Origin of the sequence: Streptomyces sp. NPDC047072 (assembly GCF_040643855.1) — a bacterium.
GTDB lineage: Bacteria > Actinomycetota > Actinomycetes > Streptomycetales > Streptomycetaceae > Streptomyces.
This window is the reverse complement of the sequence record NZ_JBEYVC010000090.1, coordinates 1-40,828: the sequence shown is the minus strand read 5'-3', so window position 1 is coordinate 40,828 and position 40,828 is coordinate 1. Positions and strand designations below refer to the sequence as shown.

At 71.5% G+C, this 40,828-nt stretch carries 40 protein-coding genes, 1 pseudogene and 1 riboswitch; of the genes and pseudogenes, 29 read left to right on the top strand and 12 right to left on the bottom strand.

Annotation, left to right across the window (positions count from 1 at the left end):
* Window positions 1-70: 70 nt before the first annotated feature.
* Window positions 71-811 carry a GntR family transcriptional regulator gene (locus tag ABZ896_RS31320; protein WP_360936449.1) on the bottom strand — a complete coding sequence of 247 codons (741 nt, stop codon included), beginning with the start codon at window positions 809-811 and terminating at the stop codon, window positions 71-73.
* A 221-nt stretch (window positions 812-1,032) separates the two neighbouring features.
* Here ABZ896_RS31320 and ABZ896_RS31315 point away from each other — a divergent pair, with 221 nt between their 5' ends.
* From ABZ896_RS31315 to ABZ896_RS31280, 8 genes are all read left to right on the top strand, one after another.
* Window positions 1,033-2,178 carry an extracellular solute-binding protein gene (locus ABZ896_RS31315; protein WP_360936447.1) on the top strand — a complete coding sequence of 382 codons (1,146 nt, stop codon included), beginning with the start codon at window positions 1,033-1,035 and terminating at the stop codon, window positions 2,176-2,178.
* Window positions 2,175-3,071 carry an ABC transporter permease subunit gene (locus ABZ896_RS31310; protein ID WP_360936445.1) on the top strand — a complete coding sequence of 299 codons (897 nt, stop codon included), beginning with the start codon at window positions 2,175-2,177 and terminating at the stop codon, window positions 3,069-3,071. The genes ABZ896_RS31315 and ABZ896_RS31310 overlap by 4 nt, the downstream gene beginning before the upstream one ends.
* Complete coding sequence (locus ABZ896_RS31305; RefSeq protein WP_360936443.1) at window positions 3,059-3,889, top strand: ABC transporter permease subunit; 831 nt, start codon at window positions 3,059-3,061, stop codon at window positions 3,887-3,889. The genes ABZ896_RS31310 and ABZ896_RS31305 overlap by 13 nt, the downstream gene beginning before the upstream one ends.
* On the top strand, window positions 3,886-4,998 hold the full coding sequence (locus ABZ896_RS31300; protein WP_360936441.1) for an ABC transporter ATP-binding protein: 1,113 nt from the start codon (window positions 3,886-3,888) through the stop codon (window positions 4,996-4,998). The genes ABZ896_RS31305 and ABZ896_RS31300 overlap by 4 nt, the downstream gene beginning before the upstream one ends.
* 41 nt (window positions 4,999-5,039) lie before the next feature.
* Entirely contained in the window at window positions 5,040-6,464 is a 1,425-nt protein-coding gene (locus tag ABZ896_RS31295) for an HAD-IA family hydrolase (protein ID WP_360936439.1), read from the top strand.
* Between the two features lie 52 nt (window positions 6,465-6,516).
* Window positions 6,517-7,662 carry an MFS transporter gene (locus ABZ896_RS31290; protein ID WP_360936455.1) on the top strand — a complete coding sequence of 382 codons (1,146 nt, stop codon included), beginning with the start codon at window positions 6,517-6,519 and terminating at the stop codon, window positions 7,660-7,662.
* A gap of 172 nt (window positions 7,663-7,834) precedes the next feature.
* Window positions 7,835-8,623 (top strand): carbon-nitrogen hydrolase family protein, encoded by a 789-nt coding sequence (locus ABZ896_RS31285; protein WP_360936437.1) that lies wholly within the window; start codon window positions 7,835-7,837, stop codon window positions 8,621-8,623.
* 68 nt (window positions 8,624-8,691) lie between these two features.
* The gene (locus ABZ896_RS31280) at window positions 8,692-10,392 is read left to right on the top strand and encodes an NAD(P)/FAD-dependent oxidoreductase (RefSeq protein WP_360936435.1); all 1,701 of its coding nucleotides are present in this window, start codon (window positions 8,692-8,694) and stop codon (window positions 10,390-10,392) included.
* On the opposite strand, the gene ABZ896_RS31275 is transcribed toward ABZ896_RS31280, so the two are convergent.
* Both ABZ896_RS31275 and ABZ896_RS31270 read right to left on the bottom strand, forming a co-directional pair.
* Window positions 10,389-10,832, bottom strand: coding sequence for a hypothetical protein (locus ABZ896_RS31275; RefSeq protein WP_360936433.1), 444 nt, complete (start codon window positions 10,830-10,832; stop codon window positions 10,389-10,391). The two genes, ABZ896_RS31280 and ABZ896_RS31275, sit on opposite strands and share 4 nt — an antisense overlap.
* A gap of 50 nt (window positions 10,833-10,882) precedes the next feature.
* Window positions 10,883-11,569, bottom strand: coding sequence for a DUF5995 family protein (locus ABZ896_RS31270; RefSeq protein ID WP_360936431.1), 687 nt, complete (start codon window positions 11,567-11,569; stop codon window positions 10,883-10,885).
* Between the two features lie 171 nt (window positions 11,570-11,740).
* Here ABZ896_RS31270 and ABZ896_RS31265 point away from each other — a divergent pair, with 171 nt between their 5' ends.
* Window positions 11,741-12,853, top strand: a complete 1,113-nt coding sequence (locus tag ABZ896_RS31265; RefSeq protein WP_360936453.1) for a glycoside hydrolase family 6 protein — start codon at window positions 11,741-11,743, stop codon at window positions 12,851-12,853.
* Here ABZ896_RS31265 and ABZ896_RS31260 read toward each other — a convergent pair.
* Complete coding sequence (locus ABZ896_RS31260) at window positions 12,818-12,970, bottom strand: hypothetical protein (protein ID WP_360936457.1); 153 nt, start codon at window positions 12,968-12,970, stop codon at window positions 12,818-12,820. The two genes, ABZ896_RS31265 and ABZ896_RS31260, sit on opposite strands and share 36 nt — an antisense overlap.
* A 113-nt stretch (window positions 12,971-13,083) precedes the next feature.
* Window positions 13,084-14,295, bottom strand: coding sequence for an MFS transporter (locus ABZ896_RS31255; RefSeq protein WP_360936429.1), 1,212 nt, complete (start codon window positions 14,293-14,295; stop codon window positions 13,084-13,086).
* Between the two features lie 114 nt (window positions 14,296-14,409).
* Between ABZ896_RS31255 and ABZ896_RS31250 the strand changes: the two genes are divergently transcribed.
* Entirely contained in the window at window positions 14,410-15,603 is a 1,194-nt protein-coding gene (locus ABZ896_RS31250) for an ROK family transcriptional regulator (RefSeq protein WP_360936427.1), read from the top strand.
* A gap of 41 nt (window positions 15,604-15,644) precedes the next feature.
* Here ABZ896_RS31250 and ABZ896_RS31245 read toward each other — a convergent pair whose 3' ends face one another.
* Window positions 15,645-16,394, bottom strand: a complete 750-nt coding sequence (locus tag ABZ896_RS31245; RefSeq protein WP_360936425.1) for an SDR family oxidoreductase — start codon at window positions 16,392-16,394, stop codon at window positions 15,645-15,647.
* Window positions 16,395-16,714: 320 nt separating this feature from the next.
* On the bottom strand, window positions 16,715-17,602 hold the full coding sequence (locus ABZ896_RS31240) for an RNA polymerase sigma-70 factor (protein WP_360936423.1): 888 nt from the start codon (window positions 17,600-17,602) through the stop codon (window positions 16,715-16,717).
* A gap of 281 nt (window positions 17,603-17,883) precedes the next feature.
* Window positions 17,884-18,014, top strand: a riboswitch (FMN riboswitch).
* 155 nt (window positions 18,015-18,169) lie between these two features.
* On the opposite strand from ABZ896_RS31240, the gene ABZ896_RS31235 reads away from it, so the two are divergent.
* From ABZ896_RS31235 to ABZ896_RS31195, 9 genes are all read left to right on the top strand, one after another.
* A complete protein-coding gene (locus ABZ896_RS31235; protein WP_360936421.1) occupies window positions 18,170-18,778 on the top strand; it encodes a riboflavin synthase in 609 nt (202 codons plus the stop codon).
* Window positions 18,775-19,425, top strand: coding sequence for a nicotinamide mononucleotide transporter family protein (locus tag ABZ896_RS31230; RefSeq protein WP_360936419.1), 651 nt, complete (start codon window positions 18,775-18,777; stop codon window positions 19,423-19,425). The genes ABZ896_RS31235 and ABZ896_RS31230 overlap by 4 nt, the downstream gene beginning before the upstream one ends.
* A complete protein-coding gene (locus ABZ896_RS31225; protein WP_360936417.1) occupies window positions 19,422-20,711 on the top strand; it encodes a bifunctional 3,4-dihydroxy-2-butanone-4-phosphate synthase/GTP cyclohydrolase II in 1,290 nt (429 codons plus the stop codon). Before ABZ896_RS31230 ends, ABZ896_RS31225 begins: the two co-directional genes overlap by 4 nt.
* 35 nt (window positions 20,712-20,746) lie before the next feature.
* Entirely contained in the window at window positions 20,747-21,232 is a 486-nt protein-coding gene (gene ribH, locus ABZ896_RS31220; protein ID WP_020117407.1) for a 6,7-dimethyl-8-ribityllumazine synthase, read from the top strand.
* A 34-nt stretch (window positions 21,233-21,266) separates the two neighbouring features.
* Window positions 21,267-21,539, top strand: coding sequence for a phosphoribosyl-ATP diphosphatase (locus ABZ896_RS31215; RefSeq protein WP_018534786.1), 273 nt, complete (start codon window positions 21,267-21,269; stop codon window positions 21,537-21,539).
* Window positions 21,540-21,586: 47 nt separating this feature from the next.
* Window positions 21,587-22,435, top strand: a complete 849-nt coding sequence (gene hisG / locus ABZ896_RS31210) for an ATP phosphoribosyltransferase (RefSeq protein ID WP_360936414.1) — start codon at window positions 21,587-21,589, stop codon at window positions 22,433-22,435.
* A 14-nt stretch (window positions 22,436-22,449) separates the two neighbouring features.
* Window positions 22,450-22,896, top strand: coding sequence for a PH domain-containing protein (locus tag ABZ896_RS31205; RefSeq protein WP_360936412.1), 447 nt, complete (start codon window positions 22,450-22,452; stop codon window positions 22,894-22,896).
* Window positions 22,897-23,050: 154 nt separating this feature from the next.
* Entirely contained in the window at window positions 23,051-24,385 is a 1,335-nt protein-coding gene (locus ABZ896_RS31200) for a hemolysin family protein (protein WP_360936410.1), read from the top strand.
* Window positions 24,382-25,467 carry a hemolysin family protein gene (locus ABZ896_RS31195; RefSeq protein ID WP_360936408.1) on the top strand — a complete coding sequence of 362 codons (1,086 nt, stop codon included), beginning with the start codon at window positions 24,382-24,384 and terminating at the stop codon, window positions 25,465-25,467. The genes ABZ896_RS31200 and ABZ896_RS31195 overlap by 4 nt, the downstream gene beginning before the upstream one ends.
* A gap of 187 nt (window positions 25,468-25,654) precedes the next feature.
* On the opposite strand, the gene ABZ896_RS31190 is transcribed toward ABZ896_RS31195, so the two are convergent.
* Both ABZ896_RS31190 and ABZ896_RS31185 read right to left on the bottom strand, forming a co-directional pair.
* Window positions 25,655-27,520 (bottom strand): AAA family ATPase, encoded by a 1,866-nt coding sequence (locus tag ABZ896_RS31190; protein ID WP_360936406.1) that lies wholly within the window; start codon window positions 27,518-27,520, stop codon window positions 25,655-25,657.
* Window positions 27,521-27,952: 432 nt separating this feature from the next.
* Window positions 27,953-28,573: a hypothetical protein gene (locus ABZ896_RS31185; protein ID WP_360936451.1), complete on the bottom strand. Its 621-nt coding sequence runs from the start codon at window positions 28,571-28,573 to the stop codon at window positions 27,953-27,955.
* Window positions 28,574-28,770: 197 nt separating this feature from the next.
* Between ABZ896_RS31185 and ABZ896_RS31180 the strand changes: the two genes are divergently transcribed.
* The 3 genes from ABZ896_RS31180 to ABZ896_RS31170 all read left to right on the top strand — a co-directional run bounded on the left by ABZ896_RS31180 (window position 28,771) and on the right by ABZ896_RS31170 (window position 31,152).
* Window positions 28,771-30,126: a peptidase C39 family protein gene (locus tag ABZ896_RS31180; protein WP_360936404.1), complete on the top strand. Its 1,356-nt coding sequence runs from the start codon at window positions 28,771-28,773 to the stop codon at window positions 30,124-30,126.
* A gap of 136 nt (window positions 30,127-30,262) precedes the next feature.
* Entirely contained in the window at window positions 30,263-30,409 is a 147-nt protein-coding gene (locus ABZ896_RS31175) for an SCO1431 family membrane protein (RefSeq protein WP_360936402.1), read from the top strand.
* 68 nt (window positions 30,410-30,477) lie between these two features.
* Entirely contained in the window at window positions 30,478-31,152 is a 675-nt protein-coding gene (locus ABZ896_RS31170; RefSeq protein WP_360936400.1) for a TetR/AcrR family transcriptional regulator, read from the top strand.
* Window positions 31,153-31,222: 70 nt separating this feature from the next.
* Here the strand turns inward: ABZ896_RS31170 and ABZ896_RS31165 are convergent.
* Window positions 31,223-31,574, bottom strand: a pseudogene (locus ABZ896_RS31165) (glycoside hydrolase family 18 protein); the annotation flags it as partial.
* A gap of 539 nt (window positions 31,575-32,113) precedes the next feature.
* Here ABZ896_RS31165 and ABZ896_RS31160 point away from each other — a divergent pair.
* On the top strand, window positions 32,114-33,286 hold the full coding sequence (locus ABZ896_RS31160; RefSeq protein ID WP_360936398.1) for an acyl-CoA dehydrogenase family protein: 1,173 nt from the start codon (window positions 32,114-32,116) through the stop codon (window positions 33,284-33,286).
* Here the strand turns inward: ABZ896_RS31160 and ABZ896_RS31155 are convergent.
* On the bottom strand, window positions 33,249-33,485 hold the full coding sequence (locus ABZ896_RS31155) for a hypothetical protein (protein WP_360936396.1): 237 nt from the start codon (window positions 33,483-33,485) through the stop codon (window positions 33,249-33,251). The two genes, ABZ896_RS31160 and ABZ896_RS31155, sit on opposite strands and share 38 nt — an antisense overlap.
* 140 nt (window positions 33,486-33,625) lie before the next feature.
* Here ABZ896_RS31155 and ABZ896_RS31150 point away from each other — a divergent pair, with 140 nt between their 5' ends.
* On the top strand, window positions 33,626-34,741 hold the full coding sequence (locus tag ABZ896_RS31150; protein WP_360936394.1) for a hypothetical protein: 1,116 nt from the start codon (window positions 33,626-33,628) through the stop codon (window positions 34,739-34,741).
* 58 nt (window positions 34,742-34,799) lie between these two features.
* The gene (locus tag ABZ896_RS31145; protein ID WP_360936392.1) at window positions 34,800-35,894 is read left to right on the top strand and encodes a phosphotransferase family protein; all 1,095 of its coding nucleotides are present in this window, start codon (window positions 34,800-34,802) and stop codon (window positions 35,892-35,894) included.
* A 25-nt stretch (window positions 35,895-35,919) separates the two neighbouring features.
* Here ABZ896_RS31145 and ABZ896_RS31140 read toward each other — a convergent pair whose 3' ends face one another.
* The gene (locus ABZ896_RS31140; RefSeq protein ID WP_360936390.1) at window positions 35,920-36,366 is read right to left on the bottom strand and encodes a hypothetical protein; all 447 of its coding nucleotides are present in this window, start codon (window positions 36,364-36,366) and stop codon (window positions 35,920-35,922) included.
* A gap of 269 nt (window positions 36,367-36,635) precedes the next feature.
* Between ABZ896_RS31140 and ABZ896_RS31135 the strand changes: the two genes are divergently transcribed.
* From ABZ896_RS31135 to fxsA, 4 genes are all read left to right on the top strand, one after another.
* A complete protein-coding gene (locus tag ABZ896_RS31135) occupies window positions 36,636-37,076 on the top strand; it encodes an Lrp/AsnC family transcriptional regulator (RefSeq protein WP_360936388.1) in 441 nt (146 codons plus the stop codon).
* 120 nt (window positions 37,077-37,196) lie between these two features.
* The gene (locus tag ABZ896_RS31130) at window positions 37,197-38,786 is read left to right on the top strand and encodes an amidohydrolase (RefSeq protein ID WP_360936386.1); all 1,590 of its coding nucleotides are present in this window, start codon (window positions 37,197-37,199) and stop codon (window positions 38,784-38,786) included.
* A gap of 546 nt (window positions 38,787-39,332) precedes the next feature.
* A complete protein-coding gene (locus tag ABZ896_RS31125) occupies window positions 39,333-40,127 on the top strand; it encodes a polyprenol monophosphomannose synthase (protein ID WP_360936384.1) in 795 nt (264 codons plus the stop codon).
* A gap of 72 nt (window positions 40,128-40,199) precedes the next feature.
* The gene (gene fxsA / locus ABZ896_RS31120) at window positions 40,200-40,769 is read left to right on the top strand and encodes an FxsA family membrane protein (RefSeq protein WP_360936382.1); all 570 of its coding nucleotides are present in this window, start codon (window positions 40,200-40,202) and stop codon (window positions 40,767-40,769) included.
* The last annotated feature ends 59 nt before the right edge of the window (window positions 40,770-40,828 follow it).

Below are 40,828 nucleotides of genomic sequence, written 5' to 3'. Positions count from 1 at the left end.
GTGTAGCGCTGGTCGTCCAGCCACACCTTCTCGGGACCCCAGTACACGTCCTCCTCGGACTCCCAGCCCTCTACTCCGCCGTCTTCCTCGCCAGCGCGTTGTTGTCTATCGAGTTGTGGACGCTGAAGCTCACCGCGTCCGAGCGGTAGCGGTCGTCGGACCACTCCACCGGGCGGCCCTCGCGGGTCGTGGTCACGCGGCGGACCCGCAACAGCGGACTCGTCCGGCGCACGGACAGCAGGTCCGCGTCGCGCGCGCTCGCCGCCACCGCGTCGATGACGTGCTCGCCGTAGGCGAAGACCAACCCCGTGTCGTCGTAGAGGCGTTGGGTGACCGAGGGGCAGTCCGGTTCGATCGCCGAGACCGTGGGGGAGATCCAGTCCGCGTACACCGTGCGCTCCAGCAACACCGGTTCGCCGTCGAGGCCGCGTACCCGCAGGACGTGCAACACCCGCGTACCGGCCGCCAGTTGGAGCCGTACCGCATCCTCCTTCGTCGCCACCCGGTACTCCTGCGAGACCACCCGCCCCGTCGCCACCCGCCCCATCGCCCGCGCCCACTGCGCGAAGCTCCGCAGTTCGGCGAAGCTCTGGCTGCGGCGGCTCGCGAGGACCACGCGGCGGGCGCCCTGGCGGGAGCCGATCAGGCCCTCGGCGGTCAGCGCGGCGACCGCCTGGCGGACCGTGCCGCGGGAGACGCCGTAGTGCGCCGCGAGCTCCGTCTCGGCGGGCAGCAGACTGCCCACGGTGTACTCCTCGCGGTCGATCGCCCGGCGCAGCTCGTCGGCGATCTCCTCGTGTCGCGCCGGCATGCTTCCCCTCTGAGTCGACAGCAGTGCACAGCGTGACCAGGGTAGTCGACATCTGGCGGGGTTCCGAGGAGTCCCGGATTGTGCGGGAATTCGGGGCCGGTGTTTCGCCAGAGTTTACGAACACGACACCAGCGGCAGCATTACTGAGGCCAACTTGTTCAGACAAGTTTTCAGACAAGCACCCCCCTCTCCTGCACCCTCGCGCGTCCCCTGGAGAAGCCGTGACCGTGTCCCTGCCGAGAACCGCCGCCCTCGGTGTCCTCGCCACCCTCGCCCTGAGCGCCTGTGGCGCCGCCCCCGAGTCCTCCTCGACCACCGCGGACGGCAAGAGCGCCGCCACCGCCACCTCCGCCGCCGACTTCGGCGGCCTGGACGCCCTGGTGAAGGCGGCCAAGAAGGAGGGCAAGCTCAACGCCATCGCGCTGCCCCGCGACTGGGCCAACTACGGCGCCCTGATCGACGGTTTCCAGAAGAAGTACGGCATCAAGATCTCCGTCGAGAACCCCGACGGCTCCAGCCAGGACGAGATCAACGCCGTGACCTCGCGCAAGGGCCAGGACCGTGCCCCCGACGTCCTCGACCTCGGCAGCTCGTTCGCGCTGAGCGCCGCCCAGCAGGGGCTGCTCGCGCCGTACAAGGTCCAGTCGTACGCCGACATCCCCGAGGGCCAGAAGGACGCGCAGGCCCGCTGGTACAACGACTACGGCGGCTACATCTCCATCGGCTGCGACGCGAAGCGGGTCAAGACCTGCCCCACCACCTTCGCCGACCTGCTCAAGCCGCAGTACAAGGGTCAGGTCGCCCTCAACGGCAACCCCACCAAGTCCGGTTCGGCCTTCGGCGGTGTCTACGCGGCCGCGCTGGCGAGCGGCGGCTCCTTCGACGACATCCAGCCCGGCCTCGACTTCTTCAAGAAGCTGAAGGCCAACGGCAATTACACGCCCGTCGAGTCGACCCCGGCGACCGTCGAGAAGGGCGAGACGCCGATCAGCATCGACTGGGACTACCTGAACGCCGGGTACGCCGACGAGTTCAAGTCCAAGGGCGTCGACTGGAAGGTGTCGGTGCCGAGCGACGGCCAGTTCTCGCAGTACTACTCCCAGGCCGTCAACAAGGACGCCCCGCACCCGGCGGCCGCTCGTCTGTGGCAGGAGTACCTGTACAGCACCGAGGGCCAGAACCTGTGGCTCAAGGGGTACGCCCGCCCGGCCCTGATGACCGCCATGGAGAAGGCCGGCACCCTCGACAAGGCGGCCGCGGCCAAGCTGCCCGAGGTCTCCGGGACGCCCAAGTTCCCGACCGAGGCCCAGCAGGACAAGGCCAAGACGGTCATCGCCGAGGGCTGGGCGAAGGCGATCTCCGGATGACCTCCACCCTCCCGAGGGTCGACACGGCGACCGTCGCTGCCTCGCGGCGGCGGCGCCGTGCGCCGGGCTGGCTCGCCGTCGTCCCGCTGCTGCTCTTCACCGCGCTCGCCTTCGGCGTCCCCGCGCTGGCCATGCTGAACGGCGCGTTCACGGCCAAGGACCAGGCCACGGGCACCACTTCGTACACCGTGGCCAACCTGACCGACTCCCTGCAGGGCGCCTATCTGACGGCCCTGCTCGGCAGTGTGAAGCTGTCCGCCCTCTCCGCCGCCCTCGCGACCGTGCTCGGCCTGTTCCTGGCGCAGGCCGTGGTGACCTCGCGGTTCCGGGCGCTGCGCGAGGCCGTGCTGACCGCCTCCGGTGTGCTGGCCAACTTCGGTGGCGTACCGCTCGCGTTCGCCTTCGTCGCCACCCTCGGCAACTCCGGCGTCCTCACCCAGCACCTCGGCCTCAAGGACGCGGGCTGGGACCTGTACAGCTTCTGGGGCCTGACCCTGGTCTACCTGTACTTCCTCATCCCACTGATGGTGCTCACCATCACCCCGGCCCTGGAGGGGCTGCGCGTCCAGTGGCGCGAGGCCGCCCAGAACAACGGCGCCACCGGCGCCCAGTACTGGCGGCACGTGGCCCTGCCGGTGCTCACCCCGTCGTTGCTCGGCGGTTTCGTGCTGCTCTTCGGCAGCGCCTTCGCCGCCTACGCGACCGCCGCCGCCATGGTCGGCAGCTCCGTCCCGCTGGTCACCCTCCAGATCGCCGACGCCATCTCCGGCAACGTCCTGGTCGGACAGGAGAACGTGGCGCTCGCCCTCAGCCTCGACATGGTGCTGGTCGCGGGCCTGGTGATGGCGGTCTACCTGCCCCTGCAACGACGGAGCGCGCGATGGCTCGCCTGAACCTGTGGCGGTGGGCCGTGTTCGGCCTCGCCGCGCTGTACTTCCTCGTCCCGCTGGGCGCGTCCGTGATCTTCTCGGTCGACGTCAACGACCGGATCACCTTCGACGCCTACAGCCAGATCGTCGGCACCACCGGCTTCGTCTCCAGCCTGCTGCTCGCCCTCGAACTGGCCGCCGCCACCATCGCGTTGGTGCTGCTCCTCATGGTGCCCGCGATGGTCGCCCTCAGGCTCGGCGCGCCCCGGCTGCGGCCGGTCGTCGAGGTGGTCTGCTCGCTGCCGCTGGTCGTGCCGCCCATCGCGTTCGTCGCCGGGATCGTCACGGTCCTGAAGTGGGGCCCCGACCATTTCTCGCGCACCCCGTTCTTCGAGACGTTCGTGGCCATCCAGAACCCGGACTTCCCCTTCGTCCTCGTCCTGGCGTACGTCGTGATGGCGCTGCCCTTCGTCTACCGCGCCCTGGACGCCGGGCTCCGCGCGATCGACGTGCCCACCCTCGTCGAGGCCGCCCGCAGCTGCGGCGCCAACCAGACACAGGCGCTGCTGAAGGCCGTACTGCCGAATCTGCGCGGTGCGCTGCTCAACGCCTCCTTCCTCACCCTCGCCCTGGTGCTCGGCGAGTACACGGTCGCCCACCTGCTGGGCTTCCAGCCGTTCGCGGTGTGGATCGTCGACATCTCCGGCTCGCAGGCCCAGATGTCCGTCGCCGTCTCCGTGCTCAGCCTGCTCGTCACCTGGGTGCTGCTGCTGGTCCTCGCCGCGCTCGGCGGCCGGCGCTCCTCCTCCCGTACCGTCTCCCGAGGGAAGACAACGCCATGACGCTCACAGTCCCCGAGAACGTCCCAGAAGTCCCCGAGAACGACCGGACCGTCCGGGACGGTGCCGCCACCGTCGAATTCCGGGGCCTGCACCGCAGGTTCGGGGCGACGGTCGCGCTCGACGGCCTCGACCTGACCGTCCGGCCCGGCGAACTCCTCGCCCTGCTCGGCCCGTCCGGCTGCGGCAAGACCACCGCGCTGCGCATGCTCGCCGGGTTCGAGACGCCCGACTCCGGCGCGGTGCTGGTCGACGGGGAGGACGTCACCGGGGTCCCGGCGCACCGGCGCGACGCCGGGATGGTCTTCCAGTCGTACAGCCTCTTCCCGCATCTCAACGCGCTCGACAACGTGGCCTTCGGGCTGCGGATGCGGAAGGTGGGCACGGCCGAACGGCGGTCGCGGGCAGGCGAGTTGCTGGATCTGGTCGGACTCGGGGACAGGGGCGCGCAGTTCCCGCACCAGCTCTCCGGCGGTCAGCAGCAGCGCGTCGCGCTCGCCCGGGCGCTCGCCCTGCGCCCGCGGGTGCTGCTCCTCGACGAGCCGCTGTCGGCGCTGGACGCCAAGGTCCGCACCACGCTCCGCGAGGAGATCCGACGCCTCCAGCAGGAACTCGGCATCACCACCCTGTTCATCACCCACGACCAGGAGGAGGCCCTCTCGACGGCCGACCGGGTCGCCGTGATGCGGGCCGGGCGGGTCGAACAGTGCTCCACGCCCACCGAGCTGTACTCCCGCCCGGCCACCGCCTTCGTCGCCGAGTTCGTCGGGACGAGCAGCCGGATCCCCGGGGTCATGAGCGCGCCGGACACCGTCGAGGTGCTGGGGCGCAGGCTCCCCGCGAGCGGCGAGGGCGTCGCCGCCGGCGCGGACGTCGACGTGGTGCTGCGGCCGGAAGGCGTGGAGGTCGCGCCCGATCCGGCCGCCGGGGCACGGGTGGTCGCCACCGCCTTCCTGGGCGCCACCACCCGCGTCACGGTACGGCTGGCGGACGGCGTGGAGATCAAGGCCGACGTGCCCACCCGGCGCGCGGGCGAACTCCCCGTCGGTACCCCGGTGGCCGTCGGCCTGCCGGACCAGGAGGTCCTGGTGGTGGGGCGCGCCGCCCAGTGACCGGCCGTCAGAAGGACCGTCAGAAGAAGGAAAGGGTCTCCGTGGAAAGCCCCGCGCGTCGCGTCCCCGACGCCTCGCTGGCCGCCGTCCTGTTCGACATGGACGGCACGCTCGTCGACACCGAACGACTGTGGTGGGAGGCGGTGGAAGAGGTCGCGGGGCGCACGCTGACCGAGGCGGACCGGGCGGACGTGCTCGGCAGGCCGGTCGAGCACACCGCCGCCTGGCTGGGCGCGGCCACGGGCGCCTCCGCCGAGGACCTCGCCGACACGCTCCACCGCGAGTTCGCGGACCGTGTCCGCACCGGTGTAGTGCCCCGCCCCGGCGCGCTGGAACTGCTCGACGCGCTGGCCCGCGAGGACGTCCCGACCGCCCTCGTGACCGCTTCCCCCCGGTCCGTGGCCGACACCGTGCTAGATGTCCTGGGCGCACACCGCTTCGCCGTCTCCGTCACCGCCGACGACACCGACCGCACCAAACCCGCCCCCGACCCCTACCTCGCCGCCTGCCGCGCCCTCGGCGTCGACCCGGCGGACTGCGTGGCCGTCGAGGACACCGAGACCGGCGTCGCCTCCGCCGAGGCGGCGGGTTGCACGGTGCTCGCGGTGCCCTCCCTCGCCCCCATCGAGGCGGCGCCCGGCCGGACCGTCGAGGCCAGCCTGGAGGGCGTCACGCCCTCGACCCTGCGCGCCCTGCTGCCGTACCGGCTCCGCGTGATGAGCTGGAACCTCTGGTACGGCGGCACCAAGGTCCGCGATCACCGGGCCAAGCAGCTCAAGGTCATCGCCGAGACCGACGCGGACGTGGTCGGGCTGCAGGAGACGTACGACGGCGCCGCCGAGGACCTCGCCGAGGCGCTCGGCTGGTTCCACCACCGGGCCGGGACCAACCTCGGGATCGTCAGCCGGTACCCGATCACCGCCGTCCTCGGCGACCCGGACGTCGGGTTCTACGGAGCGGCCGGCGCGCGGATCGCCGTAGGAGAGCGGGAGGTCGAGGTGTGGACGGTCCATCTGGACTACGAGGCGTACGGGCCGTACGACGGCACCTCGGTTCATGAAGGCGTGCGGCTGGCCCAGATGCGGGACACCCTGCGCCGGATCGGGGACGCGGCGCCCGTCGTCCTGGTCGGGGACTTCAACTGCCCCTCCCACCTGGACTGGCCGGACGTGGAGTGGCCGGTGACGAAGGCGGCCGAGGAGGCGGGGTTCCGGGACTCCTTCCGGGAGGCGCGGCCCGATGCCGTACGGGACCCCGGGTACACCTGGTCCCCGGTCCACGCCGAGCCCGAGCCGCAGGACCGGATCGACTTCGTCCTGCACCGGGGGCTCAGGGTCCTCGACTCCCGCACCTACGTCCGCGGCACCCCCCGGACCTGGCCGGACGTCGAGGACAACGACTGGCCGTCCGACCACGCGGCCGTGATCACCACATTTTCGCTGGGCAGCGGGCGCGGGACTGTCTAGCATCGGGGGCATGACCCGACGACATTGATCCACCCGCCCCGACGTCCGTCGACTGACCCGGACGCTGTACGCGTACGCGTTCCTCGACGACCTCGTCCTGCTCTACCCGGTGTACGCGCTGCTCTTCGCCGACACCGGGATGTCCCTGTGGCAGATCTCCTCGCTGTTCGCCCTGTGGTCGGTCACGGCCGTCGTCCTGGAGGTGCCCTCCGGGGCGCTCGCCGACGCCGTCTCGCGACGGCTGCTGCTGTGGATCGGCCCGCTCTTCAACGCGGTCGGCTTCACCCTGTGGGTGACCGTCCCCTCGTACGGCGCCTTCGCGCTCGGTTTCGTGCTCTGGGGCGTCGGCGGCGCGCTCTGCTCCGGCTCGCTGGAGGCCCTGGTCTACGACGAGATGGAGCGGGTCGGCGCCGCCTCGCTGTACCCCCAGGTCATGGGCCGGACCCGGGCGGCACGGCTGCTCGGCACGGTCGCCTCGATGGGGCTCGCCGGGCCGGTCCTCGCGCTCGGTGGCTATCCGGCCGTCGGCGCGGCGAGCGTGCTTGCCTGTCTGGTGGCCGCGGTGGCGGCGACCCGGCTGCCGGAACACCGGGTTCCGGGCGAGCAGGAGGGGGCGGGCGGGGGCTGGTGGGCGACCCTGCGGGCCGGACTCGCTGAGGCGCGCGGGGACCGGGCCGTCCAAGGCGCTCTGCTGCTCGTTCCGGCGGTGGCCGCGGTGTGGGGCTCGCTCGACGAGTACGTTCCGCTGCTGATCCGCGACCTCGGGGTGGCCGAGGCGACCGTGCCCTATCTGGTGCTGCTGGTCTGGGCGTTCGTCACCGTCGGCAGCCTCTTCGCCGGGGTCGCCGAACGCCTCGGCACCCGGGGGCTCGCCGTGCTGATCGGCGGTGCCGGGCTCGCCCTCGCCGTGGGCGCGGGGCTGCGCACCCCGGCCGGTATCGCCCTCGTGGGCCTCGCCTTCGCCGGGTTCCAGCTGGCCGAGGTGCTCGCCGACGTCCGCCTCCAGCACCGCATCGACGACGCCCGCCGGGCCACGCTGACCTCGGTGGCGAGCCTCGGCACAGAGCTGGTGACGGTCGCGGTGTTCGGCGGGTACGCCCTGCTCGGGGCCTCGATGGCGCACAGCACGGTGTTCGTGATCCTGTCGGTGCCGTATCTGGTGACGGCGGTGGTGCTGGGGGTGCGGGGGCGGTCCTGACAGCTGGGTAGGGGCCACTCCACCGGCGTACGCAACGAATCGCCGCCGAGCCGTCGGCACACGCAACAAACCGCTTACGCACGCGCAACGGCTGCTCCTTGTCCGCCCAGGTCAGCCGCCCGTACCGTCTAGGTGGCCCCCACAACCACCTTCCGTCCGGTGAGGATCACGCATGCGCACCGCCCTGCTCCAGAGCTCCGGCCGCCCCGGCTCCGTCGCCGCGAACCTCAAGGTCCTCGACGAGGCCGCGGGTCGGGCCGCCGAGGCCGGTGCCGGGCTGCTGGCCGCGCCGGAGATGTTCCTCACGGGGTACGCGATCGGCGACGACATCGGGCGCCTCGCCGAGCCCGCCGACGGGGACAGCGCGGACGCGGTCGCGGAGATCGCGGAGCGGCACGGGGTCGCGATCGCGTACGGCTATCCCGAGCGGTCCGGGGAGACGGTGTTCAACTCCGTTCAGCTGATCGCCGCCGTCGGCACCCGACTCGCGAACTACCGCAAGACCCACCTCTTCGGCTGCTTCGAGCGCGACCACTTCACACCGGGCGAACAGCCGGTCGTGCAGGCGGAGTTGGGCGGGCTGACCGTCGGCCTCATGATCTGCTACGACGTCGAGTTCCCGGAGAACGTCCGCGCCCACGCCCTCGCGGGCACGGACCTCCTGCTCGTGCCGACGGCCCAGATGCACCCGTTCCGGTTCGTCGCCGAGTCCCTCGTGCCGGTGCGGGCCTGGGAGAACCAGATGTACGTCGCCTACGTCAACAGGGTCGGCCAGGAAGGGGAGTTCGACTTCGTCGGGCTCTCCACGCTGGCCGGCCCCGACGGGGTGGCGCGGGTGCGGGCCGGGCGCGGTGCGGAGCTGCTCCTCGCCGACGTCGACGCCGAGTTCCTCGCGGCCTCCCGCGAGGCGAACCCGTATCTGACGGACCGCCGCCCCGGTCTCTACGGGTCCCTCGTCTGAGTTCTGAGTTCTGAGTTCTGAAGTCTGCATTCTGAACCACCCCATTGCTTCAAGGAGTTCGCACCCCCATGACGTCCACCGTGCCCAACGCCGTCGAGCACGCCGACGCGCAGCAGCCGCCGATCACCATGTTCGGGCCGGACTTCCCGTACGCCTACGACGACTTCCTCGCCCACCCGGCCGGGCTCGGCCAGATCCCGGCGACCGAGCACGGCACCGAAGTCGCGGTGATCGGCGGCGGGTTGTCGGGGATCGTAGCCGCGTACGAGCTGATGAAGATGGGGCTCAAGCCGGTCGTGTACGAGGCCGACCGGATCGGCGGCCGGCTGCGGACCGTCGGCTTCGAGGGCGCCGGTGCCGAGGGGCTCACCGCCGAGATGGGCGCGATGCGCTTCCCGCCCTCCTCGACGGCCCTCCAGCACTACATCGACCTCGTCGGTCTGGAGACCCGCCCGTTCCCCAACCCCCTTGCGGAGACGACCCCTTCGACCGTCGTCGACCTCAAGGGCGAGTCCCACTACGCCGAGACGGTCGAGGACCTTCCGCAGGTCTACCGCGATGTGGCCGCCGCCTGGAACACGTGCCTCGAAGAGGGTGCCGACTTCTCCGACATGAACCGGGCGATGCGGGAGCGGGATGTGCCGCGCATCCGGGAGATCTGGGCGCGGCTCGTCGAGAAGCTCGACAACCAGACCTTCTACGGCTTCCTCTGCGACTCGGAAGCCTTCAGGTCCTTCCGGCACCGCGAGATCTTCGGCCAGGTCGGCTTCGGCACCGGCGGCTGGGACACCGACTTCCCCAACTCCATCCTGGAGATCCTGCGGGTCGTCTACACCGAGGCCGACGACCACCACCGCGGGATCGTGGGCGGGTCCCAGCAGTTGCCGCTCAGGCTGTGGGAGCGGGAGCCGGAGAAGATCGTGCACTGGGGGTACGGCATGTCCCTCGCGAAGCTGCACACCGACGGAGAGCCCCGCCCGGCCGTGACCCGGCTGCACCGCACGGCCGGTAACCGGATCACCGTGACGGACGCGGGCGGCGACATCCGTACGTACAAGACGGCGGTCTTCACCGCGCAGTCCTGGATGCTCCTGTCGAAGATCGACTGCGACGACTCGCTCTTCCCGATCGACCACTGGACGGCGATCGAGCGGACGCACTACATGGAGAGCTCCAAGCTCTTCGTCCCGGTCGACCGGCCGTTCTGGCTGGACAAGGACGAGGAGACGGGCCGGGACGTCATGTCGATGACCCTCACCGACCGTATGACACGGGGGACTTACCTGCTGGACGACGGTCCCGACAAGCCCGCCGTGATCTGCCTTTCCTACACCTGGTGCGACGACAGCCTGAAGTGGCTGCCGCTGTCCGCGAACGAGCGGATGGAGGTCATGCTGAAGTCGCTGTCGGAGATCTATCCGAAGGTCGACATCAGGAAGCACGTCATCGGCAACCCGGTGACGGTCTCCTGGGAGAACGAGCCCTACTTCATGGGCGCGTTCAAGGCCAACCTCCCCGGCCACTACCGCTACCAGCGCCGCCTGTTCACCCACTTCATGCAGGACCGGCTCCCCGCGGACAAGCGTGGCGTGTTCCTCGCCGGCGACGACATCTCCTGGACGGCCGGCTGGGCCGAGGGCGCGGTCCAGACCGCCCTGAACGCGGTCTGGGGCGTCATGCACCACTTCGGCGGCACGACGGACGCGACCAATCCTGGGCCCGGGGACGTGTACGACGAGATCGCCCCCGTCGAACTCCCGGAGGACTAGCTCCTGTTGGCGGTGCGTCGGCGGACGCCCGTGCCGATCGCCGCCCCGAGGGCCAGCGCGGTGAGGACCAGGCTTGCGTACACCACCGGGTTCACCCAGCCCGGTACCAGTTCGGTCCCCACGCCTCCCGAGGTGACGCACTGCGCGCTGACCGGCAGTGTCATGCGGGTCACCACGTGGTCGCCGCGGGTGCCGACGGCCGCGCACATCTGGTCCGGGTCCAGGATGTAGAAGCCGGACATCACGCCGTAGGCGTACGCGCCGAGCGCGGCGGCGCCGGACATGACCGTCACCAGCACGTACGACCCGGTGTCCAACGGCCACCAGGAGCCCCCGGCGCGCGGGCGGGACCGCAGCACGAGCGCCAGGGCGGTGGCCGCGACCACGCACGGGGCCAGGAGCGGGGCGAACACGAGGATGATGACGAGGAAAGCGGCCACTCCTGTCCGGACGGCCCCCGGGGGACGACCGGTTCCCCGCCGGTGAGGGGTCAGTCCGGGAGGGGAGTCAGCAGTATGCGGCCCGCGAAGCCCACCGCCGTGTCCAGGCGTTCGGTGAACTCCTCGGCCACGTCCGGGAGTCCGCGCAGGGCCCACAGCGCGCGGGCCGCGGTCCAGGTCGCGTCGCGGGCGCGGTCCAGGCTCCAGGAGCCGAGGAGATGGGTGAGCGGGTCGGCGATCTGGAGGAGGTCGGGGCCCGGCATCAGATCTTCGCGGATGCGCTCCTCCAGCGAGACGAGGAGGTCACCCACGCGGTCGAACTCCCCTTCCACCTCGGCGGGTTCGCAGTCGAGCGTACGGCAGGTGTCCACCACGGCCAGCGCAAGGTCGTGCCCGATGTGCGCGTTGATGCCCGCAAGGGCGAACTGCAGCGGACGTACGCCGGGATGGCGGCGGAACTGGAACAGCGGGCGCCAGCACGCGGGCGGACGGCGCTCGCGGTGCGCCGCGTCCACCGCCGCCAGATAGCGCTCCGCGAACCGCACGTCCAGCGTGACCGCGGTCCGCGCGTCGCCGAACCGCCCCGCCTCCACGCACCGGTCGACCGCCTCGGTGACGGCGAGGTAGACGCGGTTGAAGACCGCGACGCCGTCCCGCTCGGGCAGGTCCTCCTCCAGGGCGCGCATACGGGAGACGACCGCGTCGACGGGAGTGGTGAACTGTTCCAATTGCGCCATGCGTGCAGGGTCCCAGTCCTAGGCTGGCCGGGGTACCGGCGGGCCCGGCGCTTCCCCAGAACGGGGGAACGCACCCGCCGCGCGAGGGGGGAGCACAGCGTGTCAGGCTTACGTGCCCAGCGGGCGGCCGCGCACCGCGCCGCACGCAGGCGTACCGCCGGCCGGTCGGTGATGGTCGCGGCGGCCTCCGTCGTGGTCGCCGTCGGCACCGCGACCGGGATGCTGTCCGCGCTCGCCGACGACGGCTCCGACGAGGCCCGGCCCGCGCCGAGCGGCTCACCCGTCCTGGATCCGCTGCCCGTCGTGCCGTCGCCGTCCCCCTCGGTCTCCACGGAAGCCAGTGCCTCGCCGTCCCCGACGAGGAAGAAGGCGAGCCCCACCCCCACCAGGACCGAGCCGAGGCGCACCGCCGCGGTCTCCGCCCGGCTCTACCACCACCCCGAGTCCCAGGTGGAGGACTGGGTACGGGACAACCCGGGGGACTGGCGCACGGACGTCATAGCGTCCCGCATCGCCGACCAGCCGGCCGCGGTGTGGTTCGCCGACTTCAGCCCCTCGACCATCACGTCCCGGGTCCGCGCGGTCACCTCCGGGGGCTCCGGCCAGGGCCGGGTGCCGGTGGTCGTGGCCTATGCGATCCCCGAGCGCGACTGCGGCGGCGCCTCCGAGGGCGGGGCGCCCGACATCGCCGCGTACGACGACTGGATCGACAGGTTCGCCGCCGGGCTCGGCTCCGGCGAGGTCGTCGTCATCCTGGAGCCGGACTCGATCGCCCAGGCCGACTGCCTCTCCGAGGGCGCGCGGGCCGACCGCTTCGCCGCGCTGGCCCGTGCGGGACGGGTCATGAAGGACGCCAACCCCGACGCGCGGGTCTACTTCGACGCCGGCCACTCCGGCTGGAACCCGGCCGCGAAACAGGCGGACCTGCTCAAGCAGGCCGGTGCCGCCTCGCCCGCCTCCTCCGACGGCGTCTTCAGCAACGTCTCCAACTTCCACACCACCGCGAACGAGGTCGCCTACGACCGTCAGGTCCTCGACGCCCTCGGCGGCCCGGCGAGCCTCGGCGCCGTCATCGACACCAGCCGCAACGGCAACGGCGCCCCGGCCGACGGCGAGTGGTGCGACCCCGACGGCCGGGCGATCGGGCGGGCGCCGACGCTGAACACCGGCGAGGCCCGCATCGACGGCTACCTGTGGGTGAAGCTCCCGGGGGAGTCGGACGGCTGCAAGGGCACACCGGGCACGTTCTCACCGTCGTACGCCTACGAGTTGGCGTCGTCGTAGCTCCCGCAGCGCGTGGCAGCCGGTGGTGATGTCCGCGGCCGCCGGGACCAGGTTCAGCGGATGGGGCGGGTCCACCCGGGCGTCGGTCCAGATCAGCGCGCCGAGCAGGCCGGTCATGCCGTAGAGGATGACCGCGATCCCGCCGAGGACCCCGCCGGGATCTCGGCCACGACCGCAGGACCGATCCAGTCGGCCTTGCCGGCGCCGGAGAGGTTCAGGTGCCGGTGGGTTCAGGGGTGTCGTTCGGTGAGTGGTGTGGGCGTGGGGGTGAGCTTCGGGCGGTCGCGGTCGCCGGCGCGCAGGACGCCCGCGAAGGCGATCAGGCCGCCGGCCAGCACGGTCACCAGGACGAACGACACCATCAGGCTGGTGGCCTGGGCCAGCGTGCCGATCGCGCTCGGTGCGACCAGACCCGAGGTGTACGTGATCGTCGCGACCCCGGCGATCGCCAGGCTGGGATTGGACCCGCTGCGGCCCGCGGCCGCGAAGCACAGCGGGACGACCACCGCGATGCCGAGCCCCATCAGGGCGAACCCCGCCATCGCCACGGCCGGGTGCCCGGCGACCACCACGAGCAGTCCGCCGAGCACGGCGAACAGCCCGCTCACCCGGACCGTGCACACCGAGCCGAAACGGTCCACGATCCGGTCGCCGGCGATCCGCGCCACGGCCATCGTGAGCGTGAAGCCCGTCGTGCACGCGGCCGCGAGCCCCGCCGAGGTCTCCAGCTGCTCGCGCAGATACACCGCCGACCAGTCCAGGCTCGCCCCCTCCGCGAACACCGCGCAGAACCCGACGGCACCGATGAGCAGCGCGGACCTCGGCGGCAGCGCGAACCGGGGCGGCGGCTCCTCGTCCTCGGTGGGCTGCAGGTCCAGCACCCACCGGCAGAACAGCAGCCCGAGGAAGGTCAGGGCGGCCGCCGCGAGCGCGTGGTGCAGCCGGGCGTCCGAGCCCAGGTGGGCGGCGAGCGTGCCGGCCGCCGAGCCGACCAGGGCACCGGCGCTCCACATGCCGTGCAGGCCGGACATGATCGAGCGGCCGAGGCGGTTCTCGATCTCGACCCCGAGCGCGTTCATCCCCACGTCCGCCATACCGGCCGAGGCGCCGTAGACGAACAGGGCGAGACAGAGTGCCAGGAGGTTCGGGGCGAGGGCCGGCAGGACGAGCGACATCGTCCACAGGCTGATCAGACCGCGCAGCGCGTTGCGGGCGCCGAAGCGGTGGCTGATCCGGCCCGCCAGGGGCATGGCCACGGACGCGCCGAGGGCGGGGAAGGCGAGGGCGAGGCCCAACTGCCCCGCGCTCACGGAGGCGTGCTCCTGGATCCACGGCACCCGGGTGGCGAACGAACCGGTCACCGCGCCGTGCACGGCGAACACGGCGGCCACCGCGTACCGGGCCCGCCGCACCTCCGTAGACGCGTGGTCCACTTCGCTCATCCTCGGGTCCCTCCCCGGATCCTCTTCGTCCCGTCGTCGGTCCCGTAAACTATCAGGAACCCTGCCTGATAGATAGCGCATATCCGGTACCGCGGATCTGAGAGGATTCCCGGCATGCCCGCATCCCCGAGCACCGCCCGGGCCATCAACGACCGGCTCGCCCTGCGTCTGCTCCAGCGCGAAGGTCCGCTGACGGCAGGGCAGTTGAAGCAGCTCACCGGCCTGTCCCGGCCCACCGTCGCCGACCTCGTCGAGCGCCTCGCCGCGGCCGGACTGATCGAGGTCGTCGGGGAGTCGGGGGAGCAACGCCGTGGCCCGAACGCGAAGTTGTACGGCATCGTCGCCGACCGGGCCCAGCTCGCCGCGGTCGACGTCCGTACCGAAGGGGTCTCCGTCGTCGTCTCCGACCTGCTCGGGCGGGTGCTGGCCGAGGCGTCCGCGCCGATCGGCGACGACGCGGGGACGGGGCCGGCCGTGGAGGCGGCGGTCACGCTGGTCGAACGGGCGGTGAAGGAGGCGGGGGCGGACCGGCTGCACACCGTCGGCATCGGTGCGCCGGGGCTGATCGACCCGGTGAGCGGGGAACTCCGCGACTCCTCGGGGCTGCCGGAGTGGCATCGGCGGCTGGTGGCGGCGTTGCAGGAGCGGTTGCCGCAGGCGCGGGTGAGCGTGGAGAACGAGACGAACCTCGCGGCGGTGGCGGAGCAGCGGGAGGGGTGTGCGCGGGACCGGGACACGTTCGTGCTGCTGTGGCTCGGCCATGGGACGGGGGCGGCGGTGGTGCTCGACGGCGCGCTGCGGCGGGGGGCCTCTGGGGGAGCCGGGGAGATCGGGTTCCTGCCGGTGCCGGGGCCGAGGGCGTTGCCTTCGGCCACGGACTGCGAGGGGGGTTTCCACTCGTCGGCGGGGTCGGCCGCGATCGTGTCGCTGGCGGGGGAGTACGGGGTGGTGGTTTCCGGGGACGGCCATGAGCCGGCCGCCGCGAGGGTGGTGCGGGATGCGGTCCTCGCGTCCGGCCGGCCTGAGGCGGAGGTGGCCGCCGGCCGGTTCCTCGACGCGCTTGCCGATCGGCTTGCCGTGGGGGTGGCGTCCGTTGTCGCCGTGCTGGATCCCGGGTGTGTGGTGCTCGGTGGGGAAGTGGGGCGGGCCGGTGGGGTGGAACTCGCCGCGCGGGTGGAGCGGCGGGTTCGGCGGATGTCGCCGTTGCCTACGGAGGTTCGGGCGAGTGGGCTTGGGGGTGGGGCCGTTCTGAGGGGGGCGTTGCTGACGGCTCTGGAGCGCGCGGAGGAGGAACTGTTCGGCCGGTGAGCGATGTTGCGGCATCGATGTGGCTGGTCGCGCCCTTCCGCCTAGAGGCGTTTGTCGGAACGGCTGTTCAAGAAGTCCCCGAACGGTCCTTTACCCACTGCGTGTTCGGGGGTCAGGTGGTGGCCCTTGCGGAAGGCTCCGTACGTTTCTCCGAACAGGGGGACGCCCATCACACGGCGCTTTCGGCCCGTCGCCCGTACGTACTCGCGGGCGAAGTCCTCGAACGACCGCGTCTCCGGGCCGCCCATGTCCTGCACCCGGCCCGCCGGTTCCCGTGTTGCCAACTCCGCCATCCTGTCCGCCACTTCCGAGACCTCGATCGGCTGGTCCTGTACGCCTGAAGGGACCAGGAGGACCGGCAACTTCGCCAGCTTCTCGAAGAGTTGGACCAGTAGGTCGTGGAACTGGGTCGCGCGCAGGATCGTCCATGGGATGCCCGAGTCCTCGATCAGGTGCTCCACCGCGAGCTTGGACTTGTAGTAGCCGAGCGGGATCCGGTCCACGCCGACGATCGAGATGTAGACCAGGTGGGACACGCCCGCTCGGCGGGCCGCGGTGATCAGGTGGGTCGCCGCCTTGCGGTCGCCGCCCGTCTGCGTGGTCGCGCAGTGGACGATCGTGTCCACGCCCGCCACGGCCCGGTCCAGCGCGGGACCGCCCGCGCGCAGGTCGACGGCGTACGACTCGCTGTGCCGGCTGAGCACCCGCACCTCGTGCCCGTCCGCGCGCAGCCGCTCGGTGACGAGCCGGCCGAGCGTGCCGGTGCCGCCGGTCACCAGGATCGTGGTCATGCTGTTCAGCCCCTTCGGACACCGGACGCTCCCGGACGGAGCGCCCTCCGGCAGCTGAGACCGCGCGGCCTCCGCGAATGTGACAGGCGGGGGGGGCTTGGCCGTGTCCGCAAAATCCCTCCCCCCCCGAGGGGGTGCCCCCAGCCCGGCGCCGCCGGGCCCGCCCTCTCGCCGCACCGGGCGAAGCCCCACGTACAACTAGTACGAGGTCTCCGCCCGGCACACCGAGAGCACGCCCCGCACTCGGCTGCGATCGAACGGGGCCCCACGAGCCACCGGGCCCGCCCTCCGGCCGGACGACGGGACTTTGCGGACGCGACCTAGGAACCGAGCAGCTGGCGCTCCGCGTACCGCAGCTTGTCCGGGTTGAGTACGGCGTGCATCGCCTCGATCACCCCGTCGCGGAGTTGGATCGTGATCACGATGCGCAGGGAGTCGCCCTCCCAGACCGTCATCGCGCTCGCGCCGTTGACCTCGGCCGGTACGAAACGCAGGCCCGGTCCCCACTTCTCCAGCGCGCCCAGCACGAACCGGACGACCTTCTCGCGTCCCTCGACGGGCCGCCGGGCCGCGGACACCTTGCCGCCGCCGTCGCTCCACCAGGTCGCGTCGGCCGCGAGCAGCTTCTCCAGGCCGGCCAGATCGCCCTCGCGGGCCGCCACGACGAAGGACGTGACCAGCTCGTCCCGGTGCTCGGGCGTCGGCGAGAAACGGGAGTCCGGCTCGCCCACCCGCAGCGCCGCCCGCCGGTGCAGCTGACGGCAGTTCGCCTCGGACAGGTCCAGCACCCCGGCGATCTCCCGGTAGCCGTAGGCGAAGGCCTCGCGCAGCACGTACACCGCCCGCTCGGTCGGGGTCAGGCGCTCCAGGAGAAGTAGCAGCGCCGTGGACACCGCGTCCCGCTGCTCGGCCGACTCCAGGGGGCCGAGCGTGCCGTCGGAGGTGACCACGGGCTCCGGCAGCCAGCTCCCGACGTACTGCTCGCGCCGCGCGCGTGCCGAGGTCAGCCGGTTGAGGCAGAGGTTGGTGACGACCTTGGCGAGCCAGGCCGCCGGGTGCTCGATGCCGGCCCGGTCGGCGCCGCTGAAGCGCAGATACGCGTCCTGGACGGTGTCCTCGGCCTCGTCGGCGGAGCCGAGCATCCGGTACGCCAGGCCGAACAGCCGGGGGCGGTGGCTCTCGAACTCCTCGGCGGTCGCGGTGGTCATGACCGTCACCCTGCCAGAAGTCCGTCACCCTGCCAGAGGGGGAGACCCGGCGGCGGGCAAGGGCCGTCGTCACCGCCGCCGGGCCCGTCTGAACGGGTGTCCACGCACCGCGACCTCTAAAAGGAACACCGTGACCCTAAGAAGGAACACCGTGACCCTAGAAAGGACTAGACCATTACGTCAATGGTTGAGAAGTCCAGCGAGAGCGCCTGTGAGCCACCCCACACACTTCACCCGTATGGACCTCGATCAGGCGTGGCAGACTGGTTCCGTACCAGAAGCAGCGCACTCCGGGGTCGGTGAAAGTCCGAACCGGCGGTTACAGTCCGCGACCCGACCGCTTCCAGCGGCCGGTTGACCAGGTGAAATTCCTGGACCGACGGTTAAAGTCCGGATGGGAGGCAGTGCGCGGCGGGCGGGCATCCTCGTGTGCGCGCCGCCGTATCAGGTCTGTCCCGCCAGGGACGGGTCCGTCCGGCGTCGCCCCCGGTGTCCTCGCTCGCTCATTCTGTCGTCATCGACAGGCCCCGGAGTCCGTGCCCGAATGAGGCAGGGAGGACCCGGGAAGTGTTCACCGGAATCGTCGAAGAACTGGGTGAGATCACCGCCGTCGAGAACCTCGGTGACTCCTGTCGTTTCCGAGTGCGCGGCCCCGTTGTCACCGAGGGCGCGAAGCACGGGGACTCCATCGCCGTCAACGGCGTCTGCCTCACCGTCGTCGAGTTCGACGCCGACTGGTTCACCGCCGACGTCATGGCCGAGACCCTCGACCGCTCCAGCCTCGGCGCCCTCGCCGAAGGCTCCCGCGTCAACCTCGAACGCCCGATGGCCGTGGGCGCGCGCCTCGGCGGGCACATCGTGCAGGGCCATGTGGACGGCACCGGCCGGGTCCTGGAGCGCAAGCCCTCCGAGAACTGGGAGATCGTCAAGGTCTCCCTCCCCGCCGACCTCACGCGCTACGTCGTCGAGAAGGGCTCGATCACGGTCGACGGCATCAGCCTGACCGTCGTCGACGCGGGCCCCGACTACTTCACGGTCAGCCTCATCCCGACCACCCTCGCCCTGACCACGCTCGGCCTCAAGCAGCCCGGCGACCCGGTCAACCTCGAGGTCGACGTCGTCGCCAAGTACGTGGAGCGCCTGCTCGCGAGCAGCGGTCAGGGGGCCGGGAAGTGAACTCCCTCAACTCCGAGGCCTTCACCCTGTTCGGCCAGCACATCCTCTGGTCGGACATGATCGGCAACATCCTCGGCCTGATCGCCCTCGCGCTCGGCTGGCGGCGCAACCTCTGGAGCTGGCCGGTCCAGTTCGCCTCCGGGCTCATCCTCTTCGGCGCCTTCTACGGCCACCTCACCGGCAGCGCGGGCAAGCAGGCGGTCGTCATGGCCGTCGCGCTGTTCGGCTGGTGGCAGTGGAACCGCAACAAGGGCCGCGCCGAGGACGGCGGGGACGGTCACATCACCCCCCGCTTCGCCACCTGGCGCGAGCGCGGCGCCCTCGTCGGCGCCGCCGCCGTCGGCACCGTCGCCGTCGCGCTGCTCTTCAAGGCGTACCCGTCCCTGTCCTGGGACCCCTGGCCGGACGCCTACATATTCGTCGGCACCGTCGTCGCCATGTACGCGCAGGCGCGCGGCATGGTCGAGTTCTGGTTCGCCTGGCTCCTGGTCGACCTGGTCGGCGTCCCCCTCAACTTCGCCAACGGCTACGCCTTCTCCGGCTTCGTCTACGTCATCTACGGCGCACTCGTCCTGTGGGGCATGCGCGACTGGTGGCTGCGCTCCCGCAACTCCGCGCGGCCCGTCATGGAAGGAGCGCCGGCATGACCTCGGCACCGATCCTGTACAGCACCGACGGCTTCGAGGACTGGTCCCTCGACCCGATCGAGCAGGCGATCGCGGACATCGCGGCCGGCCGCCCGATCGTGGTCGTCGACGACGAGGACCGCGAGAACGAGGGCGACCTCGTCGTCGCCGCCGAGAAGATCACCCCCGAGATCGTCGCCTTCATGATGAGCGAGTGCCGCGGCCTGATCTGCGCCCCCATGGAGGGCGAGGAACTGGACCGGCTCAGGCTCCCGCAGATGGTCGACGACAACACCGAGTCGATGAAAACCGCGTTCACAGTCTCCGTGGACGCATCCGCCGTTCACGGTGTGAGCACCGGCATCTCGGCATCCGACCGCGCCACCACGCTGCGGCTCCTGGCGAGCGGCGACGCCCACGCCGACGACTTCGTCCGCCCCGGCCACATCTTCCCGCTCCGCGCCCGGCCCGGCGGCGTGCTCGTCCGCAACGGCCACACCGAGGCCGCCGTCGACCTCGCCCGCCTCGCGGGCCTGCGTCCCGCCGGTGCCATCGTCGAGATCGCCGGCGAGGACGGCCGGATGCTGCGTCTCCCCGAGCTGATCCCCTTCGCCCGCAAGCACGGCCTGACGATCGTCTCCATCGAGGACCTGATCGCCTACCGCCGGGCCGCCGAACCCACCGTCCGCCGCGAGGCAGAGACCCGGCTGCCCACCGCCCACGGCACCTTCACGGCGTACGGCTACCGCTCCACCGTCGACGGCGTCGAGCACGTCGCCCTCGTCCACGGCGAGATCGGCGACGGCACGGACGTCGTGGTCCGGATCCACTCCGAGTGCCTCACCGGCGACGTCTTCAGCTCCCTGCGCTGCGACTGCGGCCCCCAGCTGGAGGCCTCCCTGGAGCGCATCCAGACCGAGGGCAGGGGAGTGGTCGTCTACCTCCGCGGCCACGAGGGGCGCGGCATCGGCCTGCTCTCCAAGCTGCGGGCGTACGAACTCCAGGAGCAGGGCCGCGACACCCTCGACGCCAACCTGGAGCTCGGCCTGCCCGCCGACGCCCGGGACTACGGCGCGGGCGCGCAGATACTCGAGGATCTCGGCGTGCGCAGTGTGCGCCTGATGACCAACAACCCCGAGAAGTCCGACGCGCTCCTGCGCCACGGCATCGAGGTCGTGGGCCGGGAGCCGATGCCCGTCCAGGCGGGCGAGCACAACCTCCGCTATCTGCGCACCAAGCGGGACCGGATGGGCCACGACCTGCCCTGGCTGGACCCGGCCCCCGTGGCCACCTGCGGCAACCAGTAAGACGTAACCGAAAAAGATCTGGGAGACACGAGAACGTGAGCGGCAAGGGCGCACCCGAACTGTCCGTACGCAACGTGGGCGACCTGCGGGTCGCCGTCATCGCGGCGCAGTGGCACGAGAAGGTGATGGACGGACTGGTCGACGGCGCGCTGCGCGCCCTGCACGACCTCGGCATCGACGAGCCGACCCTGCTGAGGGTCCCCGGCAGCTGGGAACTGCCGGTCGTCGCCAAGGTGCTGGCCGGGCGGGGCTACGACGCGATCGTCGCCCTCGGTGTCGTCATCCGCGGCGGCACCCCGCACTTCGAGTACGTCTGCCAGGGCGTCACCCAGGGCCTCACCCAGGTGTCCGTGGAGACCGGCGTCCCCGTCGGCATGGGCGTCCTCACCTGCGACACGGAGGAACAGGCCCTGGACCGGGCGGGCATCGAGGGCTCGAACGAGGACAAGGGGCACGAGGCGGTGACCGCCGCGGTGGCCACGGCGGCCACCCTCCGCTCAGTATCTGAACCGTGGCACTAGGTGGTCCGGGCTTACGCGTAAAGTGGGCGCCACCATGTCCAATAAGACGTTCGAGGAGCTCTTCACCGAGCTCCAGCAGAAGGCCGCCACCGGCGACCCCGCCACCTCCCGCACCGCGGAACTGGTCGGCAAGGGTGTCCACGCCATCGGCAAGAAGGTCGTAGAAGAGGCCGCCGAGGTCTGGATGGCCGCCGAGTACGAGGGCAAGGAGGCGGCCGCCGAGGAGATCTCGCAGCTGCTCTACCACGTCCAGGTGATGATGGTCGCCCGCGGGATCTCGCTGGACGACGTCTACGCCCACCTCTGAGCCGTACCCGCACCTCATTCCCGTACGAAACGAAGGAAGCTCGCCTCATGCTGCGCATCGCCGTCCCCAACAAGGGTTCCCTGTCAGGCCCCGCGGGGGAGATGCTGCATGAGGCCGGCTACCGCCAGCGCCGCGAGTCCAAGGAACTGCGGATCGTCGACCCGGTCAACGAGGTGGAGTTCTTCTACCTCCGCCCCCGCGACATCGCGATCTACGTCTCCTCCGGCAAGCTCGACATCGGCATCACCGGCCGCGACCTGCTGATCGACTCCGGCGCCGAGGCCGAGGAGATCCTCCCGCTCGGCTTCGCCCGCTCCACCTTCCGCTTCGCCGCCAAGCCGGGCACGGCCAACGGCGTCGAGGACCTCAAGGGCCGGACCGTTGCCACCTCGTACGAGGGAATCGTCGCCGGGCACCTCGCCGACCACGGCATCGAGGCCTCCGTCGTCCACCTCGACGGCGCCGTCGAGACCGCGATCGAACTCGGGGTCGCCGAGGTCATCGCGGACGTCGTCGAGACCGGCACCAGCCTGCGCAACGCGGGACTCGAGGTCTTCGGCGAGCCCATCATGAAGTCCGAGGCCGTCGTCATCCGGCGCACCGGCGCGGACGCCGACGAGCCCAAGGTCCAGCAGTTCCTGCGCCGCCTCCAGGGCGTCCTGGTGGCCCGGACGTACGTGATGATGGACTACGACTGCCGGGTCGAGCAGCTGGAGAAGGCCGTCGCCCTCACCCCCGGCCTGGAGTCCCCGACCGTCTCCCCGCTGCACAACGAGGGCTGGGTCGCCGTCCGCGCGATGGTCCCCGCCAAGGAGGCGCAGCGGATCATGGACGACCTGTACGACATCGGCGCGCGGGCCATCCTGACCACGGCCATCCACGCCTGCCGTCTCTGAGGGGCCGCAGCCAGATGTCCGCCGAACCGCCCGCCCTGCCCGTCACCTTCCGGCCCGGACGCACCCGCGTCGTGCTGATGACCGCCGGTGTCGCCATCTTCGTGACCATCACGGTGATCGCGCTGCTGCTGGAACAGCTCGGCCCGGGAGAGCGCCTGAGCTTCGTCTTCACGGCCGCCCTCCTCGCCGGTGTCCTGTTCCTGCTGGCCCGGGTCAAGGTCGTCGCCGACGAGAGCGGCGTCACCGTGCAGAACATCACCAGCCGGCGCCGGCTGGAGTGGGCCGAGATCGTCCAGGTCAACCTCCGGCCCGGCGACCCGTGGGTCTTCCTCAACCTCACCGACGGCACCAGCCTGCCCGCACTCGGCATCCAGCCGGGCATCGCCAAGGAGCACGCGATCGCCGACGCCCGTGCCCTGCGGGCGCTCGTCGAGGATCGTGCCCCGAGGGATCTGCCGTAGAGGGCCGTGTCTTGATTAATCTGTTGGCGGAGGCGTTTTTCCGGCGCCTCCGCCGCTTCGTGTTCCTGCTACCCGAGGAGTGACTCCCTCCAGCGATGGACGGATCGTCCTGTAGTACCTGCGCCGCCCCCTCCCGACCTATCGAGGCGGCGGCATGACCATCCCCCTGCTGCTCCTCGGAGCGGCGTTCCTGCTGATTCTCGCCAACGGCTTCTTCGTGGCGGCCGAGTTCGGCCTCGTCACCGTCGAGGCCACGGACGCCGAGAAAGCCGCCGCGGAAGGCGACCGGAGGGCCCGCAGGGTCGCCGAGTCGCTCAAGGAGCTGTCCTTCCAGCTCTCCGGCACCCAGCTCGGCATCACCATCACCTCCCTCGTCGTCGGCATGCTCGCCGAACCGGCGCTCGCGGAACTGCTGCAGGGCCCCTTCACGGCCGTCGGCATCCCCGAGGGCGCGGCCTCCGGCGTCGCCGTGGTCGTCGGCATGCTGCTGGCCGCGGCCGTGCAGATGGTGATCGGCGAACTCGTGCCCAAGAACTGGGCCGTCTCCAAGCCCATGCAGGTCGCCCGCTTCGTCGCCGGCCCCCAGCACGCCTTCGCCCGCCTCTTCCGCCCGGTCATCGCGGTGCTCAACGCCGTCGCCAACCGGCTGGTACGGGCCCTGGGCATCGAGCCCGCCGAGGAGCTGGCCTCCGCCCGCACCCCCGGCGAACTCGTCTCCCTCGCCCGCCACTCCGCGCAGGCCGGCACCCTGGAACAGGACACCGCCGACCTCTTCGTACGGACCCTGTCGCTCGCGGAACTGACCGCGCAGCACGTCATGACCCCGCGTGTGAAGGTCAGCGCCCTCCAGGTCTCCGCGACCGCCGAGGACGTCGTCAACCTCACCCGCGCCACCGGCCTGTCCCGCTTCCCCGTCTACCGCGAGAAGATCGACGAGGTCGTCGGCATGGTCCATCTCAAGGACGCCCTCGCGATCCCGCCGCGGGAGCGGCTGCGCACCCCGGTCGCCCGGATCGCGCGCCCCGCGCTGATGGTGCCCGAGACCCTCCCCGTCCAGCCGCTGCTCGCCCAGCTGCGCAGCGAGCAGCCCATCGCCGTCGTCGTCGACGAGTACGGCGGTACGGCCGGCGTGGTCACCCTGGAGGACATCGTCGAGGAGATCGTCGGCGAGGTCCGCGACGAGCACGACGGTCAGGACGTCCCCGAACTCGCCGCCGCCCCGCCCGAGGACGGCCGCCTCGCCTGGGACGCCGACGGCAGCTGCCGGGTCGACATCCTCCAGCGCATAGGCCTCGACGTGCCCGAGGGGCCGTACGAGACGGTCGCCGGACTCGTCGCCGACCTGCTCGGCCGCATCCCCGCCGTCGGCGACCGGGCCGAACTGCCCGGCTGGCGGCTCACCGTCCGCCAGGTCGGCCACTACCGCGCCGAGCGCGTCCGCCTGGTACGGACGGTCCCCGCGGTCAACGTCATGGAGGCGGCCCGATGAGCGTCCTCCAACTCCTGTTCGCCGCCCTGCTCGTGCTCGCCAACGGCTTCTTCGTCGGCGCCGAGTTCGCGCTAGTCTCCGTGCGCCGCAGCCAGATCGAACCGCTCGGCACCGCACGGGCCCGCCAGGTGCTCTACGGCCTGGAGCGGCTTCCCCAGATGATGGCGGCGGCCCAGTTCGGCATCACGATCTGCTCGCTGACCCTCGGCGCGGTCGCCGAACCGACCGTCGCCAAGCTGCTGGAGCCCGTCTTCGAGTGGGTCCACCTGCCGCACGGCATGATCCACCCGCTGGGCTATGTGATCGCCCTCGCCGCGGTCGTCTTCTTCCACCTCGTTATCGGCGAGATGGTCCCGAAGAACCTCGCGATGGCCGCCCCGGAGAAGGCCGCCCTGTGGCTCAGCCCCGGCCTGGTCTGGTTCGCGCGGCTGTGCCGGCCGATCACCGCGGCCCTCGGCGCCTGCGCGGCCGCCATCCTGCGGCTCTTCCACGTCGAGCCCAAGGACGAGGTCGAGGCCGTCTTCACCAGCGAGCAGCTCAACCGGCTCGTCGAGGACTCCGGCCAGGCCGGACTGCTCGACCCCGAGGAGCAGGAACGCCTGGAGGACGCGCTGGAGCTGGGCTCCCGCCCGGTCACCGACGTGCTCCTCGGCCGCGAGTCCCTGGTGACCGTCAGCCCCTCCGTCACCCCGGGCCAGGTCGTCCGGCTCACCGCCCGCACCGGCTACTCCCGCTTCCCGGTCGCCGCGGACAACGGCGCCTTCATGGGCTACCTGCACGTCAAGGACGTACTCGACCTGGAGGACTCCGAGCGGGCGGTGCCGCAGCAGATCTGGCGGCCCATGACCAAGCTCCGCTCCGACCTCCCGCTCGACGACGCCCTCACGGTGATGCGGCGGGCGGCCACCCACCTCGCACAGGTGGCGGACGGGTCCGGGAAGGTGCTCGGCCTGGTCGCCCTGGAGGACGTCCTGGAACTCCTCGTCGGTGAGGTACGGGACCCCGCGCACCGGCTGGTGACGGAGGTACGGGTGACCGAGCCCCGGTCCGGCGGGACGCACGAGGAGGCGCTCGCCGGCTGAGCCCCGTCCTGCGGGGGCGGACTACGGCAGGTGTCCGCCCCCGAGTGGGGTCCGGGGGACGGCACGGCGCATCTCACGAAGGCGGCCGTCCGCGCCGAACCACCGGCGTGGCTGCGCGAGTTGGAAACGGCCCTGCTCACCCACACGTAGGTCATGTCCTACGGCGACGTCAGCGACCTGTCTCCCCTCACAGCGCCGACGGATCCTGCGGCCCCCGCCCCGACAGCACTTCGCCGTACGCCTGCATCAGGTCGGGCAGCCGCAGGGTCGACAGGTCGTCCCGGGTGAGCATTCCCGGGTAGGTCGACAGCCGCAGATCCCGGTACGCGCAGCTCTTCTCGTACAGCGTGCGCAGGAACCGCCCGTTGCCCAGCTCGTCGATCCACCCCTGGTCCACCACGTGCCCGGCGATGGAGCGCAGTTCGTCGAGCGCCTCCTCGTCCCAGATGTCGCCGTTCTCCGCGGCCAACACCTCGCCGATGGAGGTGAGTTCGAGCGGACGGTAGGAGGGGAAGTCGACGCGGGTGGTGAAGCGCGAGGACAGACCGGGGTTCGCGGCGAGCAGCCGGTCCATGCCCTCGGGGTAGCCGGCCAGGATCACCACCAGGTGGTCCCGGTTGTCCTCGGCCCGCTTCAGCAGCACCTGGAGCGCCTCGTCGCCGTACGCGTCCCCTTTGCCGTAACCGGAGTTGGAGAGCGAGTAGGCCTCGTCCACGAACAGCACCCCGCCGAGGGCGGAGTCGATCAGTTCGTTCGCCTTGACCGCGGTCTGGCCGAGGTACTCGCCGACCAGGTCGGCCCGTTGGGCCTCCACGAGGTGGTCGCCGCCGAGCAGGCCGAGCGCGTAGAAGACCCGGCCGAGGATGCGGGCCACGGTGGTCTTGCCGGTGCCGGAGGGGCCGGAGAAGACGAAGTGACGTTTGGGCGGCTGGACCGGCAGACCCTGCCCGGCCCGCAGCCGGGCCATGTTCAACTGTGCGGACAACGCCTTGACCTGGCGCTTCACCGGCTCCAGACCCACCATGCGCTCCAGTTCGGTGAGCGCCTCCTCCAGCAGGACGGGGTCGGTGGGCCCGGCGGGCAGCGACTGCGCGAAGCTGCCCGAGCGCTCGCGCCCGGCCGGGTCGGTCATCGACGGCAGCGGGCCGGTGGGCGGCAACTCCGGTTCGGAGAGCTTGAGTTCGCGTCCCTCGGTGCCGAAGAGCGGGTCGAGGCCGTCCGGCCCGTCCAGCATGTCCTGGCCGAGGCCGGTGAGGGTGATCGCCGCGAGGTCGGCCGGGTCGTCGTACCCGTCGCCCTCGGCGATCGCGGCGAGCCGGGCCGAGGTGTCCATGAACGCGGGGTCGACGCGGTGCACGGCCCGGTAGAGGGGGAGCGCGGCCGCAGAACGGCCCGTGCCCTCGTGGGCCCGCGCGAGCCAGTAGCGCAGCTCCTTGCGCTGGGGCTGTTCGCTGCGACAGCGCATCAGCGCCGAGGACAGCAGCGGTTCGGCCTGCCCGTACATCTCCAGCCGGACCCGGGCCATGCCGCCGAAGAGTCCGGCCTCGATGCCGAGCAGCGCGTCGTCGATCAACGGGTCGGTGTGCCGGACCAGTTGCTCCCAGTCCTTGACGAGATAGGCGCGGCACGCGTGCAGGAAGCGGACCTGGTGGTCGGCGTCCACCGGCGGTAGGCCCGCCAATGCCCGGTCCAGCTCGGGGACATGGCGGCCGTCCAGCCAGTGCGAGGCGTGCGCGAGCAGCAGGTCGCGCGGGCTCTCCAGCACCGGCTGCACCCACCAGCCCAGCCAGTACCAGGAGTTGAGGGTACGGCGGTGGCGTGCGCGTTGCTCGCCGAAGCGCTCGCGGTGCCGGAACATCCGCAGCAGCGCGGTCGTCGTGTCGACGCGCAGCGCGTGCAGTCCGAGCCAGCCGTCGGCCATCCCGGGATCGATCCGCACCGCGGCCCGGAACTCCTCCTCCGCCTGCGGATAGGCGCCCATCGTGTAGGCGTCCACGCCTCGCAGCCAGGCGAGGTCGGCCGGGGCCTCGGGGCCCCGCGTGCCGAAATCCATCACGTCCCCCACAAACCGTGCCCCCGTGGTTCACCACCGGGCCGTCGCCCGGTGGCCGCCTTCGTCCAACCGCTGTGCCGCGGACCGGAGTTGCAACAGTGCGCAGAGCGGCTGTCCGTAGGTCGCACCGAGGGCATGGTACCCGCGCGGGTGTCGCCCACCGAAGGGTGCCGCACAGGACGTTTGACGAGGTGGGAGCAGATGAGGCGCACTTCGTGTGGTGACCGAGGGTGAGCGAACGGCATCACACGGCGTCCGAAAAAGTGGGGGAGGGCAGAACGAAGCCCCCGATCACGGGGGAACAACCGGGGGCTTCGCGTCTGTGGGGCGGCCTCGAACGGCCGCCTGTTCAGAACGTAAGACCTGTACGGCCCCTCGGTCAAGCCGAGTTGGGGGACTGAGGCAAGTTCCGGACCCAGGGTCTTCACAGGTTCAACACATCGCCGTCGGCCCGTCACCGTGCGTGACATCCTGGCTCGGTCCAACGGCCCCGGCAGGCCCTGGAGTTGTCTCGTACCCCTCAATTCCCTGCCGTACCAGAAGATCGGCGAAGGGCCGGGAGGGGTCTTCGGCGAAATGTCGCCGTTCCGCCTCGACCCATCCCTCCCAGAACTCCCGCTGTTCCGCTCCGTCCCGGGAGCGTCCCCGGGCCCAGGACTCCTCGCGGGGCAGCTCCATCCACAGCAGGTGCGCGAGGTGCGGCCGCAGCGCCCGCCGTCCCGCCCCGACGCCCTCCAGGAGGATCACCGGGGCCGGCGGCAGCGACCGCGGCGGGCCGAGACGGCGGCTGTGCCAGTCGTAGGGGGCGTAGTGCGCGGTCCGGCCGTGGCGGAGCGGCTCGATCACCTCGTCCATGAGCCGTGCGGTCCAGCCGAAGAGCGCGTCGTGGCTCGCGATGTCGTCGAGGTGCAGGACGGGCGCGTCGTCGAGGGCGCCGGCCAGCCGGGCGGCGAACGTGGTCTTGCCCGAGCCGGCGTGCCCGTCGATCGCGATCAGACGGACCGGGCCGCAGGACGGGGGCAGCGGGCGGAGCCGGGAGGCGAGGTCGTGAATGGTCGTTCCTGGGTGCTCGGAGGGGTGTGGCCAGTCTAAAGCGGAGGGAAAGCCTCAGGTCATGCCAGTGGACCAGACCAATATTTGGTGGGCGTGGCGCGGGCGAAATACTGGCAGGGGCATGTCCTCTGGCCCATAGTTGGCGCACAACTGTGCAAGGACCGACCTGACTCGCACGCCTGGGGGAATTTCCGCATATGAGCAGAGCCGAACGACCGTCCCGCAGAACCGTTCTTGCTGCCGCGGTCGCCGCCGCCGTCGCCGGCAGTGCGGGCCCGGCGGCCGCCGCCGCGCCCGGCGCCGACTCCGACGAGGACTCCGCCCGCTTGGTCGACAACCGCGCCTGGACCACGTACAGCGACTGGCGCGGTGGCGCCGCGAAGGGCACCCGGGCCGTCGCGGGCGACCGCCCCGGCCTGGTGATCGGCGCCCCCGTCGGCACCGTCCAGTACACCGACCCGCACACCGGCACCACCGCCGCCTGGGAGTACGCGACCTGGACCTCGCCGGTCCACCGGCTCGCCGTGCCGTCCACCGAGGCGATCGCGTCCTGGAACGCGCACACCCCGGACGGCACCTGGATCCAGATCGAGCTCAAGGGGACCTACTCCGACGGCACGGACACCCCCTGGTACGTGATGGGGCGCTGGGCCGCCGGTGACGGGGACATCAAGCGCACGTCGGTGGACGACCAGACCGACGGCAAGAGCACCGTCTGGACCGACACCTTCGCCGTCGACGACCCGGCGACCGGGCTGCGGCTGGCGTCGTACCGGCTCCGGCTGACCCTGTACCGCAGGCCCGGCACGAAGATCACGCCGACCGTGTGGCGGCTCGGCGCGATGGGCTCGGACATCCCCGACCGCTTCACCGTCCCGGCCTCCACTCCCGGCCTCGCGCAGGAGCTGATCGTCCCGCGCTACTCGCAGGAGATCCACGCGGGCCAGTACCCGGAGTACGACAACGGCGGCGAGGCCTGGTGCAGCCCCACCTCCTCGCAGATGATCATCGAGTACTGGGGCGGCCGGCTCACCCCCGAGCAACTGGCCTGGGTGAACCCGTCGTACGCGGATCCGCAGGTCTGCCACGCGGCCCGTTACACCTACGACTACCAGTACGCGGGCTGCGGCAACTGGCCGTTCAACGCGGCCTACGCGGCCACCTTCGACGACCTCCAGGGCGTGGTCACCCGGCTCGGCTCGCTCACCGACCTTGAGACCCTGATCGCGGCCGGCATCCCGGCCATCACGTCCCAGTCGTTCCTGAAGGAGGAGCTGACCGGGGCGGGATACGGCACCTCCGGCCACCTCATGACCGTGATCGGCTTCACCGCCGAGGGCGATGTGATCGCCAACGACCCTGCCTCGCCCAGCGACCCGGAAGTGCGGCGGGTCTACAAGCGGCGCGAGTGGGAGAACATCTGGCTCAGGACCAAGCGGTACAACGCCAGTGGCAAGGTCGTCTCCGGTACCGGTGGCGTCTGCTACCTGTACTTCCCGGCCTGTCCGACCCCGCGCCAGCGCAAGGCGCTCGCGGCGGTGGGCGTCGGCTGACGCCGTGCGGGGCCCCGGGCGACCGGGGCCCTGTGACCAAGGTCTCGGCCACAAGAGGGCGAAGCGGTGGCAAGGTGGACGGATCGGTGGGGGAGACCGTCCAGTCCGACCGTACGACCGAGATCAGCGAGACGCCATGACCGCACACCCCGCCACCGCCGCCCGCCCGCGCACCCGCACCGGCGGCCCCCAGGAAGACGGCCCCAAGGTCCTCGAACACCTCGCGGGCTGGACCCTCGTCGTGGTGATCGCGATGCTCGTCACGCAGCTCGGACTGCTGTGACCTGATCCATAATCGGCCTGCCATACTGCGCTTGTCCCGCCGCCCCCAGCCCGAGACCAGGGTCGAAATTGAATATCAGTGATCAGCGTGAAGCCGCCCGCCCACGGGCCCGCGGCACCGAGCGCTCGGTTGCGCGCCGCGCCGAACTCATCGCCATCGGGCGGAAGTTGTTCGCGGACACGTCCTACGACGCGCTCTCCATGGACGACATCGCCCGCCAGGCGCATGTGGCCAAGGGGCTGATCTACTACTACTTCCAGTCCAAGCGCGGCTACTACCTGGCGATCATCCAGGACTCCGTCGCCGACCTGGTCACCTACGCGGCGGGCGGCCTCGAACTGGCGGAGGAAGTCGGGCAGGTGGACCACATCCACCGCACCCTCGACAGCTATCTGCGCTACGCCGAGCACAACCAGTCCGCGTACCGGACCGTCGTCAGCGGCGGGGTCGGCTTCGACGCCGAGGTGCACGCCATCCGGGACGGCGTGCGCGAGGCGATCGTCGCGATGATCGCCCAGGGGGCGTACGGCCGTACCGACATCTCGCCGGTCGCCCGTATGGGGCTGTTCGCCTGGGTGTGCAGCGTCGAGGGCGCCACCCTCGACTGGATCGACCGCCCGCCCCAGCTCTCCCGCGACACCATGCGCGACCTCCTGGTGAAGACCCTGGGCGCCTCCATGCGCGCCATCGAGGAGATGGACCCGACCTACCCGACCCCGACCCCGGCCCGCCGCGCCGACTGACGGCCGCCCACGGCAACGGGGTTGGGGCGGGGGCTCGTGGTCCCCCGCCCCAAGTTCTCTGCGCGGCAAGCTAGTTGATCGCCTTGACCAGCTCGCCGCCGGTGGTGTCACCGCCCAAGCCCTGCTGGTTCTTGTACGTCACCTTCGTCGCGATGGTCGCGGGGGTGTCGTAACTCCACCAGTCGCCGCCGCACTTGGCGTACGCCGTGCCACCCACGGTCCCCGTCGCCGGGCCCTTGCCCTTGCCCTTGCGGTGATCGCCGCGGTGGCCAGGCTGCCGGAGCCGAACTTCGAACGCAGCGCGGACATCAGGTTCTTGAAGGCGCCCTGCCGCTGGTGTCACAGGTGTTGCCGCAGGCGTTCGGTTACTCCCAGCCGATGTCGATGCCGTCGAAGGCACCCGCCCACTTGGAGTTCTTCACCCTGCATCTCCCGGGGGATAACCCCCGGACCCCCAGCAGGAAGCCAGGTCGGCGAGACCGGGCGGCGCGAAGGCGTATCCGGTGCGAGTGGGCCGGACGTCCGAGCTGGACGTCCGGCGGCCGTAGGTGCCCCATTCGGTCACCTTCGCGGCCGTGAGCGACCGGAGTTTTCCGGTCGACGTTCACACCTCGTCGCGGTCCGCTGTACCGCCGGCCGCGGTACCGAGGTCGCATCCACAACCGTGTCCCCGGATAAACCGGTTCGTGCCTTAGCGGCAGCCTGGCGAAGACTGCGGCGCTGCACGTCACGTTCTGCTGAACATCGCGTGCAGTGAGTGGCCGGTATATCTTGAAGTAAGCGGTCGTTAACCGGTGACCGGGTGTCTTCGATCGGGCATACTCACAGGGCGCAGTCGCTGGTCAGCAGCTTCCGTGACCCGGGAGACGCGAGCAGCGGCAGGCGCCCAGTGAGATCCGGCGGAGCAGCCCCACCCCACGGCGTGCGTCCGTCAGCGCCCTACAGGGAGGAGAGCGTCGCCATGCCCGACCGCGCCCCGCAGCCGGTGGACCGTCAACTGCCCACGGACGAGGCCCGGGATCTGATCTCGCTCGTCCGCGACATCGCCGCGCGTGAGATCGCCCCGAAGGCGGCCGAGGAGGAGGACGCCGGACACTTCCCGCGCGAGATCTTCACCCTGCTCTCCCGCACCGGCCTGCTCGGCCTGCCCTACGACGTGGACCACGGCGGCGCCGACCAGCCGTACGAGGTCTACCTCCAGGTCCTCGAAGAGCTCGCCGCCGCCCGCCTCACCGTCGGCCTCGGCGTCAGCGTGCACACCCTCGCCTCCTACGCCCTCGCCATGTACGGCACCAAGGAGCAGCAGGTCGAGCACCTGCCCGCGATGCTCGGCGGCGGACTGCTCGGCGCCTACTGTCTCTCGGAGCCCTCCTCCGGCTCGGACGCGGCCTCGCTGCGCACCCGCGCGGTCCGGGACGGCGACGACTGGGTCATCACCGGCACCAAGGCCTGGATCACCCACGGCGGGGTCGCCGACTTCTACACCGTCATGGCCCGCACCGGCGAGGAGGGCCCGCGCGGGATCACCGCGTTCCTGGTCCCGGCCGACGCGGCGGGCCTGAGCGCGGCGGCCCCCGAGAAGAAGATGGGCATGAAGGGCTCGCCCACCGCGCAGGTCCACTTCGACGGCGTGCGGGTCGGCGACGACCGGCGCATCGGCGACGAGGGGCAGGGCTTCGCGATCGCGCTGTCCGCGCTGGACTCCGGGCGGCTCGGCATCGCGGCCTGCGCGATCGGGCTGGCCCAGGCGGCCCTCGACGAGGCCGTCGACTACGCGACCGGTCGGCAGCAGTTCGGGCGGCCCATCGCCGACTTCCAGGGGCTGCGCTTCATGCTCGCGGACATGGCGACCCAGATCGAGGCGGGCCGTTCCCTGTATCTGACGGCGGCCCGACTGCGCGATGCCGGACGGCCGTTCGCCAAGCAGGCGGCCATGGCCAAGCTGCACTGCACCGACACCGCGATGAAGGTGACCACCGACGCCGTCCAGGTCCTCGGCGGGTACGGCTACACCGCCGACTTCCCGGCCGAGCGGTACATGCGCGAGGCGAAGGTCCTCCAGATCGTCGAGGGCACCAACCAGATCCAGCGGATGGTCATCGCCCGTCATCTCGCGGGTCCGGAGACGCGCTGAACTGACCCGGCCTGACCTGCGGCGCTGCGAGCCGGATCCACTCCGGGTCGTGGCGCCCCGGCAGGGTGCGGCCACCGCTCGCCCAGGTGTGCATCAGGTCGCGGTAGATCGGCGGGTCCTGGGGAGGGGGCGGGCCCTGACGGAACGGCGGCGGGGCCGGGGGAACCGATTCTGCAAGGGCCGCATAGGTAGGGGTCATACCGGGGCAACGCGGGGAGCGGGGATGCGGTCACCGGCCGCGGGAATCGAGCGTGAGTTCACCGCCGTCCGGTCCCGCGTATGGCCACCGCACGGTGACTGACGTACCGTCAGCCAAGCTGTCCCGCAGGGAGGTTGACCATGGCCGACGACCGCCCCGTACCGCTCGACGACTACCCCGTGCACCAGGTCCCGCTGTCGATGAAGCACGTGGCGACGGGGGACCGGAACGCCTACGACCGCTGCATCTTCCACGTCGTCGACGACGAGGGAGAGGCCCTCGTCATCATGGGCCTCGGGGTCTACCCGAACCTCGGGGTGATCGACGCCTATGCGACAGTCCGCATCGGCGACACCCTGCACGCCGTACGGGCCTCGGACGCGCTCGGCGACGACCGGATGCGGCTCGACGTCGGCCCCCTGCACATCGGTGTGACGCAGGCGCTGCGCGAGTACCTCCTCGTCTGCGACCCGGACCCCGGCGACCCGGACGGACTGTCGTTCAGGATCAGGTGGTCGGCGGACTTCCCGCCGCTGTGGGAGCCGCATCACCAGCAACGGCGCGGCGGCCGGCTCACCCTGGAGGGCAGGCGGTTCGTCCAGGCGGGCCGGTGCCACGGCGTGCTGCGCGTCGGCGGACGGGAGATCCAGCTGCCGCCCACCCGCTGGACCGGCACCCGCGACCGCAGCTGGGGTGTGCGCCCGGTGCCCGGCGAGGAGGGCGGCCGGCTCGCCGAGGACCATCCGACCGAGGGCTTCCACTGGATCTGGTGCCCGATCCACCTGGGGGACCGCTTCCTCATGGTGATCGTCCAGGAGGACGCCGACGGCTACCGCACCCTGAACGACGCGACCCTGGTCCGTCCCGGCCACCGCGACCGCCAACTCGGCTGGCCCCAGCCCGAGATCACCTACCGCTCCGGCACCCGTCACCCCGAGCGCGCCGTCATCCACCTCGGCGACCTCCGCAAGCCGGCGCAGCTGGACGTGGAGATCCTCACCTCCTCGCCGCTCGCGCTCGGCGCCGGATATCCGCCGGCCGACGACTGGCAGCACGGCACGTGGCGGGGGCGCGAGTGGACCGACCGGCGCAGCTACGACCTCTCGCAGGAGCACCCCCTGGCGACCTACGGCGTCACCGACCACGCGGCCCGCTTCCGCCTCGACGGCCGGACCGGCCACGGCATCTTCGAGCACGGCTCGTTCGGCCGCCACGACCCGAGCGGGTTCACCGGCTTCGACTCCGTGGCGCCGTAAGTCCGTGGCGCCGTAAGGGAGATGAGCCGTAAGAGACGATGGCAGGAGGCAGATCCACATGGCCACGGCACCCCGCCCCCGCACCACCACCCGCGACCCGGAAGAACTGGCCCGCCGCCTCACCGCCTGGCTCCACACGCGGCTCCCGGGAGCGAAGGCCGTGAACGTCACGGTCCCCGCCTCCAACGGCATGTCCAGCGAGACCCTGCTCTTCGACATCGAGCACCCCGAACCACCCCTGCGTGCCTGCGCGTTGCGGCTGGCGGCGGATCCGTCGGCGTACACGGTCTTCCCGGTGTACGACATGGTCCGGCAGTACCGCACGATGGCCACGGTGGCTCGCTTCACGGACCTTCCCGTGCCCAAGACGCAGTGGCTGGAGGAGGATCCGGCCCCGCTCGGGGCGCCGTTCTTCGTCATGGAGCGCGTCGAGGGCCGCGTACCGCCGGACGTCATGCCGTACACCTACGAGGGCAACTGGCTGCACGTCGCGAGCGACGCCGAGCGCGAGCACCTGGAGGCGGCCTCGATCGGCCTGTTGGCCCGCCTGCACGACCAAGTGCCCCTCGAACAGGCCGAGTTCCTCACCCTGTCCGGCGACGGCGACTCCCTGCGCCGCCACGTCACCGCACAACGCGCCTACTACGACTGGGTGGTCGACGGACTCGCCCGCTCTCCGCTCATCGAGCGGGCCTTCGACCGGCTGGAGGAACTCTGGCCGCGCGACCCGGGGCAGCCCGTCCTCACCTGGGGCGACGCACGCATCGGGAACGTGATCTACGACGGCTTCGACCCCGTCGCCGTACTGGACTGGGAGATGGCGGCCCCGGCCCCGCGCGAGGTCGACCTCGGCTGGACCGTCTACCTGCACCGCTTCTTCCAGGACCTGACCGAGGCCTTCGGTCAGCGCGGCCTGCCGGACTTCCTGCGCCGCGACCGGATCGAGGCCCGCTACGCCGAACTCACCGGCCACACCCCGCACGACATGGACTTCTTCACGCTGTACGCGGCGCTGCGGCACGCGATCGTCATGCTGCGGATCGCCTACCGCCAGGCGTACTTCGGGGAAGTGACCGTACCGGCGGACCCGGACACACTGATCCTGCACCACGACAGCCTGCGAGCCATGGTGCAGGGCAGTTACTGGGATTGAGCGAAGCGCGGGGCGCGGGAGACGCTCAGGCGGCGTGCCGCCGCATCACGGGGACCCCGGGGACGCGGATGGGGCGCGAGCCCGGTCCGCCGACGTGCGAGAACGGCTGCATCCGCCAGTCGAGCCCCTGAGGGAGCGTCAACAGCAGGGCCGTGTCCTGCTCCTGGACCTCGGCCGACTCGTCCGCGGAGCGGGCCTCGGAGGCCTTGCGCCCGGTGCCCCGGCAGACCGTGAGACCGAACGGGTTCCACGGAGAGGCGCACAGCGCGTGCTCCGGCAGGATCTCCTCGTCCGCCAGCAGGGCGATGGACTGCGCGCAGTCCGGGCACACGACCCGGTACATCTCGAACGTGTCGTACGCGTCGAGTTCGTCCTCGTCGAAGGCGTCGGGTTCGACGCCCTCCGGCTCGGGCTCGACGACCGCCTGGAGCCGCTTGGGCGCGGTACGACCAGGGCGCTTAAGACTCTGCATGGATAACTCCCCCTCGGGCTGGGGCCGTGAAGGCGCTGCGGCCTCGACCACAGCAAGCACTTCCCGTCCCGTCACGGCGGTAATCACGGGACCATCACGGAGACTCGCCACGGGGTGTGGCCTTCGTCACATGCCGCCCGCAGGTGCCCGGCCCGGCCCCTTTGTCCCCCGGTCGGCGCACGGGTGACTCCCGGCCACATCACGAACAGGGCATGACCTGGGCCGCTCAGGTATCCGAGGAGATCAGCCGCACTGTAGGTTCTTGCGCCATGGAGGAGCTGGACCGACAAATCGTGCAGCTGCTCGTCAAGGACGGGCGGATGAGCTACACCGACCTGGGCAAGGCCACGGGCCTGTCCACGTCGGCCGTGCACCAGCGGGTGCGCCGACTGGAGCAGCGCGGCGTCATCCGCGGCTACGCGGCGGTCGTGGACCCGGAGGCGGTGGGCCTGCCCATGACCGCCTTCATCTCGGTGAAACCGTTCGACCCCAGCGCCCCCGACGACATCGCGGACCGCCTCTCCGACGTCCCCGAGATCGAGGCCTGCCACAGTGTGGCGGGCGACGAGAACTACATCCTCAAGGTGCGCGTGGCCACACCGCACGAGCTGGAGGAGCTGCTGGGCAGGCTGAGGGCCCTGGCGGGGGTGTCCACCAGGACGACGGTGGTCCTGTCGACCCCGTACGAGGCGAGACCACCGCGCATCTGATCCAAGGTCGGCTGTGCCGACTCAGGGGCGCGGGGAACTGCGCGACCAGCCACATCAGACCGGTAGTCGCGACACAGCCCGCGCCCCTGCGGCGGGACGGCGCCTGAAACACTGTCCCCCATGACCGCACAGCAGACCGTCCTCCTCCGTCGAGGCGAAGTCCACAGCCCCGCCGACCCTTTCGCCACCGCGATGGTCGTGGAGCGAGGACAAGTCGCCTGGGTCGGCTCGGAAGGCGCCGCGGACGCCTTCGCGGACGGCGTCGACGAAGTGATCGACCTGGACGGCGCCCTGGTCACCCCCGCGTTCACCGACGCACACGTGCACACGACGGCCACCGGCCTCGCACTGACCGGTCTCGACCTGACCACCGCCCCCTCCCTGGACGCGGCGCTGACCCTCGTACGGGAGTTCGCCGCGGCCCGCCCGAACGACCCCGTCCTCCTGGGCCACGGCTGGGACAGCTCCCGCTGGCCCGACCACCGCCCTCCCACCCGTGCGGAACTCGACGAGGCCACCGGCGGCCGTCCCCTCTATCTGAGCCGCATCGACGTCCACTCGGCGGTGGCGACGACGGCCCTGCTGGATCTGACCCCCGGCCTCGGCGCAGTGGAGGGCCCGCTCACGGCCGACGCCCATCACGCCGTACGCGCGAAGGCGCTCGCCTCGGTCTCCCCGGCCCAGCGCGCGGAAGCGCAACGCGCCGCCCTCGCCCACGCGGCCTCCCTCGGCATCGGCACGATTCACGAATGCGCAGGCCCCGAGATCTCCTCGGAGGACGACTTCACCGACCTACTGCGCCTCGCCGCCGAGGAAACCGGCCCGCGTGTCGTCGGCTACTGGGCGGAGCAGAATGTCGACAAGGCCCGCGAACTCGGTGCGCGCGGCGCCGCCGGTGACCTCTTCGTGGACGGCGCCCTCGGCTCGCACACCGCGTGCCTGCACGAGCCGTACGCCGACGCCGGCCACACCGGCATCGCCTACCTGGACGCGGCCGCCGTCGCCGCCCATGTCGCCGAGTGCACCGAGGAGGGCCTCCAGGCCGGCTTCCACGCCATCGGCGACGCCGCGGTGACCGCCGTCGTCGAGGGCGTCCGGGCGGCCGCCGAGAAGCTGGGCCTCTCCCGCGTCCGCGCCGCCCGGCACCGCGTCGAGCACGCCGAGCTGCTCACGCCGGAGGCGATCGCGGCCTTCGCCGAGCTGGGCCTCACCGCGTCCGTGCAGCCCGCCTTCGACGCCCTGTGGGGCGGCGAGGACGGCATGTACGTCCGCCGCCTGGGCGCGGAGCGAGCCGCCCGCCTGAACCCCTTCGCGGCCCTCCTGAGGGCCGGTGTGCCCCTCGCCTTCGGCTCCGACAGCCCGGTCACCTCCCTCGACCCGTGGGGCACGGTCCGTGCCGCCGCCTTCCACCGCACCCCGGAGCACCGCGTCTCCGTGCGCGCCGCGTTCACCGCGCACACCCGCGGCGGCTGGCGGGCGGTCGGCCGCGACGACGCCGGCGTCCTGGTGCCCGGCGCCCCCGCCGACTACGCCGTGTGGCGCACCGACGAACTCGTCGTCCAGGCCCCCGACGACCGGGTCGCCCGCTGGTCCACCGACCCGCGCTCCGGCACCCCCGGTCTGCCCGACCTCACCCCCGGCCGTGACCTGCCCGTCTGCCTGCGCACGGTGGTCGGCGGACGGGCGGTTTTCGTACGGCCGGGCGAGTGATCTCCGGGGGTGGCGCGAAACCGGTCACCCGCCTGTGCCCTGTCGCGCGACCTGCGCATCCTCCGCACTGACCAGCGGGTTGATGACAGAGCCGCAGGTCAAACAACTGTTGACAGGCGACGGCAGCGGGCCGGTAGGTTCGGCCGAGTCCACCACCGGACGCCCGGCCGGGGAACCTCCCCCACTCGTCGCGGCGCCGCTGAGTCAGCGACGGTGTGCCGCACCGGGGCACCGCCACTGGCAGCCAGGCTCAGCGCCCGCGCCGCCGCGAGGGAACGTTCCGTCGGGCCGGGAAGGTGTGACCCGGGTGGGGCCCGGGCGCTCAGTAGACAACGGCTCTCGGTCGATCCGCAGCCAGCGGGTCCCAGGTCGGCCCGAAGGGCGCCGGGCCCCCATCCGTAGACCGGAACCGCTCAAGGGGTGGCCGAAAAGTGTGCTCTTACCCCACTCTTAGGGAAACGACACCAGCATACGAACGCCTTGTCACGTCATCGCAGGCCCGGACCACTATGGTGGACGCCTGCGTACGTACTTGAAGGGGCAGCAGTGAACGACGGCGACGGGACCCTCGCGGCACAGGGGAGGCGGTTCGGCCCGCTCGGCACGGCTTTGGTGATCATCCCGACCTACAACGAGGCGGAGAACATCAAGGGCATCGTCGGACGGGTGCGGGCGGCCGTCCCGGACGCGCACGTCCTGGTCGCCGACGACAACAGCCCCGACGGCACCGGCAAGTTCGCCGACGAGGTGGCCGTCGAGGACGACCACGTCCACGTCCTGCACCGCAAGGGCAAGGAGGGCCTCGGCGCCGCCTACCTCGCGGGCTTCCAGTGGGGCCTGGAGCACGGCTACGGCGTCCTCGTCGAGATGGACGCCGACGGCTCCCACCAGCCCGAGGAGCTGCCCCGGCTGCTGACCGCGCTCAAGGGCGCCGACCTGGTCCTCGGCTCCCGCTGGGTGCCCGGCGGCAGGGTCGTGAACTGGCCGAAGTCCCGCGAGTTCATCTCCCGCGGCGGCAGCCTCTACTCCCGGGTCGCCCTCGACCTGCCCCTGCGGGACATCACCGGCGGCTACCGCGCCTTCCGCAGCGAGACCCTCCAAGGCCTCGGCCTCGACGACGTCGCCTCCCAGGGCTACTGCTTCCAGGTCGACCTCGCCCGCCGCGCCGTCAAGGCCGGCTACCACGTCGTCGAGGTCCCCATCACCTTCGTCGAGCGTGAACTCGGCGACTCCAAGATGAGCCGCGACATCCTCGTCGAGGCCCTGTGGCGGGTCACCACCTGGGGCGTGGGGGAGCGGGTCGGAAAGCTCACCGGCCGGTCCAAGCCGCCACAGCGTTAGCCCTACGACCGCACAGGCGCGGTTGATCGTCCCCTTATGCCCTGCTGAGCCGGGCCCAGGCACACTGGACGCATGACGACTGGCGCTCCGACTCCCACGTACCCCGCCCGGCCCCCACGCTCCCGACTGCGCACCTTCCTGCCGCTGGGCATCGCCGCCTGGCTGGTGCTGGAGATCTGGCTGCTGACCATGGTGGCGGGCGCCGCGAGCGGATTCGCGGTGTTCCTGCTGCTGGTCGCCGGGTTCGTGTTCGGCTCGGTGGTCATCAAGCGGGCCGGCCGCCGCGCCTTCCGGAACCTCAACGAGGCGCTCCAGCGGGGCGGCGCCCCCTCGGACTCCCAGGGCGGCGGCAACGGCCTGATGATGCTGGGCGGCCTGCTCCTGATGATCCCCGGCCTGATCTCCGACGCGGTGGGGCTGCTCCTGCTGATCCCGCCGGTCCAGAAGGCGATCGGCCGCTACGCCGAGCGCACCGTCGACCGCAAGCTCCGCGCGGCCGCCCCCGGCACCCTGGGCGACGCCTTCCAGCAGGCCCGGATGCACCGCCCCGACGGCAAGGTGGTCCAGGGCGAGGTCGTCCGCGACGACCGGGACCGGCCGGAGGACACTCCGCGGGAGCCGAGGCCCCCGCTCACCCGCTGACGGCCCGCCGGGCCCGGCGGGCAGAACCGGGCAGCACGAAACCGCGGGCGCCGTACACG

Bases quoted from the DNA above. Each gene is read 5' to 3' on its own strand.
- ABZ896_RS31205 (WP_360936412.1), top strand. From the start codon at position 22,450: ATGTCCGCCGAACCGCCCGCCCTGCCCGTCACCTTCCGGCCCGGACGC.
- ABZ896_RS31265 (WP_360936453.1), top strand. From the start codon at position 11,741: ATGGTCGCGGCGGCCTCCGTCGTGGTCGCCGTCGGCACCGCGACCGGG.
- ABZ896_RS31245 (WP_360936425.1), bottom strand. From the start codon at position 16,394: ATGACCACGATCCTGGTGACCGGCGGCACCGGCACGCTCGGCCGGCTC.
- ABZ896_RS31280 (WP_360936435.1), top strand. From the start codon at position 8,692: ATGACGTCCACCGTGCCCAACGCCGTCGAGCACGCCGACGCGCAGCAG.
- ABZ896_RS31250 (WP_360936427.1), top strand. From the start codon at position 14,410: ATGCCCGCATCCCCGAGCACCGCCCGGGCCATCAACGACCGGCTCGCC.
- ABZ896_RS31200 (WP_360936410.1), top strand. From the start codon at position 23,051: ATGACCATCCCCCTGCTGCTCCTCGGAGCGGCGTTCCTGCTGATTCTC.
- ABZ896_RS31320 (WP_360936449.1), bottom strand. From the start codon at position 811: ATGCCGGCGCGACACGAGGAGATCGCCGACGAGCTGCGCCGGGCGATC.
- ABZ896_RS31135 (WP_360936388.1), top strand. From the start codon at position 36,636: ATGGAGGAGCTGGACCGACAAATCGTGCAGCTGCTCGTCAAGGACGGG.
- ABZ896_RS31130 (WP_360936386.1), top strand. From the start codon at position 37,197: ATGACCGCACAGCAGACCGTCCTCCTCCGTCGAGGCGAAGTCCACAGC.
- ABZ896_RS31145 (WP_360936392.1), top strand. From the start codon at position 34,800: ATGGCCACGGCACCCCGCCCCCGCACCACCACCCGCGACCCGGAAGAA.
- ABZ896_RS31155 (WP_360936396.1), bottom strand. From the start codon at position 33,485: ATGACCCCTACCTATGCGGCCCTTGCAGAATCGGTTCCCCCGGCCCCG.
- ABZ896_RS31160 (WP_360936398.1), top strand. From the start codon at position 32,114: ATGCCCGACCGCGCCCCGCAGCCGGTGGACCGTCAACTGCCCACGGAC.
- ABZ896_RS31240 (WP_360936423.1), bottom strand. From the start codon at position 17,602: ATGACCACCGCGACCGCCGAGGAGTTCGAGAGCCACCGCCCCCGGCTG.
- ABZ896_RS31310 (WP_360936445.1), top strand. From the start codon at position 2,175: ATGACCTCCACCCTCCCGAGGGTCGACACGGCGACCGTCGCTGCCTCG.
- ABZ896_RS31190 (WP_360936406.1), bottom strand. From the start codon at position 27,520: ATGGATTTCGGCACGCGGGGCCCCGAGGCCCCGGCCGACCTCGCCTGG.
- ABZ896_RS31175 (WP_360936402.1), top strand. From the start codon at position 30,263: ATGACCGCACACCCCGCCACCGCCGCCCGCCCGCGCACCCGCACCGGC.
- ABZ896_RS31285 (WP_360936437.1), top strand. From the start codon at position 7,835: ATGCGCACCGCCCTGCTCCAGAGCTCCGGCCGCCCCGGCTCCGTCGCC.
- ABZ896_RS31270 (WP_360936431.1), bottom strand. From the start codon at position 11,569: ATGGCGCAATTGGAACAGTTCACCACTCCCGTCGACGCGGTCGTCTCC.
- ABZ896_RS31305 (WP_360936443.1), top strand. From the start codon at position 3,059: ATGGCTCGCCTGAACCTGTGGCGGTGGGCCGTGTTCGGCCTCGCCGCG.
- ABZ896_RS31150 (WP_360936394.1), top strand. From the start codon at position 33,626: ATGGCCGACGACCGCCCCGTACCGCTCGACGACTACCCCGTGCACCAG.
- ABZ896_RS31140 (WP_360936390.1), bottom strand. From the start codon at position 36,366: ATGCAGAGTCTTAAGCGCCCTGGTCGTACCGCGCCCAAGCGGCTCCAG.
- ABZ896_RS31225 (WP_360936417.1), top strand. From the start codon at position 19,422: ATGACCTCGGCACCGATCCTGTACAGCACCGACGGCTTCGAGGACTGG.
- hisG (WP_360936414.1), top strand. From the start codon at position 21,587: ATGCTGCGCATCGCCGTCCCCAACAAGGGTTCCCTGTCAGGCCCCGCG.
- ABZ896_RS31180 (WP_360936404.1), top strand. From the start codon at position 28,771: ATGAGCAGAGCCGAACGACCGTCCCGCAGAACCGTTCTTGCTGCCGCG.
- ABZ896_RS31195 (WP_360936408.1), top strand. From the start codon at position 24,382: ATGAGCGTCCTCCAACTCCTGTTCGCCGCCCTGCTCGTGCTCGCCAAC.
- ABZ896_RS31255 (WP_360936429.1), bottom strand. From the start codon at position 14,295: ATGAGCGAAGTGGACCACGCGTCTACGGAGGTGCGGCGGGCCCGGTAC.
- ABZ896_RS31260 (WP_360936457.1), bottom strand. From the start codon at position 12,970: ATGACCGGCCTGCTCGGCGCGCTGATCTGGACCGACGCCCGGGTGGAC.
- fxsA (WP_360936382.1), top strand. From the start codon at position 40,200: ATGACGACTGGCGCTCCGACTCCCACGTACCCCGCCCGGCCCCCACGC.
- ABZ896_RS31215 (WP_018534786.1), top strand. From the start codon at position 21,267: ATGTCCAATAAGACGTTCGAGGAGCTCTTCACCGAGCTCCAGCAGAAG.
- ABZ896_RS31300 (WP_360936441.1), top strand. From the start codon at position 3,886: ATGACGCTCACAGTCCCCGAGAACGTCCCAGAAGTCCCCGAGAACGAC.